This is a genomic window from Ponticaulis koreensis DSM 19734, from assembly GCF_000420665.1.
In the GTDB taxonomy this organism is placed as follows: domain Bacteria; phylum Pseudomonadota; class Alphaproteobacteria; order Caulobacterales; family Hyphomonadaceae; genus Ponticaulis; species Ponticaulis koreensis.
On the sequence record NZ_ATVJ01000001.1, the window covers coordinates 2,262,606 to 2,318,470 of the forward strand.

57 protein-coding genes (2 of these 57 cut by a window edge) are annotated in these 55,865 nt (G+C 55.0%); 24 read left to right on the top strand and 33 right to left on the bottom strand.

The genetic code is table 11. The features are described from left to right. On the bottom strand, nucleotides 1-474 hold the start of the coding sequence (locus G523_RS0111425; RefSeq protein ID WP_022695201.1) for a DUF4349 domain-containing protein. It extends 477 nt beyond the left edge of the window; the window shows 474 of its 951 coding nt (coding positions 1-474); it begins with the start codon at nucleotides 472-474; its stop codon lies beyond the left edge, outside the window. Nucleotides 475-686: 212 nt separating this feature from the next. Between G523_RS0111425 and metG the strand changes: the two genes are divergently transcribed. Next, nucleotides 687-2,402 carry a methionine--tRNA ligase gene (gene metG / locus G523_RS0111430; RefSeq protein ID WP_022695202.1) on the top strand — a complete coding sequence of 572 codons (1,716 nt, stop codon included), beginning with the start codon at nucleotides 687-689 and terminating at the stop codon, nucleotides 2,400-2,402. 59 nt (nucleotides 2,403-2,461) lie between these two features. Here metG and G523_RS20395 read toward each other — a convergent pair whose 3' ends face one another. Both G523_RS20395 and G523_RS0111440 read right to left on the bottom strand, forming a co-directional pair. Then, a complete protein-coding gene (locus tag G523_RS20395) occupies nucleotides 2,462-3,793 on the bottom strand; it encodes a M23/M56 family metallopeptidase (protein ID WP_022695203.1) in 1,332 nt (443 codons plus the stop codon). Continuing rightward, nucleotides 3,793-4,167, bottom strand: a complete 375-nt coding sequence (locus G523_RS0111440; RefSeq protein WP_022695204.1) for a BlaI/MecI/CopY family transcriptional regulator — start codon at nucleotides 4,165-4,167, stop codon at nucleotides 3,793-3,795. The genes G523_RS20395 and G523_RS0111440 overlap by 1 nt, the downstream gene beginning before the upstream one ends. A 166-nt stretch (nucleotides 4,168-4,333) precedes the next feature. Between G523_RS0111440 and G523_RS0111445 the strand changes: the two genes are divergently transcribed. Then, nucleotides 4,334-5,692, top strand: a complete 1,359-nt coding sequence (locus G523_RS0111445) for an amidohydrolase (RefSeq protein ID WP_022695205.1) — start codon at nucleotides 4,334-4,336, stop codon at nucleotides 5,690-5,692. A 57-nt stretch (nucleotides 5,693-5,749) separates the two neighbouring features. Here the strand turns inward: G523_RS0111445 and G523_RS0111450 are convergent, their stop codons facing one another. Beyond that, on the bottom strand, nucleotides 5,750-6,973 hold the full coding sequence (locus G523_RS0111450; protein WP_022695206.1) for a CaiB/BaiF CoA transferase family protein: 1,224 nt from the start codon (nucleotides 6,971-6,973) through the stop codon (nucleotides 5,750-5,752). 108 nt (nucleotides 6,974-7,081) lie between these two features. Between G523_RS0111450 and G523_RS0111455 the strand changes: the two genes are divergently transcribed. Further along, a complete protein-coding gene (locus G523_RS0111455; protein WP_022695207.1) occupies nucleotides 7,082-8,230 on the top strand; it encodes a DUF2336 domain-containing protein in 1,149 nt (382 codons plus the stop codon). A 6-nt stretch (nucleotides 8,231-8,236) separates the two neighbouring features. Here the strand turns inward: G523_RS0111455 and G523_RS0111460 are convergent, their stop codons facing one another. Further along, the gene (locus tag G523_RS0111460; RefSeq protein WP_022695208.1) at nucleotides 8,237-8,908 is read right to left on the bottom strand and encodes an EAL domain-containing protein; all 672 of its coding nucleotides are present in this window, start codon (nucleotides 8,906-8,908) and stop codon (nucleotides 8,237-8,239) included. Nucleotides 8,909-9,017: 109 nt separating this feature from the next. Between G523_RS0111460 and G523_RS0111465 the strand changes: the two genes are divergently transcribed. After that, a complete protein-coding gene (locus tag G523_RS0111465) occupies nucleotides 9,018-9,821 on the top strand; it encodes an NUDIX hydrolase (RefSeq protein ID WP_022695209.1) in 804 nt (267 codons plus the stop codon). Between the two features lie 3 nt (nucleotides 9,822-9,824). On the opposite strand, the gene G523_RS0111470 is transcribed toward G523_RS0111465, so the two are convergent. Both G523_RS0111470 and G523_RS0111475 read right to left on the bottom strand, forming a co-directional pair. Beyond that, complete coding sequence (locus tag G523_RS0111470; protein WP_022695210.1) at nucleotides 9,825-10,316, bottom strand: hypothetical protein; 492 nt, start codon at nucleotides 10,314-10,316, stop codon at nucleotides 9,825-9,827. Nucleotides 10,317-10,401: 85 nt separating this feature from the next. Further along, nucleotides 10,402-11,166, bottom strand: a complete 765-nt coding sequence (locus tag G523_RS0111475) for an NAD kinase (protein ID WP_022695211.1) — start codon at nucleotides 11,164-11,166, stop codon at nucleotides 10,402-10,404. A 156-nt stretch (nucleotides 11,167-11,322) separates the two neighbouring features. Here G523_RS0111475 and G523_RS0111480 point away from each other — a divergent pair, with 156 nt between their 5' ends. The 4 genes from G523_RS0111480 (at nucleotide 11,323) to G523_RS0111495 (ending at nucleotide 14,919) form a co-directional block, all read left to right on the top strand. Then, the gene (locus G523_RS0111480; protein WP_022695212.1) at nucleotides 11,323-12,096 is read left to right on the top strand and encodes a class II aldolase/adducin family protein; all 774 of its coding nucleotides are present in this window, start codon (nucleotides 11,323-11,325) and stop codon (nucleotides 12,094-12,096) included. 101 nt (nucleotides 12,097-12,197) lie between these two features. Further along, nucleotides 12,198-12,773 (top strand): hypothetical protein, encoded by a 576-nt coding sequence (locus G523_RS0111485; protein WP_022695213.1) that lies wholly within the window; start codon nucleotides 12,198-12,200, stop codon nucleotides 12,771-12,773. A 61-nt stretch (nucleotides 12,774-12,834) separates the two neighbouring features. Beyond that, entirely contained in the window at nucleotides 12,835-14,004 is a 1,170-nt protein-coding gene (locus G523_RS0111490; RefSeq protein ID WP_022695214.1) for a CaiB/BaiF CoA transferase family protein, read from the top strand. Nucleotides 14,005-14,079: 75 nt separating this feature from the next. Beyond that, nucleotides 14,080-14,919 (top strand): M48 family metallopeptidase, encoded by an 840-nt coding sequence (locus tag G523_RS0111495; protein WP_022695215.1) that lies wholly within the window; start codon nucleotides 14,080-14,082, stop codon nucleotides 14,917-14,919. Nucleotides 14,920-14,971: 52 nt separating this feature from the next. Here G523_RS0111495 and G523_RS0111500 read toward each other — a convergent pair whose 3' ends face one another. Genes G523_RS0111500 through radA form a run of 4 tightly spaced genes read right to left on the bottom strand, consistent with a single transcriptional unit; the run spans nucleotide 14,972 to nucleotide 19,116 of the window. Next, complete coding sequence (locus G523_RS0111500) at nucleotides 14,972-15,679, bottom strand: SDR family NAD(P)-dependent oxidoreductase (RefSeq protein WP_022695216.1); 708 nt, start codon at nucleotides 15,677-15,679, stop codon at nucleotides 14,972-14,974. 19 nt (nucleotides 15,680-15,698) lie between these two features. Next, complete coding sequence (gene purF / locus G523_RS0111505; protein WP_022695217.1) at nucleotides 15,699-17,156, bottom strand: amidophosphoribosyltransferase; 1,458 nt, start codon at nucleotides 17,154-17,156, stop codon at nucleotides 15,699-15,701. A gap of 33 nt (nucleotides 17,157-17,189) precedes the next feature. Beyond that, nucleotides 17,190-17,747, bottom strand: coding sequence for a CvpA family protein (locus G523_RS0111510; RefSeq protein ID WP_022695218.1), 558 nt, complete (start codon nucleotides 17,745-17,747; stop codon nucleotides 17,190-17,192). Continuing rightward, nucleotides 17,740-19,116 carry a DNA repair protein RadA gene (gene radA, locus G523_RS0111515; protein WP_027441681.1) on the bottom strand — a complete coding sequence of 459 codons (1,377 nt, stop codon included), beginning with the start codon at nucleotides 19,114-19,116 and terminating at the stop codon, nucleotides 17,740-17,742. Before radA ends, G523_RS0111510 begins: the two co-directional genes overlap by 8 nt. A 114-nt stretch (nucleotides 19,117-19,230) precedes the next feature. Here radA and G523_RS0111520 point away from each other — a divergent pair, with 114 nt between their 5' ends. Further along, nucleotides 19,231-20,430: a TIGR03862 family flavoprotein gene (locus G523_RS0111520; RefSeq protein WP_199285723.1), complete on the top strand. Its 1,200-nt coding sequence runs from the start codon at nucleotides 19,231-19,233 to the stop codon at nucleotides 20,428-20,430. On the opposite strand, the gene G523_RS0111525 is transcribed toward G523_RS0111520, so the two are convergent. From G523_RS0111525 to rpsF, 8 genes are all read right to left on the bottom strand, one after another. Then, on the bottom strand, nucleotides 20,423-21,181 hold the full coding sequence (locus G523_RS0111525; RefSeq protein WP_022695221.1) for an ABC transporter ATP-binding protein: 759 nt from the start codon (nucleotides 21,179-21,181) through the stop codon (nucleotides 20,423-20,425). The genes G523_RS0111520 and G523_RS0111525 overlap by 8 nt on opposite strands. After that, nucleotides 21,178-21,927, bottom strand: a complete 750-nt coding sequence (locus G523_RS0111530; RefSeq protein WP_233347289.1) for an MlaE family ABC transporter permease — start codon at nucleotides 21,925-21,927, stop codon at nucleotides 21,178-21,180. Before G523_RS0111530 ends, G523_RS0111525 begins: the two co-directional genes overlap by 4 nt. Before the next feature lie 57 nt (nucleotides 21,928-21,984). After that, entirely contained in the window at nucleotides 21,985-23,130 is a 1,146-nt protein-coding gene (gene alr, locus G523_RS0111535; RefSeq protein WP_081648772.1) for an alanine racemase, read from the bottom strand. Continuing rightward, on the bottom strand, nucleotides 23,078-24,547 hold the full coding sequence (locus G523_RS19090; RefSeq protein ID WP_022695224.1) for a replicative DNA helicase: 1,470 nt from the start codon (nucleotides 24,545-24,547) through the stop codon (nucleotides 23,078-23,080). The genes alr and G523_RS19090 overlap by 53 nt, the downstream gene beginning before the upstream one ends. 156 nt (nucleotides 24,548-24,703) lie before the next feature. After that, the gene (locus G523_RS0111545) at nucleotides 24,704-26,686 is read right to left on the bottom strand and encodes a methyl-accepting chemotaxis protein (protein ID WP_022695225.1); all 1,983 of its coding nucleotides are present in this window, start codon (nucleotides 26,684-26,686) and stop codon (nucleotides 24,704-24,706) included. Between the two features lie 174 nt (nucleotides 26,687-26,860). Beyond that, a complete protein-coding gene (gene rplI, locus G523_RS0111550) occupies nucleotides 26,861-27,451 on the bottom strand; it encodes a 50S ribosomal protein L9 (RefSeq protein WP_022695226.1) in 591 nt (196 codons plus the stop codon). A gap of 12 nt (nucleotides 27,452-27,463) precedes the next feature. Next, complete coding sequence (rpsR, locus tag G523_RS0111555) at nucleotides 27,464-27,727, bottom strand: 30S ribosomal protein S18 (protein ID WP_022695227.1); 264 nt, start codon at nucleotides 27,725-27,727, stop codon at nucleotides 27,464-27,466. A gap of 9 nt (nucleotides 27,728-27,736) precedes the next feature. After that, on the bottom strand, nucleotides 27,737-28,087 hold the full coding sequence (gene rpsF, locus G523_RS0111560; protein WP_022695228.1) for a 30S ribosomal protein S6: 351 nt from the start codon (nucleotides 28,085-28,087) through the stop codon (nucleotides 27,737-27,739). A gap of 191 nt (nucleotides 28,088-28,278) precedes the next feature. Between rpsF and fabD the strand changes: the two genes are divergently transcribed. The 7 genes from fabD (at nucleotide 28,279) to gmk (ending at nucleotide 34,246) form a co-directional block, all read left to right on the top strand. Next, nucleotides 28,279-29,223, top strand: coding sequence for an ACP S-malonyltransferase (gene fabD / locus G523_RS0111565; protein WP_022695229.1), 945 nt, complete (start codon nucleotides 28,279-28,281; stop codon nucleotides 29,221-29,223). 31 nt (nucleotides 29,224-29,254) lie between these two features. Beyond that, nucleotides 29,255-29,992 carry a 3-oxoacyl-[acyl-carrier-protein] reductase gene (gene fabG / locus G523_RS0111570; protein ID WP_022695230.1) on the top strand — a complete coding sequence of 246 codons (738 nt, stop codon included), beginning with the start codon at nucleotides 29,255-29,257 and terminating at the stop codon, nucleotides 29,990-29,992. A gap of 131 nt (nucleotides 29,993-30,123) precedes the next feature. After that, a complete protein-coding gene (locus G523_RS0111575) occupies nucleotides 30,124-30,360 on the top strand; it encodes an acyl carrier protein (protein WP_022695231.1) in 237 nt (78 codons plus the stop codon). An 8-nt stretch (nucleotides 30,361-30,368) separates the two neighbouring features. Next, nucleotides 30,369-31,652: a beta-ketoacyl-ACP synthase II gene (gene fabF, locus G523_RS0111580; protein ID WP_022695232.1), complete on the top strand. Its 1,284-nt coding sequence runs from the start codon at nucleotides 30,369-30,371 to the stop codon at nucleotides 31,650-31,652. 44 nt (nucleotides 31,653-31,696) lie between these two features. Continuing rightward, nucleotides 31,697-32,725 (top strand): endolytic transglycosylase MltG, encoded by a 1,029-nt coding sequence (gene mltG, locus G523_RS0111585; protein WP_022695233.1) that lies wholly within the window; start codon nucleotides 31,697-31,699, stop codon nucleotides 32,723-32,725. Between the two features lie 11 nt (nucleotides 32,726-32,736). Beyond that, nucleotides 32,737-33,621: a YicC/YloC family endoribonuclease gene (locus tag G523_RS0111590; RefSeq protein WP_022695234.1), complete on the top strand. Its 885-nt coding sequence runs from the start codon at nucleotides 32,737-32,739 to the stop codon at nucleotides 33,619-33,621. Then, nucleotides 33,611-34,246, top strand: a complete 636-nt coding sequence (gene gmk, locus G523_RS0111595) for a guanylate kinase (RefSeq protein WP_022695235.1) — start codon at nucleotides 33,611-33,613, stop codon at nucleotides 34,244-34,246. The genes G523_RS0111590 and gmk overlap by 11 nt, the downstream gene beginning before the upstream one ends. Here gmk and rsmA read toward each other — a convergent pair. The 10 genes from rsmA to ruvX all read right to left on the bottom strand — a co-directional run bounded on the left by rsmA (nucleotide 34,243) and on the right by ruvX (nucleotide 45,329). Further along, entirely contained in the window at nucleotides 34,243-35,079 is an 837-nt protein-coding gene (gene rsmA / locus G523_RS0111600) for a 16S rRNA (adenine(1518)-N(6)/adenine(1519)-N(6))-dimethyltransferase RsmA (protein WP_199285724.1), read from the bottom strand. The two genes, gmk and rsmA, sit on opposite strands and share 4 nt — an antisense overlap. Then, nucleotides 35,072-36,127 (bottom strand): 4-hydroxythreonine-4-phosphate dehydrogenase PdxA, encoded by a 1,056-nt coding sequence (gene pdxA / locus G523_RS0111605; protein ID WP_022695237.1) that lies wholly within the window; start codon nucleotides 36,125-36,127, stop codon nucleotides 35,072-35,074. The genes rsmA and pdxA overlap by 8 nt, the downstream gene beginning before the upstream one ends. Continuing rightward, nucleotides 36,102-37,376 carry a peptidylprolyl isomerase gene (locus G523_RS19095; protein ID WP_022695238.1) on the bottom strand — a complete coding sequence of 425 codons (1,275 nt, stop codon included), beginning with the start codon at nucleotides 37,374-37,376 and terminating at the stop codon, nucleotides 36,102-36,104. Before G523_RS19095 ends, pdxA begins: the two co-directional genes overlap by 26 nt. Nucleotides 37,377-37,480: 104 nt before the next feature. Further along, entirely contained in the window at nucleotides 37,481-39,721 is a 2,241-nt protein-coding gene (locus G523_RS19100; RefSeq protein ID WP_022695239.1) for an LPS-assembly protein LptD, read from the bottom strand. Nucleotides 39,722-39,850: 129 nt separating this feature from the next. Continuing rightward, nucleotides 39,851-40,942, bottom strand: coding sequence for a DNA-processing protein DprA (dprA, locus tag G523_RS0111620; RefSeq protein ID WP_022695240.1), 1,092 nt, complete (start codon nucleotides 40,940-40,942; stop codon nucleotides 39,851-39,853). Then, nucleotides 40,939-41,589, bottom strand: coding sequence for a glycerol-3-phosphate 1-O-acyltransferase PlsY (plsY, locus tag G523_RS0111625; RefSeq protein WP_022695241.1), 651 nt, complete (start codon nucleotides 41,587-41,589; stop codon nucleotides 40,939-40,941). Before plsY ends, dprA begins: the two co-directional genes overlap by 4 nt. Nucleotides 41,590-41,591: 2 nt before the next feature. Beyond that, a complete protein-coding gene (locus tag G523_RS0111630) occupies nucleotides 41,592-42,914 on the bottom strand; it encodes an amidohydrolase family protein (RefSeq protein WP_022695242.1) in 1,323 nt (440 codons plus the stop codon). Then, entirely contained in the window at nucleotides 42,911-43,861 is a 951-nt protein-coding gene (locus tag G523_RS0111635; RefSeq protein WP_022695243.1) for an aspartate carbamoyltransferase catalytic subunit, read from the bottom strand. Before G523_RS0111635 ends, G523_RS0111630 begins: the two co-directional genes overlap by 4 nt. Before the next feature lie 95 nt (nucleotides 43,862-43,956). Next, the gene (locus tag G523_RS0111640; RefSeq protein ID WP_022695244.1) at nucleotides 43,957-44,874 is read right to left on the bottom strand and encodes an AEC family transporter; all 918 of its coding nucleotides are present in this window, start codon (nucleotides 44,872-44,874) and stop codon (nucleotides 43,957-43,959) included. Beyond that, nucleotides 44,871-45,329, bottom strand: a complete 459-nt coding sequence (gene ruvX, locus G523_RS0111645; RefSeq protein WP_022695245.1) for a Holliday junction resolvase RuvX — start codon at nucleotides 45,327-45,329, stop codon at nucleotides 44,871-44,873. Before ruvX ends, G523_RS0111640 begins: the two co-directional genes overlap by 4 nt. A gap of 135 nt (nucleotides 45,330-45,464) precedes the next feature. Between ruvX and gatC the strand changes: the two genes are divergently transcribed. The 3 genes from gatC (at nucleotide 45,465) to gatA (ending at nucleotide 47,988) form a co-directional block, all read left to right on the top strand. After that, complete coding sequence (gene gatC, locus G523_RS0111650) at nucleotides 45,465-45,752, top strand: Asp-tRNA(Asn)/Glu-tRNA(Gln) amidotransferase subunit GatC (RefSeq protein ID WP_022695246.1); 288 nt, start codon at nucleotides 45,465-45,467, stop codon at nucleotides 45,750-45,752. 82 nt (nucleotides 45,753-45,834) lie between these two features. After that, complete coding sequence (locus tag G523_RS19105; RefSeq protein ID WP_155802659.1) at nucleotides 45,835-46,293, top strand: DUF6491 family protein; 459 nt, start codon at nucleotides 45,835-45,837, stop codon at nucleotides 46,291-46,293. Nucleotides 46,294-46,503: 210 nt separating this feature from the next. Then, nucleotides 46,504-47,988, top strand: a complete 1,485-nt coding sequence (gatA, locus tag G523_RS0111660; RefSeq protein ID WP_022695248.1) for an Asp-tRNA(Asn)/Glu-tRNA(Gln) amidotransferase subunit GatA — start codon at nucleotides 46,504-46,506, stop codon at nucleotides 47,986-47,988. Between the two features lie 120 nt (nucleotides 47,989-48,108). On the opposite strand, the gene G523_RS0111665 is transcribed toward gatA, so the two are convergent. Next, a complete protein-coding gene (locus tag G523_RS0111665) occupies nucleotides 48,109-48,966 on the bottom strand; it encodes an MBL fold metallo-hydrolase (protein WP_022695249.1) in 858 nt (285 codons plus the stop codon). A 170-nt stretch (nucleotides 48,967-49,136) separates the two neighbouring features. On the opposite strand from G523_RS0111665, the gene G523_RS0111670 reads away from it, so the two are divergent. From G523_RS0111670 to gatB, 3 genes are all read left to right on the top strand, one after another. Further along, entirely contained in the window at nucleotides 49,137-49,670 is a 534-nt protein-coding gene (locus G523_RS0111670) for a rhodanese-like domain-containing protein (protein ID WP_022695250.1), read from the top strand. 2 nt (nucleotides 49,671-49,672) lie between these two features. Beyond that, nucleotides 49,673-50,458 carry a sulfite exporter TauE/SafE family protein gene (locus G523_RS0111675; protein ID WP_022695251.1) on the top strand — a complete coding sequence of 262 codons (786 nt, stop codon included), beginning with the start codon at nucleotides 49,673-49,675 and terminating at the stop codon, nucleotides 50,456-50,458. Between the two features lie 107 nt (nucleotides 50,459-50,565). Then, entirely contained in the window at nucleotides 50,566-52,083 is a 1,518-nt protein-coding gene (gatB, locus tag G523_RS0111680) for an Asp-tRNA(Asn)/Glu-tRNA(Gln) amidotransferase subunit GatB (protein ID WP_022695252.1), read from the top strand. Here gatB and G523_RS0111685 read toward each other — a convergent pair. Continuing rightward, complete coding sequence (locus tag G523_RS0111685) at nucleotides 52,080-52,277, bottom strand: hypothetical protein (protein WP_022695253.1); 198 nt, start codon at nucleotides 52,275-52,277, stop codon at nucleotides 52,080-52,082. The two genes, gatB and G523_RS0111685, sit on opposite strands and share 4 nt — an antisense overlap. Nucleotides 52,278-52,538: 261 nt before the next feature. Between G523_RS0111685 and G523_RS0111690 the strand changes: the two genes are divergently transcribed. Together G523_RS0111690 and G523_RS0111695 are read left to right on the top strand one after the other, a co-directional pair. Next, nucleotides 52,539-53,348, top strand: a complete 810-nt coding sequence (locus G523_RS0111690; RefSeq protein ID WP_233347290.1) for a phosphoadenylyl-sulfate reductase — start codon at nucleotides 52,539-52,541, stop codon at nucleotides 53,346-53,348. Nucleotides 53,349-53,450: 102 nt separating this feature from the next. Then, on the top strand, nucleotides 53,451-54,188 hold the full coding sequence (locus tag G523_RS0111695; protein WP_022695255.1) for a DUF481 domain-containing protein: 738 nt from the start codon (nucleotides 53,451-53,453) through the stop codon (nucleotides 54,186-54,188). Between the two features lie 55 nt (nucleotides 54,189-54,243). Here G523_RS0111695 and G523_RS0111700 read toward each other — a convergent pair whose 3' ends face one another. Both G523_RS0111700 and G523_RS0111705 read right to left on the bottom strand, forming a co-directional pair. Then, nucleotides 54,244-55,380, bottom strand: a complete 1,137-nt coding sequence (locus G523_RS0111700) for a zinc-binding dehydrogenase (protein WP_022695256.1) — start codon at nucleotides 55,378-55,380, stop codon at nucleotides 54,244-54,246. Nucleotides 55,381-55,489: 109 nt separating this feature from the next. Next, a protein-coding gene (locus G523_RS0111705; RefSeq protein ID WP_022695257.1) for an efflux transporter outer membrane subunit crosses the window boundary here: on the bottom strand, nucleotides 55,490-55,865 show its 3' end. Its footprint extends 1,031 nt past the window's final position; only the last 376 of its 1,407 coding nucleotides appear in the window; its start codon lies off the right edge, out of view — the gene reads right to left on this strand; the stop codon is at nucleotides 55,490-55,492.

Sequence of the window (55,865 nt, forward strand, 5' to 3'; positions counted from 1 at the left end):
TGAGGCGTAGACGCTGGAACTAAATTCACCGAGGCTTTCCGGCAGGCCCTCAAGAAACGGAATTGCCCATTCCGGCGACGCCTTTAACGCGAGGTTTCCTGACGCATAGTCCGTTTCAAGGCCATACACGTTTGAGCTGGTGACGAGACAGTTTTCAGGTCCGGCGTCCTCGCATTGCGTCATGTGGGTTTCGAGTAGGTCACGAAGACGGTCCGTTGGGACGCTGATCGTGCGGTTGTGAGTATAGGCTAGGAAGCGACCGGCGCGCTGAGGCACGCTGTCTGTAGAGCTGACGCTACCTGATGACGGGGATGCAGATGAATCGAGCGCGCTATCTTCCGTGACAGCATAGGATGACGGCGGGGCAGGCGAAATTCGTTCAAGTGCACGGACGTCTCTATCAGGTTCGGATCCTCCGCAGCCCGCGAGCGAGAGCATACACGCTGCGAAAAATATTGCGTTCAGTTTCATCATAGGTGTTTCCCCACTTCATAGGCTTCAGCCTTTTTGATCGAGCGGGAGAAAAGCCCAGAATTGTGACAAGTGTAAGGCTACAACATGCCGAGCGCACTGCCGACATTTCTATGCTTTAGCCGTTTCCTATGGCGCACTTGCGCGTTAAAGAGAGCCTTTGACGACTCAGGGCCTCCTGCGTCTCCACGTAAGATAAGAAATCAGACGGGCACATGGCACGCATCCTCATCACTTCCGCGCTTCCTTACATCAATGGCATCAAGCACCTCGGCAACCTTGCTGGTTCAATGCTGCCAGCTGACGTCTATGCGCGTTTCAAGCGCCTTCAGGGCCATGAAGTTCTATATATCTGTGCGACGGATGAGCATGGCACGCCTGCGGAACTGGCTGCGCAGAAAGACGGTGTGCCGGTTCAGGCTTACTGTGATGAACAGCATGAAATTCAGCGTGCGGCGGGCGAAGGTTTTACGCTGAGCTATGACCATTTCGGTCGTTCGTCTTCGGCTCAGAACGCTGCGCTGACACAGCACTTTGCACATGTACTTGAAGAGCGTGGCCTTCTGGAAGAGCGCACAGAGAAACAGGTCTATTCCATCGATGACGGCCGCTTCCTCCCCGACCGTTATGTTGAAGGCACGTGCCCGCATTGCGATTTTGAAAAAGCGCGCGGCGACCAGTGTGACAATTGCGGACGTTTGCTTGATCCGGTTGAACTCAAGAACCCGTATTCTGCCGTATCCGGCTCTACAAACATCGAGATCCGCGACACGACCCATCTCTACCTCCTGCAGTCTAAAATGCAGGATGATATTCGTGAGTGGGTAGAAGCGTCCACCGAGTGGCCGCAACTGGCGAAATCTATCGCTTTGAAGTGGCTGGATGAAGGTCTGCAGGACCGGGCGATTACGCGTGACCTCTCCTGGGGTATTCCGGTCGCTTACGAAGGTAAGGTGCGTGAAGGCTTCGAGGACAAGGTCTTCTATGTCTGGTTCGATGCACCGATCGAATATATCGGCGCGACGCAGGAATATTCTGAAAAACTTGGAAAGCCTGAAGAGTGGGAGCGCTGGTGGCGTACTGACAAAGGCGCTGACGACGTGACCTATGTCCAGTTCATGGGCAAGGACAACGTCGCGTTCCACACGGTTAGCTTCCCTGTCACAATGATCGGCTCACGCGAACCGTGGAAGCTGGTAGACCGCCTTAAGGCGTTCAACTGGGTCACATGGTATGGTGGTAAGTTCTCAACCTCTATGAACCGCGGTGTTTTCATGGATCAGGCGCTGGAGCTTCTGCCGGTAGATTACTGGCGCTGGTATCTGATGGCCAATGCACCGGAAGGCTCTGATGCGGCCTTCACTTGGGAAGGCTTCCAGGCAGCGGTGAACTCTGACCTCGCGAACGTGCTGGGTAACTTCGTGAACCGCATCACCAAATACTGCAAATCCAAGTTCGATGGTCAGCTGCCCGCCGCTGGCACCCCGGGCGAGGATGAAGCGTGGATGGAAGCTGAGCTCAAAACCCGCCTCAAAACGCTTATGCAGCATTATGAGGAGATGGAGTTCCGTAAAGCTGCTGCAGAAACGCGTGCCATCTGGGCGGCGGGAAATGAGTATCTCACGCGCGCTGAGCCTTGGGTGAAATACAAGAATGACGTTGATGCGGCTGCTGTGGGCGTCCGCACAGGCCTCAATCTTGTAGCGCTCTTTGGCATTCTGGCTCAGCCGTTTATTCCGACAGCGGCTGCTAAAATTCTCGATGCTCTGGGCATTCCGGAAGAGAACCGCAAAATGCCAAATCCTGACGATGATAACCTGCTGGATGCGCTCCCGCATGGCATGAAAATCTCACCGCCTGACGTACTTTTCTCCAAGATTGAAGATGCTCAGGTTGCTGAATGGACTAAGCGTTTCGGTGGCGGGCAGTAAGTCGAGATCTATCACCTTTGAAAAAAAAGGCTCTGCCGCACTGGCAGAGCCTTTTTTCATTAGCGCGCCAGATAGTCGCTCGGGTTCAACGCTTCATTGCCATTCCAGACCTCAAAATGGAGGTGAGGGCCTGTCGCCTGACCGCTCGCGCCAACCGTACCGATTGAAGCACCAACGCTGACGCGGTCACCCGCTGATACGCTTGTCGTGTGCAGCTGGGCATAGCGTGTCCGAATGCCATTGCCATGGTCGATGGTTACCATCAGCCCATAAGCGCCCTGAGCTTCTGCCGAGACGACGGTGCCGGCAGCCGGAGCGCGCACGGGCGTGCCTGTTGCCGCGCCAATATCCATGCCGCGGTGGAAGGCGGCTTCACGCGTGATCGGATGAACCCGCGGCCCGAAGCTGGACGTGAGGCGGCCTTCGGTCGGCAGGAATGCGAGTTCGAATGGTGCAGAGGACGTATCATCCGCGAGCGCAAGCTGTACGCCCGCGAGGGGCAGAAGCATCAACGCGGATGCTAAGGCCGCAACGCGCGGGAGTGTCTTGCCAGTTGACGGTCCGGGCTGCATTATTCGGGTAATTCTCATTCGGTAATCTCCTTTAGGTCCTTGTGAGAAGACCGCCGGAGCGCATGGCAGTGCGTTTCCGGCGGAATGCTTCAGCGCAATGAGAAGAGTTTCTGCATAAGCGCTGGGCATGGAGGTGCGTGTGACGTCGGCGTCACATGCGAGTTCTGCGGCGTGGCGGCAGCGTTCTGTCTGATGACGAACGAATGGATTGAACCAGAACAGACAATCGATCATCGAGAGGCAGAGAAACCAGACGGCGTCCTGTCGGCTGTGGTGAGCGGCTTCATGCGCGATGATCATGTCGATCTGTGGCTTGGAAAGGCCGCGGAAGAGCGCTTCGGAGATGATGATTTTGCCGCTCACTGTTGTGATCGCCGAAATCGGAGCGTCAGAAAGAAATACGCTTTCATGCGGCACACTGCGTCGTTCGACCGTCCGCATTTGCGCAATACGCTGCCCAAGCTTCAAGGCGTTCCAGAAAAAACCGCACAGGTAAAGCAAACCCAGAGCGGGCGCGATGAGCGGCCCGATGTTCAGGTGGACGCTTTCTCTTACAGTTGCGCTTGGCAAGACCTCCTGATTGCCCCCGAAGTAATAAGCGAGTTCCGGAAGCGGCAATTGCGACATGGCGAGTGTTGGCGCGAGCTTCAGTGCGGCAAACCCCAGAACAGGCGCAATGATCATTGAAAAGAGAACCGTCTTTTCGAAGTTTTCAGAGCGCCATGTTGCAGGAATGAAGCTCCGCAGAGTTGCAAGTAGACCCGACCATGCAAATGGAATGATGGCGCAGACAAGAACGAGAGCGGGTATCGTCGTCATCACTGCGTATCCTTCTCGTTCAGGTCTTTCAGCAGGTCTTCAAGTTCGTCGATTTCGTCTTCCGAGATGAGGGAGCTACCGACAAAGGCCGCAGCAGGTAGAGGCTGGTCCGAGCCGAGAATATTCTTCGAAAAGTCACCTATCAGGCTCGCCAGAACGGAAAGTTTAGGCGTCGTTGGGATGAAGGTTTTGATGCCATGCACCATCTCGATGGCGATCAGCTCCTTATCCACCATCCGGTCCAGCGTCTTGCGCGTGGATGAGAATGACCAACCAGTGCTTGCCTCTGTTGCGTCGTGAATTTCACGCGCGCTCAGGCGGCGAGATTGCCAGAGCGGGCGGAGCAGTGTGAGCTCAGTATCTGTGGGTTTCATAGTGCGACTCATTTGCGGTGTGCGACACATGTCGCGCAAGTGCGACGTGGAGTCAAATTACGTCAGGGTAATTTTTAAATTGATGGTTTCGGGATGACAAAGGCGCAGGCTTGAACCTGTCGCCGCTGCGTGGTCCTCTGGGTGAATGTATTTCGAGGGCTGAATCATGAAAAACACCTATCTACTCGGCAGCGCGCTGGCCTTGAGCCTTGCCGGGCTGCAGTCTGCATTCGCGCAAGATATTGAAACTGGCGCCGATCTGATCACGGTCTATCAGCATCTCCATGCCAATCCCGAACTGTCGCTTCAGGAAGTGAATACGTCCGCACTTCTCGCACGTGAGCTGGAAAGTCTGGGCTTTGAGGTGACGACGGGGCTCGGTGATGACTGGGTTCGCGCGAAGGCGGAACGCGAACAGGGTGTCGTTCGTGAGAATGTTGGTGGCTATGGCGTCGTCGGCGTGATGCAAAATGGTGACGGGCCTACGCTTCTCATTCGCGCCGACATGGATGCACTCCCGGTGCCTGAACAAACGGGCTTCAGCTTCGCCTCAGAGCAGGTCGCGACCTCGTGGACGGGTGTTGAGGGGCCTGTAATGCATGCCTGCGGCCACGACATCCATATGACCTCATGGCTGGGCACTGCGCGAAATCTCGTCAACCGCCGTGATGAGTGGTCTGGCACTCTGATCATGATCCTGCAGCCAGCCGAGGAACTGGGGCTCGGTGCGCAGGCCATGCTGGAAGAGGGGCTGTTCGATGACTTTCCTGTGCCGGACTATAATCTGGCGCTCCATGTGAATTCATCAATGCCTGCCGGCACGGTCGGCTATGTGCCCGGCTTTGCTATGGCCAACGTAGATAGCGTCGACATCACTATTCACGGCGCAGGCGGCCACGGGGCGTATCCGCATACAACGATCGACCCTGTCGTCATTGCTGCGCATACGGTGACCGCGCTGCAAACGCTTGTTTCCCGAAATGTGAACCCTCAGGACCCCGCCGTTGTGACGGTCGGTGCAATTACAGCGGGCCACAAGCACAATGTCATTCCGGACGAAGCTCATTTGCAGCTGACTGTGCGCTCATATGGCGAAGATGTCCGTGAAACGCTGCTGAGCGGCATTGAGCGTATTGTACGCGGACAGGCGGAAGCCTTTGGCGCGCCGGAGCCTGAATTCTTTGTCGATCCGGATTACACGCCAGCGACCTTCAATGATCCTGATTTGTCCGAGCGCATTGGCAGTGCACTCCGCGCAACGCTCGGCGACGAGTCCGTGCGTATCCTGTCTCCGGTGATGGGCGGCGAAGATTTCAGCCGCTATGCACGAACCGATGAAAACATTCCGGGCATGCTGTTCTGGATCGGCGCGATTTCTGAAGAGCAATATGTGGCGTCACAGAATGGCGGTCCGGGGTTGCCATCGCTTCATTCGGGGCTTTTCGGTCCTGACTTTGAAAACACTATCGAAACCGGCGTGACATCTATGACGGCGGCTGCGATGGAAATACTTGGAAATCAGTGATGTGATTAACCAATGAAGTAAAAAAGGACGGCCTTTGAGCCGCCCTTTTTATTTACCCTATTTTACAATGCCTTTTTCGTAGAGGGCATCAATATCGGCCTCTGATAGCCCCATTGCGGCCAGCGTTTCGCGGGTGTGTTCGCCCATAGCCGGAGCGGGGCCGCTTGGGCCATCTTCAGTGCCAGGGAAGCGCGCCGGGGAGCCGGGTGTCTTGAATGTGCCGCCAGAGCTGGAAGGCATTTCCTGAATACCGCCAGCTGCATAGACCTGCGGATCCTGCGCAACTTCGGCCAGAGACTGGACCGGCGCCCATGCAATCTGTTCAGCATCAAGGCGTTCGGAAATTTCCGCCATATCCATCTGGTTCAGCGCGGCGTCCAGACGCTCAACGACCTCACGTGAGTTCGCGCGGCGGCCTTTACCGGAAACCAGCCGCTCGTCGTCCGCCATTTCAGGCACACCAGCAGCGCGGCAGATCGGTGCCCAGTCACCATTGCCCTGTCGGGCAACGATCGTGAACCATTTCTCGTCCTTGGACTGGAAGAAATTCATGATCGGCACATTGGTGCTGTAACGGTCTTTGGTGGACGCCACCTTGTTGAAGAAGAGCTGGATTGCGAGGTCGCTACCTACTGAATAGAGGCCTGCGCGGAGGAGGGATGCCTCTACCAGTTGGCCTTCGCCTGTACGGAATTTCTTCACAAGTGCAGCATTTATCGCGGACGATGCTGCAATCGATGTGACGTGATCACCGAATGCCGTGCGGAGCGGGAACGGGTCTGAGCCTTTCGGCGGGAAAAGGCGCGCAAGGCCCGCACGTGACCAGAAAGACGCAATGTCAAATCCGGGGCGATCCTTATCAGGCCCTTCAAGGCCGTAACCAGTCAGCGTGCAGTAGACGAGGCCCGGATTGATCGCTTTGAGCGCTTCATAGTCGAGACCGGAGCGTTCAAGTCCGCCTGGACGAACGTTTGTCAGGAAGACATCGGCTTCTGCCGCAAGTTTTTTGACGATCTCAACACCTTCTTCTGTGGAAGTGTCCACGACGATGGATTTCTTGCCACGGTTGTCGAAATCGAAGACTGGATTGTCTGTCGAATCAGTTCCGATAGATGCAAAGAACTGGCGAATCGGGTCGCCTTTAGGGGGCTCGATCTTGATTACCTCGGCGCCCCAGTCTGCCAGAATGCATCCAGCACCCGGTGCTGCCATATAAGTTGCGTATTCAATGACCTTAATGCCTTGCAGCATGTTGCCTCCCACAAGCGTATCTGATTTCATTTGTGTTTCTTAATTTCTGACGAAAATATTAACCGCGGTAAGCAGACGTTAATGTTAACCGCCAAAATTAAGAGCGAACGTTATTCACTTTCGTTAAGGCTTTAACCTATGTCCGTCAAAGCGATGCGCCCGAAATTAAATCAGGATGATATTGTTCGTCTGATGAAGGGCAGTTCTGCAGAAGACCGTGCGCACGCAACGCACAAGCTCTGCCGCCGTATCGGCAATGAGGAATTGCAGTCTGAGGATAAAGTGTTCGCAGATCAGATTCTTAATCTGCTTGCACAGGATGCCGAGAAACTTGTTCGCCGCGCTATGGCGGTGACACTTAAAAATTCTCCGAACTTGCCACGTGAAGTGGCGTTGAAGCTGGCGCACGATATCGATTCTGTGGCGCTGCCTGTCATTGAAAATTCTCCGGTGTTCCGGAACTCGGATCTTGTGGAGCTCGTTCTCAACGCGACGGAAGCAAAACAGATTGCTGTTGCAGGGCGTGAGAAGCTTTCTGCTGAGGTTGCTGACACGATTGCCGAGCATGCCTGCCGTGATGCGGTTGTTAAAATGGCATCGAACGACAATGCCAATCTGACGGAACGCGGATACGGTTTCACTATCGATCGTTTCAAAACCGATGAAGACGTGCAGAGCGCACTGATCTCACGCAGCTGGATTCCGCCACAGGTCGCCGAAAAAATGGTGTCTCTGGTTTCAGGTCAGATGTTTGATCTGCTCGTAAATAGTCACGAGCTTCCGCCACAGCTGGCGATCGAGCTTGCCTCCGGTGCGCACGAGCGTGCGACGCTCGATCTTGTCGAACAGGCTGGCCATTCCAGTAACTTGCCGCGCTTCGTGCAGCAGCTCGCTCTGAATAACCGCCTTACGCCTAGTATGATCATGCGGGCAATGTGTCTGGGACACGTATCTTTCGTTGAGCACGCATTGTCAGAACTCTCAGGTCTGCCGCATCACCGGACATGGCTGTTGCTTCACGATGCCGGCGCTCTCGGACTGCGCAAAATCTTTGAACATGCAGGCCTGCCGAAAGGCATGCACGTGCCGTTTCAGATGGCGATCAATGTTTACCACGAGCTCGACTATGACGGTCTGGATGGAGACCGCGAACGTTTCCGTAAGCGCATGGTCGAACGCGTCCTGACGCAGTTTCAGAACATTCCGAAAGCGGATCTGGATTACCTGCTTGAGAAGCTGGACGCGTACCGTGAGGTCGAGGACCAGCGTTCGGACGAAGCGGCTTAAGCGCTTTTACGCGTCACACACCATTTTCAATGCATGGGTCGCGCCGTAGCTCTGAAGGAGTTCGGCGCGTTTCCAATGTGCCCGCTCGATAATGACGTCTCCTCCGAGGGAGGAAACGATTTCCGCGCGGTGTTGCAGCGTTTCGTCTGTCAGCAGATCGTCTTCCTGAACACGCATACGCTCTACCGCTGACCGAAGGCGCGCACCAAACGGTGCAGTGGACGATTGGCGGGCATCCAGACCGATGCGGAAGCCTACACGTCGATAGGATTCCATTCGGCTCAGAACGTCGATCTCGCTGGAGACAAGGCTTGCATCGTGGAATTCCATGACGAATTCCTGCGGGCACCAGCCTTCAGCTTCCGCTGCGACCTTACAATGGCGCGCGGCATCTTCGTATTGAAGAATGCAGAGCGGCATCGGCACGTGGATGGGACGAATATTGATGTCGTACTGACGCGCAGTATGAGCCAGCTTGCGCAGTGTTGTGACGAGCCATGCCGTTGGATGATTCGTCGCTGTGTGACCCATTGGCAGGTCTTCAAACAGCGGATCAACGCGCGTGATAGGGAAATCGATTTCGCCGGTTGAGAGCTTCAGGCATGGCTCAAAACGGCTGCGAAACGGACGGTTACCAGGCGAAGTCGATGTTAATGCTGCGAAAAAGGCCTGGCTCATGATGTCTCCCTGGTCTGGACAAGGAGAGAGACTAGCAGGACACTCCTACAATCCCGTGCCGATCTGATCCGCAATTTCAGAGAAGCTCAAACGACAGTGGAGAGAATTTGTGAACGATTTCAGCAAGTCCGCGGAGCCTGTTCTGTCCTCCACCATGCTGCTCCTCAAAGGTGAGGATGCCCCTGCGGTACTCATGGTGAAGCGCCATTATCAGATCGATTTTGCGTCCGGTGCTATGGTATTTCCGGGCGGAAAAGTCAGCGCTGATGACCATCGAGAGGACTGGGAAGGATGGTATCACGGGACGTATTTGGATGACGAACTCGCCGCGCGTATCGGTGGCGTACGAGAAGTTTTCGAGGAGTCCGGAATTCTTCTTGCAACCCGAAAAGGTGACCCTGCCGGAAAATTCGTTGGTCAGTCTGTTTGCAATGAACTTGCTGAATTCCGTTCGCCGGTGGATCGGGGTGAGATGAGCTTTCTGGAGCTGGTGCAGAAGTATAAGCTGCAACTCGATCTGACTGATCTGCAGCCCTATGCTCACTGGATTACGCCAGACTTCATGCCGAAGCGCTTCGATACACGTTTTTACGTCGCGCGCGCTCCAGAAGGGCAGGAAGCATTGCATGATGGCCGCGAAACGACGGAAGCTGTCTGGATGACACCGACTGAAGTTCTGGAAAAGGCAGAGGCAGGAGAGGCAAAGCTCTTATTCCCGACGCGCGTGAACCTGGAGCGATTGGAAGATCTGGGTTCTGTTTCAGCTATATGCGAGTTCGCGCAGCCGGAAAACGTGGTCACAGTACTTCCTGTTGTGGAGAGCGACGAAACCGGAAAGTTTCTCCGCATACCAAAAGCGGCCGGTTATCGTGTGACAACCGAGCCGCTTGAAAGGGTCATGAAAACAGTCTGAGGACTATTCGTGTTCCGCGACCAGCTTGCCAGTCTGTGACTCGAGCTCTGTCGCCAGCGCCACACCAAGCGGGTGGTTTTCGGCTTTGATTTCGTCACGCATAGCTGTGCGGCAAGCCTTGATGTGGGCATCGATCAGATTGACTGGTGCGATCGCACGCATCTCTTCAGACGCCAAAAGCTTGCAGAGTGAGTCTGCGTAACGTGTGATGAGTGGGTAGCCGTAGGTTGTCGCCAGACCTTTAAGGTCATGTGACATGCCAAAGACGTCGCTGAGTTGCTTCTCGCGATCGGTCAGAGGCTTGGCGTTCGCCCATGATGTTTCCACACGTGTGATTTCTTCATCCAGCCATGTGTCAAACTCACCGGAAAGCGACTCGAGCGCTTTTTCTGCAAGTTTGATTGCATCATTGCTGTTGAGGGAAAGTGGACCGCCGAGTTTGGCCTTCAACACGTTAGGAGGCGTAATAATCTCTATTGGTTTCGCTTTACCCATTTGCCCCATCCGCTAACTAAGGATTTGGTGAACCCCTAAAGGCACATACTTTCCTTAAGATTTTGTTCGTGGCGATTAGTGAATGTCAATGAGCGAACTGTTCCTGAAGGATTCTTTCTTCAAGTGCATGTCCTTCGTCAAATAACATCACCAAAGGCTTGTTCCTGTCTTCAGTAATAGTAACTGATTCGACGTGTCTTACCTCCTGATTGTCCGCTGAAGCGGCTACAGGGCGCAGTGTCGGGGTGTGAACATCGATCTGAACCGTCGCATTATGGCGCAGAAGCGCGCCGCGCCAGCGACGTGGGCGGAACGGGCTGATCGGCGTCAGCGCTAGCAAGTTTGCGCCGATTGGAAGGATCGGTCCGTGAGCTGACAGGTTATACGCGGTGGAGCCAGCTGGCGTGGCCACAAGAACGCCGTCGCACGACAGCGAAGACATGCGAACACGCCCATCGATGGTAATTTGCAGCTTTGCAGTCTGCGATGACTGGCGCAGCAGAGAGACCTCGTTGATGGCGAGATTGTCAGAAACGTCTCCGTCTATGGTTCGTGTCTTCATACGCAGCGGATAGATGACAGCACGCTCGGCGCGGTCCAGGCGCTCCATGAGCTTGTCTTCGCGGTAGTCGTTCATTAGGAAGCCGATCGTGCCCTGATTCATGCCGTAAACCGGCCGCGGGTCGGCGAACCGGCGTCGCAGCGTGTCGAGCATGCAGCCATCGCCGCCAAGCGCTACAATGACATCAGCGTCAGCTTCATCGCACTGGCCGTAGTTCGCGATCATCGCGCGGAGCGCCTGCTGGGCTTCCGGACGTGCGCTGGCGACAAATGCGACTTTGTTAGACATCAATACTACCTGTTTTACTTCGCGCCGAGCATTGGCAGGTCTGCAGCTTAGGTCAAGCATGCCGCTGCGACGTCAGGGGCAATTCTCTTCGGGAATGATTGGCGTGGCCAGTTATTTCGTTTAGTCTCTCGGAAAAATTACCTCGGGAGAAACAAAATGGCAGACGATCTGGGATTCGGTGACGTTAAATCACGTGTTTCAGCGGAAGAGTGGCAGGCGCGCGTGGACCTCGCAGCGCTTTACCGCCTCACAGCGTACCATGGTTGGGACGACCTCATTTTTACGCACATTTCCATGCGCGTTCCGGGCCCGGAACACCATTTCCTGATCAACCCTTATGGCCTTCTCTTTGAAGAGATCACCGCATCATCGCTCGTAAAAGTCGATCTGGAAGGCGAGATCGTCGAGGACACTCCGTACAATATCAATCCGGCTGGTTTTACGATCCACTCAGCGATCCATGCCGCGCGTGAGGATGCTCGCTGCGTGATGCACCTGCATACGGATCAGGGCGTTGCCGTATCGGCTCAGAAAAGCGGTCTTCTGCCAATTTCGCAGCATGCCATGATCGCTCAGCACGAAGTTGCGTATCATGACTATGAGGGTGTCGCCCTGAACCATGACGAACGCGAGCGCATTGTTGCTGATATGGGCGACAAATCCATGCTCATTCTCCGCAATCACGGAACGCTGACTTGCGGCGCAACCGCTGCGCAGACTTACATGCGTATGTTTTATCTGGAACGCGCATGTAAAATGCAGATTATGGCGCAAGCTGGCGGTGGGGAGCTGATCATTTGTTCCGAAGAAGTGCAGGATGTAGTCAAAGGACAGAGCAATCCGAAAGGCATGGCGGTTCTTTCAGACAAACTTCTCTGGCCAGCGGCGCTTCGCCGTCTCGATCGCAATCTTCCAGGATACGACGCCTAAGCTTCCGGCTTCTGGCGGGATGGCTGTTAGTCGTCCCGCCAGCGGTCGCTGCCGGTTGGGTTCAGGATGCGGGCAGTCTGTTCGCGCGAACCTCACTGGCTTTGGAAGATCATGGACCGTTCAGCGCAAATCGCTCTGATCTTTATGCAGAGTATGGCCTGACGGACGATTGGACGCTCGCGGGCAAATTCGAAACCGTAGATTTTGAGACGTCTAACGCGTTTGACGCAGATGGCTACCGGCTGCAGCTGCGTCGAGCTCTATGGCGGGGCGATTTCTGGTCGACCACGGCTGCTCTCGGGTATGTCGAGGGCGCGGCCATTGGCGGTCGTCTCGGGTGTGAAAGCCGCGGCGGCGAGATCGAGCTGGGTGTCGGGCATTCAGGCCAGCTGGGCGAAGACACATATTTTGCTGGACTTACGCTGGGGCATCGCAGCCATGAAAGTGACTGCCAGACGAACCGTTTGGAATTCGTCATGGGTGTGAGTGATGCAGATGGTTTCAACTATACTACACAGTACTGGTCCGAACGCGGGGATAATGGGAATAGCGACAAAGTCGAATTTATGATTTCGCGGGATATTGGCTCGTTCGAAGCGGGCTTTGCGACACGATATGAAATCGGCGGAGAGTTTGAAGAACAGGCTTATGTGTTCTCGCTCGCATTTCGCCATTGAAACAGAACAACTGGGTCAGGACGGATCGAAAAGTCGCCGGCTCATCTGAGGAGGGAATAATATGACGGAAGCGACTGGTCCTCTGGCTGGCGTAAAAATTGTAGACATGTCGACGGTCGTGCTTGGACCATTTGCGACACTCATACTGGCCGACCTTGGCGCTGAAGTTATCAAAATCGAGAATGGTACGGGCGATGTGATGCGTCGCGCAGGGCCGTCTCCTGCACCCGGCATGGGGCCGATTTTTACGGCGCTGAACCGCAATAAGAAATCAATTCAGCTCGATGCGAAAACGGATGAGGGCAAAGCGGCTCTGACGGAACTCCTGAAGGACGCTGACATCTTCTTCCACAATGTGCGTCTTGCAGGCATGGAGCGGCTCGGCTTTGCCTATGATGACGTTGCGAAGATCAATCCAGATATCGTCTACGTGCACTGCGCTGGCTACGGGCAGGGCGGCGCGTATGAGAAACGTCAGGCGTATGACGACCTTATTCAGGTGGCGTCCGGCTTCTCTGACCTTCTGAGACTGCGTGACGGCGGGGACCCTGCCTATATTCCGTCTCTCATCGCCGACAAGACGGTGGGCCTCTATGCCGTCTACGCGACGATTGCCGCGCTGTACCATAAGGAACGGACGGGCGAGGGGCAGTTCGTTCAGGTGCCGATGTTCGAGACCTTTACCTTCTTCCACATGGTCGAAAATCTTTATGGGGAGACATGGCTGCCAGGTAATGGCCGCATGGCGTACACGCGGTCTATCAATGTAAATCGCAAGCCGTATGCGACAGCCGACGGTTATATCGGCCTTGTGCCGTATTCAGATGACCAGTGGGAGCTGTTCTTCCAGATTGGTGGACGACCGGAGGTTTTCTCTGACCCAAGATTTGCGACTTATGAGGCCCGCACCGAAAATGTCGGAGAGCTGTACGGTATCATTGGAGAAGTCGCGAAAACCAAAACCACTGAAGAATGGCTGGAGCTGCTCGACGAAGCTCAAATTCCGGTTATGGGCTTCAATTCCAACCTTGAAGTATTGACCGATCAGCATCTGAAAGATGTCGGTTTCTTCGAGGAGCGTCTCCACGAGATTGGTCATAGCTATCGTGCGATGAAACACCCCGTTGCGTTTTCCAGAACGCCTGCCAACATCCGTAGCGAGCCTCCCGTTTTGGGGCAGCATACAGAGATCGTGTTGTCGCAATTGGGGCTTGGGGGAACATTCGACTGATATCAGGCGTTTGACCTTCAGACGACTAGGGGTAACATCCGCATCGGGATGCCATTCGGCATGAGGGAGATTAAAATGCGGCTTTCGAAAGAAACCATTTCCAACAAAATTCTCAACGCTGCTCCGCGTGTGAATATGTCTCGACGTGAGCTTATTCGCGGACTGGCAGTTGGTTCAGTTGTGCCGATTGTCACCAGCTGCACAACCAATCCGGAAACCGGTACCAGCCAGTTTCTGTTGGTAGGCGAAGGCCAGATCGCAACCATGGCTGCATCTGCCTGGACCGAGATGAAACAGCAGACACCATTGTCTACAAATTCCTCCCTGAACGCGCGCGTGAATCGTGTCTGGGAAAAGGTTGCGCAAGGTGCCGGCCGAGCCGATCAGGATTGGGAAATCGCTGTTTTTGATACGGACGATGCGAACGCCTTCGTCATGCCGGGTAATAAAGTCGGCGTATATCGCGGTATCACTGAGCTGACGGAAAATGATGATCAGCTTGCGTCCGTGCTTGGTCATGAGGCTGGTCACGTTGCCGGGCGACATGCGGCTGAACGCTATTCCATCGGTCTGGCGAGCCAGATCGCTCTGGTCGCGGGAACAGTAGCTATCCAGCAGTCTGATACGCTCCGTGAATACGGTGATACAATCGGTGTTCTCGGCGGCGCAGCGCTGCAATTCGGCGTTATTCTGCCATATAGCCGTCGCCACGAGCTCGAAGCTGACCGTCTCGGCGTCGACTATATGTACCGCTCCGGTTATCGCGTCAGTCAGGCGCCGCGTCTTTGGGAGCTCATGGCTGCACGCAGCTCAGGCAATCGTCCACCAGAGTTTATGTCCACGCACCCGGACCCGGAGCGCCGTGCGACAGAACTTCGCCAGTACATCAATGCGCGTGGTTACGACCTCGTCTGATCCGCGACAACATTGATACAGATATGAGAACGGCCTCTTTCGAGGCCGTTTTTTATTTGGTTCTGAATTCGAGGCGTTCGCCATGGGCAGTGACATCGTCGCCAAGCAGTTCAACGAGCCTGGTCGCGACCTCTTCCGGCGGGGGCAGGCTAAGGGGATCTTCACCCGGCATCGCATCGGCGCGCATGTCGGTGCGCACAGCGCCCGGATCGAACAGATTGACGCGGATATTGCTGACCTTGGTTTCGTCAGCCCAGGCAGCAACCATGCCCTCAAGACCGGCCTTTGAGGCCTGATAAGCCCCCCAGAATGCGCGAGGACGCGGCACGACGCCAGACGTAATGAAGACGGCGCGGCCAGCAGGGCTTGCGCGCAGAAGCGGATCGAAAGAGCGGATCAGACGCCAGTTTGCTGTCAGGTTCACATCAATCGTGCTGTTGAATCCTGATGGCGTGATCGTTTGAAGCGGTCCCAATGGGCCAAGAACGCCTGCATTGCCCACAAGGCCATCAATCTTCTTCCAGCGTTCCAGAACAGCGACAGACAAACGCTCAATCGCATTGGCGTCCGTCAGGTCGAGCGGAACGAGTGTGACCTGTCCGCCAGCCGCTTTGATCTCATCGTCGAGCGCTTCCAGAGCTTTCTGGCTGCGTGCAACAGCGATGACGTGATGATTGTGTTTTGTAGCGAGTTCGACGCACAGCGCGCGTCCAATGCCGCGAGATGCCCCGGTTACAAGGGTGAGTCTTTTATCAGTCATATCGGCTTTATCTCAGCGCTTAGTCGTCGAGGAAAGACAATTGAGCATCGCGACCGACTTCTTCGTTGCGGCGGTCGATCAGACGTGTCGGATAATCGCCGGTAAAGCAGTGGTCTGCGTATTGAGGTGAGTTGGTATCACGTGCGACATCACCAACGGCCCAATAGAGGCCATCGACGGAGAGGAAGTCGAGGCTGTCGACTTCCAGTTCGCGGCGCATTTCTTCCAGTGAGTGGTTCGCAGCGAGCAGTTCGCGCTCGGACGGCATGTCGATGCCATAATAGTCCGGGAACTTGATCATCGGGCTTGCCGAGCGGAAGTGAATTTCCTTCGCGCCAGCTTCGCGAACCATGCTGACGATTTTCTTGGAGGTGTTGCCGCGGACGATGGAGTCGTCGACCAGAACCACACGCTTGCCGTTCAGAACGAATTTGTTCGGCGCGTGCTTTTTGGAAACGCTCGTTTGTCGATCCACCTGGGTCGGCTCAATGAAGGTACGGCCCACATAATGGTTTCGGATGATACCAAGCTGGAACGGGATGTTCGATTCTTCTGCGTATCCCAGCGCCGCAGGTACACCGCTATCTGGCACCGGCACGATAACGTCAGCATCGGCAGGCGCTTCCTGTGCGAGGCGCATCCCCATGCGGCGACGGACTTCATAGACGCTCTTGCCCTGAATAATGCTGTCAGGGCGGGCGAAATAAACAAACTCAAACAGGCATGGTGCGGTTGAACGGCGCTGGAACGGTGTCAGGCTTTCCACGCCATTGTCTGTAATGATCACGACTTCGCCCGGTTCGATTTCGCGGACGAATTTTGCACCGATCAGATCAAGTGCACATGTTTCAGAAGCCAGTACGCTTGTCCCGCCAAGATCACCCAGAACCAGAGGACGAAGACCTACAGGGTCGCGTGCGCCGATCAGCATTTCTTCTGTCAGCGCCACGAGCGCAAAGCCACCTTCGATCTGGCTGATCGCATCAACGAAGCGTTCTGTGATGCGCGCTTTATCGGAGCGGGAAATGAGGTGGAGAATGACTTCGGTGTCCATTGTGGACTGGAAGATTGCGCCTTTGTCGACGAGTTGACGGCGCAGGGAACGGGAATTCGTCAGGTTGCCGTTGTGGGCGATGGCAATACCGCCGCAATCAAGGTCAGCAAAAATAGGCTGAATGTTGCGAATAGCTGGCGTGCCTTGTGTCGGGTAGCGGTTGTGGCCGATTGCAGATGATCCCGGCAGGCGCGTGCGCATGTCCTGACCGACAAAGTTATCGCCGACAAGGCCGATATGGCGCTCGTTCACGAAGTAACCAGATTTATCATCGTATGTGGCGATGCCGCAGGCTTCTTGTCCGCGGTGCTGCAGAGCGTGGAGACCCAGCGCTGTAATGACAGACGCTTCAGGGTGTCGGAAAATGCCGAATACACCGCATTCCTCGCGGAGCTTATCGTCATCATGGTCAAAAAACATCATGGTTTAAGCTCCGATCTTTCGATCTGTTTAGTACTAAGATCTGTCCGGCAGGTTTTCTGGAATTGCCTGCTGAACGTTGTCAGCTACCGCTGGAATAACGCTCTGTACCCAGATTACTGCCTGAATGAAATAGGGATATGAAAAAGAATCCAGTACCCAGGAAATCTCGGCCTCTTCGATGAACGGGCGTGACACAAAAAGCACGAGAACGATGATCGCGAAGGCCCGCGCGACGCCAAAAACGAGGCCGGTCACACGGTCTACAAGCGTGATATCCGTGGACGTGTGGACGAAGCGGGAAAACTTACGTCCAAGCCAGGCCGCGAAAATATAGATGAAGAGGAAAGTGACCGCGACGACAACGACCTCGATCATGATCGGGTCGATCGTATCCGGCAGGGCGCCTTTCGCGAGCGGTGTTAGATAGAAATAAGCAAACAGCGCAGCGCCGAGCGCCAGAAGGAATGCGAGAATTGACGCGACTTCGCGGATGAAACCCCGAGCCAATGCCATCAGGGCTGAAACGACAGTCAGCAGAATGACGATGACATCAAACATCGTCATATTCAGTGAGTTCAGCAGTTCACTCATCGTCGTTTCTCACTTCCAGCATATCAGCAAGGTCAGCCAGCCGTTTAATCGGCGTATAGGTCAAGCTGCCATGCTTTCGCTGAGGTCCTTCTGGTCCAAATGCGCACTTGAAGCCAAGTCTCTCAGCTTCTTTTAACCGCGCATCCATGCGAGCGACAGGGCGAATCGCACCTGAAAGTGCAATTTCTCCGAAAAAGATCGATTTTTCAGGGAGTGGCTGGTCAGCCATGGACGATAATAAGGCAGCGGCTGCGGCAAGGTCACCTGCCGGTTCCACCATTCGATACCCGCCTGCGACGGACAGATAGATGTCACGACCGCCAATCTGCAGACCGCAGCGTGCTTCCAGCACAGCAATCATCATGGCGAGACGGTTATTGTCCCATCCAACAACCGAGCGACGCGGGGTGCCGTAAGCAGCCGGGCCAGCCAGTGCCTGCACTTCAGCGAGCATCGGGCGTGACCCTTCCATAGCAGCGAAGACAGCCGCGCCACCGGTTCGATCATCTTCGGAACTTAAGAATAGCGCAGATGGTTCGCTTGCTGGCGCAAGGCCATAGGCTGACATCTCGAAAATACCAATCTCATCGGTCGGTCCGAAGCGGTTTTTCACCGCGCGTAGAATGCGGAACTGGTGGCCGCGTTCGCCTTCAAAATAGAACACGGTATCGACCATGTGCTCCACGACCCGAGGTCCGGCAATCTGACCTTCCTTGGTGACGTGGCCGACAATGACCAGAGCGCAGCCACTTTTCTTCGCAAATCGCACAAGTTCCTGAGCGCACGCCCGAACCTGTGAGACGGAGCCGGGCGCGGCCTCAACACTGTCCGACCAAAGCGTCTGGATCGAGTCGATGACAACAAAGTCGGGTTTTGCCTTCTTGAGCGCGGAAAGGATGGTCCGCAGATCCGTTTCCGTGGCGAGCTTAACTGGGCTGGATGCTACTTTGAGCCGTTCTGCACGATCCTGAATCTGCGCTGCAGCTTCCTCACCGGAGACATAGACAGTATCCAGACCGTTGCGGGCGAGGCGTGCGGTGACCTGCAGCAGAAGCGTAGACTTACCAATGCCCGGGTCACCGCCAATCAGCGTAGCGGATGCAGGGACCAGACCGCCGCCGAAGACGCGATCGAGTTCATCGACGCCGAGCTTGATACGCTCCGGTGCCTCGCGGTGATCATCAAGGCTGGAAAACTCCAGCGGCCCGCCAGCTGTCTTTTTGCTAGTGGGTTTCAGGCCGCCCAGCGCCGCGCTGATCGTTTCTTCGACGAGGGTATTCCACTCGCCGCAGCCCTCGCACTTGCCATTCCATTTGGAATGAACAGTGCCGCAGGACTGACAGATGAATTGGGTAGTCGTTTTAGCCATAGCGATAAGCGGTATAGTGTTGAGGCGTGTTCGTAAAACCAATTCGAAACCGATTACAATCATAACTTCATCTGGCGGCTGGCGTGACCGCTCTTGTCCGGATAAATGATCGGCATGAAACGCATCGCAATCATCGGATCAGGACCCGCCGGCCTTATGGCCGCGCAAGCTGCACTGGAGCAGGGCGCACATGTGTCGATCTATGAAGCGATGCCTTCGGCTGCCCGCAAATTTCTGATGGCCGGCAAAAGCGGACTGAATATCTCTCACTCTGAGAAGGTTCATCAGCTTTTAGGTCGGTATGATGCCCCTGATGGTCGGCTTAGAGCCATGGTGTCGGCGTTCAATGCGTCTGACATTCGCGAGTGGATGGAGGCGTTGGACGAACCGTCTTTTGTGGGGTCATCAGGACGAATTTTTCCAGTTGCAATGAAAGCCTCACCACTACTTCGAAAGTGGCTGCGGAAACTGGCAGAGCGGGGTGCAGAACTGTACACGCGCCACCGATGGACGGGATGGACGTCAGAGGGTTTGCTCTCATTCTCGACGCAGAACGGTGCCGTTCAGGTCGAAAGTGATGCAACTATTCTCGCGCTTGGCGGCAAGAGTTGGTCGAGGCTCGGATCTGACGGGCAGTGGGCCGAGATTCTCTCTCAACGTGGTGTATACATTGACCCGTTTGAGCCGTCAAATTGCGGTGTGGAGGTTGGTTGGAGCGACCGTTTGCTGTCTCAGCATGAAGGCGCACCGGTGAAGAGTATCGCGTTGAAGATGGGTGATAAGAAGTCGCGTGGCGACATTGTTGTCACGCGGCACGGCATTGAAAGCGGCGCGCTTTATCCTGTCGCGGCCGATTTGCGCAAAGAGCTGTCGTCGAGTGGATCAGCAACGCTGCTGATTGATCTTGTCCCGGATGTGCGAACTGACGCGCTGGCCAAACGCCTTGCTTCTGCCAACAGCAAAGATTCCATGTCGAACCGGCTTCGCAAGGCTGCGCGTCTCGACAAGGTGAAAGTCGCTCTGGTGAATGAAGTCACGCGCGGATCACCCCCGGGCGATGCTTCGGAAATTGCCGCTTTGCTTAAGGCGCTGCCATTCACCGTGTCAGGTACCGCGCCAATGGATGACGCCATCTCAACCGCAGGCGGTGTGTCCTGGGACGCGCTGGATGAGCATTTAATGCTGAAAGCCGTTCCCAACACCTATTGCGTGGGTGAGATGGTATCGTGGGATGCGCCGACCGGCGGTTATCTTCTCACGGCCTGCATGGCGATGGGAAAAGCAGCAGGCGCGGCTGCTGCTAAGGCTACATAGCGGGTTGGATAGGGCCTTCTGCACGACCATGGACGAACTGGTCGACATACTCATTGCCTGAATCATCTACGGTATCGGCAGGGCCGCGCCAGATGATTTTACCTTCGTAGAGCATGGCGATTTCATCGCCGATTTTGCGCGCAGACGGCATGTCGTGCGTGATCGAAACCGATGCAGCCCCCAGACCTTTCACCTGTTCAACGATTAGATCGTTGATCGCATCCGCCGTAATGGGGTCGAGACCGGTTGTCGGTTCGTCAAAGAAGATAAGATCAGGGCGTGTCGCAATTGCGCGAGCAAGACCTACGCGTTTTTGCATGCCGCCGGATAGTTCAGCCGGATAAAGGTCAGCGACTTCGCTTCCAAGGCGTACCTTTTTCAGCGTTTCGATAGCGTGGTCCTTGGCATCAGCTTTTGATGTGCCTGATTTACCGAGCAGTTTGAACGACACGTTTTGCCAGATCGGCAGGCTGTCAAACAAAGCGCCGCCCTGAAACAGCATCCCGGTACGCGCCAGCATGGCTTCGCGTGCTTTCTTCTTTTTCAGCTTCTCACCGTCGAACAGGATTTCGCCTTCGTCTGGCTTCATCAGACCCAGTGCACATTTCAGCGAAACCGATTTGCCCGTGCCCGAGCCGCCAATAATCACGAGGGATTTGCCTGGCGCGACATCGATATCGAGACCTTGCAGAATTTTCTTCGGTCCAAATGCCTTATGGACATTCGTCATCTGGAGAAGTGGTTGGGTCACAGGCCGATCCTCGTGAAGAGCGTTGTCATGAGGAAGTTCGAGAAGAAGATCAGAACCGCGCTGGAAACTACAGCAAGCGTTGCGGCACGGCCAACACCGCTTGCGCCGCCCTGGCTATTCTGACCGTGATAGCAGCCCATCAGCGCGACAACACCGCCAAACACTGCGGCTTTGATGAGACCGCCGATCACGTCGCCGCCCGTCACATAATCCATCGTGTTCTTGATGTAGAGATTGCCGTTAAAATCCAGCGTGCCGGTCGCAACCAGATAGCCGCCATAAACGCCGATAATGTCAGCGATCAGGACGAGGATAGGAAGTGTCAGAACGGCGGCCCAGAAGCGCGGCGCATACAGATACTGAAACGGGCTGGTAGAGAGCGTGTGAAGCGCATCAATTTGCTCGGTAACCTTCATCGTGCCGACTTCCGCCGCGATACCGGCACTAACGCGCCCCGCAAGCATCAATGCCGCAAGAACAGGCCCAAGCTCTCGGGTTATGCCGAGGACAACAATGTTCGGAACGAACTGCTCCGCATTGAAGCGCGAACCGCCGACGAAAATATTCAGAGCGAGCGCTGCGCCTGTGAAAATGGCTGTCAGGCCAACAACCGGCAGCGAGAAATATCCGATGCGAATACACTGTTTCAGCGTTTCGCCGAAGAATACCCAGGGCGTTAGCGCAGCGAGTTTGACGCGAGTGATAAATGTCGCAAGGCGCCCGGCCTCGCCAAGCAGTCCGAGCACGGCCGCTCCAACCCACTGAAAGGGTCTGAATACTACTGGGATGGTGTCAGCCAATTGTCAGTCCTCGTCCTGCCACTCTCGTGAGATGCGACCGCCAAGGCGACTCGTCAACTCATAACCTATGGTTCCAAGAGCTTCGGCTTGTATTTCCAGCCCCGCTTTAGGGCCAATGAATTCTATGTGAGACCCTATAGTCGGCGGTTCAGGCAAATCTGTGACATCCACGGTCATAAGATCCATAGAGACACGGCCGACAATCGGGCAGGGGCCGCCTTCATGCATTCCGAACCCGTAATTGGAGGCCGAGCGAAGGTATCCGTCTGCGTATCCGAGCGAAACAGTCGCCAGCGTCATTGGGTATTTCGCTTCAAACGTTGCGCCATAGCCGGTGTGTTCTCCGGCTTCGACATTGAAGACATTCAGAATGGGCGCTGAGACGCTCATGGCGGGTTTCAGGCGAAGCTCTGGCGGACGGGCAGGGCCGCCGCCATAAAGCGCGATACCTGGGCGGATCAAATCGAAATGATAGTCGGGTCCGAGATAGCTTGCGGCGGTCGCTGAAAGGCTCGCTTTGCTCTCCGGAAACGCTGCAACGACCTCACGGAATTTTTCCAGCTGCCGAGCATTCATCGGGTGTTCCGGCTGATCCGCGCAGGCGAGATGGCTCATCACCAGAATTGGTGGGGTGCCCGACGTAAGTCCTTGTACCTCTTCCAGATCAGACAATCTCAGACCAAGACGGTTGATGCCGGTGTCGAAGTGAAGCCCGTATGGGCGATCCGGGTACGCCTCCAGCCAGGTCTTCACTTCCTCGACGCGATTACAAATCGGCGTCAGGTCGTGCTGGATAATCAGATCCGGCGAGTCGTTGGTGAGGCCGTGGAATACGAATATCCGTTTATCCGGACCGACTGCTTTGCGGACAGCTTCTCCTTCACGCGGATAGGCAATGAAGAAGGTTTCGCAGCCTTCAGAGGCAAGCTTCGTCGCGACTTCTTCAGCGCCGTGACCGTAGGCGTCAGCCTTGACGACAGCACCGGTTTCGCTTGAAGAGCAGAAATCGCGCATTGCGCGGTAATTGGCTGCAATCGTTCCGAGATGAACGACCGATCTCGGTCCGTTCAATTGTTCAGAGGCCGCGCCGGACACACTAATAGTCGTCGGCGTTGTATCGTCGTTCGAGATCGCTGAATTTGGTGACATTCGGGTCAAAGTGTAGCTCTACCTTACCAATCGGGCCGTGACGCTGTTTGGACACGATAACTTCGGCAATATTACGAAGACGTTCCATTCTTTCTTGCCATTCAGCGAATTTTTCACCTGCATCGTCTGGTTCCTGACGTTCCAGATAGTAAGATTCCCGGAATACAAAGAGTACGGCGTCCGCATCCTGCTCAATCGAACCGGATTCACGAAGGTCTGAAAGCTGCGGGCGCTTATCGTCGCGCTGCTCAACCTGACGCGAAAGCTGGGAGAGTGCGATCACAGGCACGTTCAGCTCTTTCGCCAGAGCCTTGAGGCCCATCGTGATCTCAGAGACTTCTTGCACACGACCCTGAGCGCTCTTCGCCCCGGAGCCTGTGATTAGCTGCAGATAGTCAATGATGATCAGATCGAGACCGTGACTACGCTTCTGACGACGCGCGCGGGCCGAAAGCTGGGAAATCGAGATGCCGCCGGTATCGTCGATATAGAGCGGCAGGGATTCCAGTTCAGCCGCCGCGTCGCGGAGCTTGTCATACTCGTGGCGCTCAAGGTCGCCCTGACGGATACGGTGGGACTGAATGCCAGACCGCTCGGCGAGAATACGTGTCGCGAGCTGCTCACACGACATCTCGAGAGAGTAGAAGCCGACAATGCCGCCGTCTTCCAGAACACGTTGGCCCTGTTCGTTTTGTGCGGCTTTATAGGCTGCGGCGACGTTATAGGCGATGTTTGTCGCGAGCGACGTCTTACCCATGGATGGACGACCCGCGAGGATGAGAAGGTCAGAATTATGCAGGCCGCCGAGCTTGCCATCGAGGTCCAGAAGGCCCGTAGAAATACCAGCGATTTTGCCATCACGCTGGAAAGCGGCGGTCGCGGATTCGATGGATTCGGTAACCGCCTGGCCAAATGTCTTGAAGCCACCGCGCGCAGACCCGCGCATTGCCAGCGCGCCGAGCTTTTTCTCTGCAGCCTCAATCTGCTGAGAGCCCGGCATATCTTCTTCAGGGTGGGCTGCATGTGTGACCATTACAGAGCCGATGTCGATCAGTTCGCGACGGATGGCGAGGTCACGTACGATGTGGGCGTAGTCGACGATTTCGGGACCGAACGCGGCGTGGTCGAGAAGTTCAGCGAGGTAAGCGGCGCCGCCAATGGCTTCCAGCTTGCCGCGCTTGGCAAAGTCGTCATGCAGCGTCACGCCGTCGGCCATTTTGCCGTTCGGGACGAACTTGGCGATAACTTCGTAAATCTCGGCGTGGGCAGGGTTGTAGAAGTCCGTGGAGATCAACAGCTCGGAGACGCGGTGATAGGCGTTGTTGTCGAACAGAATCGCACCCAGAATCGCAGCCTCAGCCGCAGTGTTATACGGGAGTTCGGATTTCGCGTTCGGAGCCGGATCGTCATATGCCATTGGGCAGCGTTAACCCTTTACTGCGGAAAGATCACGACTTGATTTTATCTGATTCGCGCTGCGTCCCCGTTTTCCACAGCCAGATGGACAATTAGCCAACAAAAAAGACCGCATTCGGAGGAATGCGGTCTCTGTATTTTGTCTCCAGAAGAGGGATCAGTCTTCGAACTGAATACCGCCGCGGTTGCCGCTTGCCCAGCGAACGGTGCCCTTCTTGTTGCCCTTGTAGAACATGTCGAAGAGTTGGCCGACTTCGCTCTGGGAGACGCCTTCAATACCAATACCGCCTGCGTTTTCATTCAGGACTTCCGCTTTGATTGTGCGGTCACCGGACTTCAATTCGACTTTTTCGCCGAAAATCGGTTCGCGTTCGCGTTTACGACGCTCGGAGATAGACTCGCGTGAGTGGAGGAATGCCGAAACATCGTTCAATTTTGCAACAACTTCGATACTCGCCCGATCAAGCTCTGTGAGCTTTTTCATGGCTGTTTCCATATCGCCAGTTTCTTTCGCAGCCAGCGCCTCGGTGGAGGATTTGTGTACGCGATGGTGCGGTTCCAGCAGTGAACGGAACGATTCAAGATTGCGCAGCTCGCTATCTTCGACACTGTCATACCACTTGCCGAGACGGCAGTTGTGGTTGTCTGGTACCTCGCTGGATTTCCACTGACCACGTCCGAGTACCGTATCGACAACGCGTTTCTTGAACATGGTGTGGTCAATCTTCGCCATCTCGCAGAGCGAGCGGGATGAGGTCGCGCGGAACCACTGACCAGCTGCTTTGGAGAGGTTACCATTGCTGTCGGTCATCGATGTTGCAATGTCATCGAGGCAGGATGAGTTCTCACGTGCGAGATCGGTCATGCCGACGATATGGCTGGAGATTTCGCGCGCGGAGCTTTCCTGCTGCTCGAGGATTTGAGCGACTTCGCTCATGCGTCCGGCAACGCCTTCCATCTGGCTACCGGCGCCTTCGATCTGGTCGCTGGCATTATTGAGCGTTTCCTCGCCGGTATCGATCGCTTCGCGGGTTGCTGCGAAGTTAGCGCTAATGCGGTCGATCTCGGCTTGAAGGGTCTGGATTCGGCTTGCGACGTCTTCCGTCGCTGACGCAGTCTGGTTCGCGAGAGCCTTCACTTCGCTTGCAACAACCGCAAAACCTTTGCCTGCATCACCAGCGCGGGCTGCTTCGATGGTTGCATTGAGAGCCAGAAGGTTGGTCTGGTCCGCAATAGACTGGATCACAGACATAACGTCGTTGATTTCAGCGGCTGCCCCCTGAAGGGATGAAAGGCTCTGATTGCTTCGTTCGGCAGCTTCAGCAACCGTTGCGATTGCACCACGTGCACGCACAACGCCCTGAACGCCTTCGTTCAGCCGAGTGTTAGTGTCCCCCGCCGCATTCGCCGCATTCTGGCTTGTGTCAGAGAGTTGCTGGATAGACGACACTAGTTCCTCGACAGCTGCAGCAACAGATTCGTTGGAGCTGGTTGCTTTCGCTGTGCTGTTGCTGAGTACTGCAAGGTTCAGCGTGACTTTGTTGATGTCATGCATGGAGTCAGAGATCGTGCGGAGGTTCTGATAATCATTGTCCGCACGCCATTCAATCGCTTCGTGATCGGTCATCTGGCTGGAATATGACTCGTTCGCGAGCGCCATATCCAGGAACATGCGCGAAATGAGTGTGTTGATGGCTTCTGCGGCGCGCTGCGGCGTAAAGCGGTGCGCTTTAAGAATGCGCGGTACAGCTTCCATAAGGACACGGCCATAGCCAGCAATAAACCAGTCAGAGGTTAGCCCGATGCGAACGTGGGCCGAGCCGATTTTCCGAGCGTCTTCTTCAAATTCACGAAGTTCATTCGTAACGAATGCTTTTTCCCAGTGCGTTGATTGTCGCTTCGCCAGATCATCGGCGCCATGAGGAGATTTTTCAATCATAGCCGCGAGATTGGGGGTTTGATTAATTCGAGCGTAAAATGCTTCTAGAATATTTTCGATCTCGGGCTTGAGCTCTTTCCAGACGGCTTTAGCGCGCGCGCCATTCGGATCTTCCGGCAGGAGATACTTGAAAAGGTCCTCTGAGGTTGGCTTTGTTGCCGGTGCAGAGTTTGACGATAATTTTTGTTGTAAAAGAGCCATTATTTTGTCCACTCACCATCTTATTATGGCGAGCAGATATACCCATCAGAAATGTAGGTATTCTTAAAATACACATAGCTAGTTTTAACGAACCCGCGAAATTTCAGATTTTCCCCAACAAAAAAAGCCACCTCGTAAGAGGTGGCTTTCTTTGGATTAGGTTGTTTGAAGAACTTAGTCTTCGTCAGCCGGGCCGCGCTCAGCAGCGGCTTCAGCAGCAGCTTCAGCCATTTCGGATGCAACAGCAGCTTCGTCAGCGCGCTGTTCAGCCATAGCAGCTTCGATCACGTTTTCGCCTGCAGCTTGACGTTCGGCTTCGTCTTCAGAACGCGCAACGTTCATCGTGACGGTGATCGTGACTTCCGGGTGAAGGCGAATTTCGACTTCATGAAGACCGATAGTTTTGATTGGCGTGTTCAGGAGAACCTGACGACGCTCAACTTTTGTACCAGCTTCAGTGGCCGCTTCAGCTACGTCACGTGCAGCGACAGAACCGAAGAGGTAGCCGTTCTCACCAGCCTGACGGATCAGGACGAAAGTTGTTCCGTCGAGAGATTCGCCGTTAGACGCAGCTTCCGCACGAGCTTTTTCGTTACGTGCTTCGATTTCAGCTTTTTCAGCTTCGAAGCGTGCGCGGTTGGCATCGTTAGCGAGGAGCGCTTTGCCCTGAGGGATCAGGTAGTTGCGCGCAAAGCCGTTTTTAACTTCGACTTCGTCACCAATCGTTCCGAGTTTCTCGACACGTTCAAGAAGGATAACTTGCATTGTGGGCTCTCCTTACTGAACGCTGAACGGAAGCAGAGCGAGAACGCGGGCACGTTTGATGGCCTGAGCGAGCTTGCGCTGTTTCTTCTGGCTGACAGCCGTGATGCGAGCTGGAACGATTTTGCCTTTTTCAGACACATAGCGTTGCAGCAGTTTCACGTCTTTGTAGTCGATTGCCGGAGCGTTCTCACCAGAGAACGGGCAAACCTTGCGACGGCGACCGAAAGGACGGCGAGCCGGCAGGTTGGAGATGTTCAGTTTTCCACCTTTTGACATGGTTGCCTCCTAGTCTCTTTTGCGACGGTCGTCGCGGTCTTTGCGAGCGATGATCGCAGAAGGCTCGTCAGAGAGTTCTTCAACGCGGATCGTCATGTGACGCATGATGTCATCATTGATACGAAGACGGCGCTCGAGTTCCTGGACCGCAGATGCTGGCGCATTAAGGTTCATAAGGGAGTAGTGACCCTTGCGAACTTTGTTGATTGGGTATGCCAGATTGCGAAGACCCCAATACTCGGTCTTGCCGACCTTGCCGTTTTCGTCTTCGATGATTTTTGTAATGTCTTCAACGAGCGCTTCCACCTGTTGCGGTGAAATGTCTGGGCGCGCTACGAAGACGTGTTCGTAAAAAGCCATGTTTTACCCTTTGGTTGGAAGGCGGCACCCGCTGACAAGGGAAGCAGCAGATGATGGCCCCGCTCCACGATTGGTACGGGCCGCTATCCAGTGAAGGCGCGCTTAAAGCGTAATAAGACAAAAAATGCAAGTGGCTTGTCATTTGCGTTTCGTATGGGTAGGGCATTCGGCTCTGAAAAGGACCTGTCACTATGGACCACACAGCTTTTATCTTTCCGGGCCAGGGCGCCCAGTTCGTTGGAATGGGCAAAGAACTTGCTGATGCTTTCGCGAGTGCGCGCGCGGTTTTCGAAGAAGTTGACGCTGCGCTCGGTGAAAACTTTTCCAGTCTGATCTGGGAAGGTTCCGACGATGATCTGAAACTGACAGCGAACACGCAGCCGGCTTTGATGGCGGTCAGCCTCGCTGTAACACGTGCGCTTGAGGCGGAGTTCGGAGTTAAAGTGGGTGATGCGACATATGTTGCCGGTCACTCGCTCGGTGAATATTCAGCTCTGGCTGCTGCAGGCGCGATCAGCGTAGGAGATGCTGCAAAGCTTCTGCGCTTCCGTGGCGAGTCCATGCAGAAAGCTGTTCCTGCAGGTGAAGGCGCTATGGCGGCGCTCCTCGGTGCAACAATCGAACAGGCTGAAGCCGCTTGTGCAGCGTCCGGCGGCGTTTGCGAGATCGCTAATGACAACGCACCGGGACAGGTCGTTTTGTCTGGCGCGAAAGCGGCCGTCGAGGCGGCTGCTGAATGGTCCAAAGAGAATGGCATCAAAAAAGCAGTTCTTCTGCCAGTCAGCGCGCCATTCCACTGCAGCCTGATGCAACCGGCTGCTGATGCGATGGCAGAAGCTCTGGCGACAACAGAGCTCAAGTCACCAATCGTACCTGTCTACGCAAATGTGACCGCTGCGCCGGTTACAGATCCTGCAGAAATCCGTAATCTGTTGGTTGAGCAGGTAACCGCACGTGTCCGCTGGCGCGAAAGCGTCGAGAAAATGGCTGCAGAAGGTGTTGTGAACCTCGTAGAATGTGGCGCAGGCAAAGTCCTGACCGTCATGAACCGACGCACTGTAAAAGGGCTAAACGGCACAGCACTGGGTACGCCATCTGATCTTGAGGCTTTTGCTGAAGCTCAGAATCAGGCCTGAACATCTTTTGGAAAAAGGGAGGATCGCTTCCATGTTCGATCTGACGGGTAAAACTGCACTTGTGACCGGCGCTTCTGGCGGTATCGGTCGTGCAATCGCTGCAGCACTGTCTGCGCAGGGCGCTAAAGTTGCGCTGAGCGGTACGCGTGAAGCCGTTCTTGAAGAAGTGGCGTCCACACTGCCGGGTGAAACTTACATTGCGCCGTGCAACCTCTCTGACATGGAGAGCGTCGCTGGTCTCGTGCCTTCTGTCGATAAAGGCTTCGGCCCTGTCGATATTCTGGTCGCTAACGCAGGCATTACGCGTGATAAGCTTCTGCTCCAGCAGAAAGAAGAAGACTGGGACTCAGTCGTAGATGTAAACCTCAAGGCTTACTCTATCCTCGCACGTACTAGCCTTCGTGGCATGATGAAGCGCCGTTTTGGCCGCATTATCGGTATTACGTCCATCGTTGGGGTTACGGGTAACCCGGGGCAGACGAACTACGCCGCATCTAAAGCTGGTATGATTGGCTTCTCCAAATCGCTTGCTCAGGAAGTTGCGAGCCGTGGCATCACAGTAAATTGTGTGGCGCCAGGCTTTATCAGCTCTCCGATGACTGACGAACTTTCCGATGCGCAGAAAGAACACCTTCTGGGTGGAATCCCTGTGGGTCGTCTGGGTTCTGGTGGCGACATCGCTTCTGCTTGTGTCTATCTCTCAAGCGAAGAAGCGGCTTATGTTACAGGGCAAACCCTGCATGTGAATGGCGGGATGGCAATGATTTAGCCTGTTAGGGCTAGTCAGGAAATCCCAGTCCGGATAATGGTCAAGCCGCAAAACATGTGCTAGCGGCGCAACACGCAAGCAGTTTACAAACAAGAGCTGACTGCTCGCTCCATAATTAGAAGGAAGATGAAATGTCTGATGTTTTCGAACGTGTGAAGAAAATCGTTGTCGAAAACCTCGAGGTAGAGGCGGACAAGGTAACAGAAGCTGCTAGCTTCATCGACGACCTCGGCGCTGACAGCCTCGACCTCGTTGAGCTCGTTATGGCTTTTGAAGAAGAGTTCGGTATCGAGATCGAAGACGAAGTTCAGGAAAACATCCGCACCGTTGGTGACGCGGTAACTGAAATCAAGAAAACTCAGGGTTAATCTTAGCGATGAGACGGGTTGTTATTACAGGCATTGGCCTCGTAACGCCTCTAGCGGGCAACCGCGAGGCGAGTTGGGAACGGTTGATTGAAGGGCGCTCTGGCGCGCAAAAGATTGACCTGTTTGATACTGACGACCTGTCCTGCAAGATTGCGGCGCAGGTTCCGTGGACGACCGGTCGTGGCGGAGGCGAGGGTGATCCTGAAGCCTTTGATCCAGACCGTGCCGGTTCTGCCAAGGAACGTCGCCGCGTCGGCGAATTCATCGTCTACGGTATGGCTGCGGCCGCCGAAGCGATTGAGGACTCTGGTTGGGTACCTCAGACGGAAGAAGAAAAGTGCATGACCGGTGTTCTCATCGGTTCAGGCATTGGTGGTCTTCCTGAAATCGCTGAAACTGCGAAGATCCTGGAAGAGAGCGGGCCGCGCAAAGTCAGCCCGTTCTTTATCCCAAGTGCTCTGATCAACCTGTGCTCAGGCCAGGTGTCTATCAAGCACGGCTTTAAAGGCCCGAACCACTCAGTGGTTACAGCCTGTGCGACGGGTGCGCACGCAATCGGTGATTCTGCCCGCCTCATTCAGTATGGCGATGCGGATGTCATGGTCGCTGGTGGTACGGAAGGCTCTCTCTGCCGTATCGCGGTTGCAGGTTTTGCTGCAGCTAAAACTCTCTCCACGAAATTCAACGACGAACCCGAACGCGCGTCACGTCCTTATGACAAAGACCGCGATGGCTTCCTGTTTGGCGAAGGCGCTGGCGTACTCGTTCTTGAAGAATACGAGCACGCGAAAAAGCGCGGCGCGAAAATCTATGCTGAAGTTCTCGGCTACGGCCTTTCAGGCGATGCGCACCACATCACGTCTCCTGCGGAAGACGGCAATGGTGGTTACCGCGCAATGGAAATGGCGCTGCGTCATGCCAAGCTGACACCAGCAGACATCGACTACGTCAACACACACGGTACATCCACGCCAGTTGGTGACGAGATCGAGGTTCGCGCGATCGAACGTCTCTTCGGTGAGTCTGTAAAAGGGCTGTCTCTGTCCTCGACGAAATCGTCTATCGGTCACCTTCTGGGTGCGGCCGGTGCGGTTGAAGCTGCATTCACGGCGCTTGCGGTCAAGAACAGCATGATCCCTCCAACGCTGAACCTTGAGAACCCGTCCTTCGAATCCGAGATCGACCTGACGCCGCTCAAGTCTAAAGCTCGCGAAATCAAGTACGCGCTCTCTAACTCATTCGGTTTCGGCGGCACAAACGCAGCGCTCGTACTTGGACGCATCGACGACTAAGGACGAGCTGCCTTGGCTAAAATCAGGTTTCCAGGAGTGAAACGATGAAATGGGTCACCAGGGCTTTGGTGGCCCTTCTCGTTTTAGCGCCCATCGCTGCAGGCGGTGCGTTTGCCGCTTACCAGTGGTTTCTTGGTCAGATTAACGAGCCGGGTCCTATGGAGGGCGCTGAGAACCAGATCGTGCTTATCCCGCGCGGTGCCGGCACAATCCGCATTGGCGAGCAGCTTGCCGAACAGGGGCTGATCGAGGACACGCGTCTCTTCCGCCTTGCTTCCCGGTATTACGAGCTCGACTCCAGCTTGAAGGCGGGCGAGTACAGCATTCCGGCTGATGCCAGCATCACGGAAATACTCCGCCTGATGGAAGAGGGGGATGTGATCCTGCATCCCGTTCAGGTGATTGAGGGATCGACAATCGCGCAAGCGATGCGCGCAATCGAGGCTTCTGAAGTGCTGACAGGCGACATGCCTGAAACTCCCGAGGAGGGAAGCTTTCTGCCCGATACATATATGGTCACACGCGGCACGACCCGTGCCGAGGTTGTCCAGCTGCTCATGGGCGCTCAGGACACGCTTCTTGATGAGATCTGGGCCAATCGTCAGTCAGATCTGCCGCTCGCGTCTCCGGAAGAGGCGGTTATCCTCGCATCTATCGTGGAGAAAGAGACCGGCAGCGTCGGAGATGAGGATCTCGTCGCCAGCGTGTTCATCAACCGTCTCAACCGCGGCATGCGTCTGCAGAGCGACCCTACGATTATTTACGGTATCTCACAGGGCGAACGTCTGACACGCACCGTGAACGGTCAGGAAGTGCAACGTGGGCTGTACCGATCTGAAATCGACCGTTACACGCCTTACAACACGTATCAGATTGACCGCCTGCCGCCGACACCAATTTGCAATCCGAGTGAGGCGGCACTTCGCGCAGTTCTTCAGCCTGCGGAATCTGATTATCTATTCTTTGTTGCAGACGGTGAGGGGCACCACGTGTTCGCTCGCACCAACGCAGAACATAATCGCAATGTTGCGCGCTGGCGTCAGATTGAACGCAGCCGTCGCAACGCTCAATAAGGAGACACACCATGCTCTCCAGCATGACAGGATTTGGCAGCGGACAAGGAGATGGCGCCCGCCTCTCATGGCAGTTTGAAGCCAAATCGGTAAACGGGCGTGGTCTTGATCTGCGACTCCATCTTCCGCCAGGTTGCGAAGGTCTGGAAGCTGGCATCCGTGCAGCGTTCAAGTCGGCTTTTGCACGCGGCAATATGCAGGCTTCGCTTAATCTCCGTGAGACCGGCGAGGGCCAGCGTGTCTCGATCGATTCAGGGCTACTCAATGCACTATCGCGCAAGGCGCGTTTGGCTGACCGCGCTGCTGGTCGTGGCGCTTCAACGTCTGCCGGTGATTTGTTTGCTTTGCGCGGCGTTATTTCCAATGAACGCACTGCCATTGAAGTGTCTCCGGACAGCGAAACTGGCAAAGGCATTTTGGATGCCGTCGGCGAGGCGATCGAACAGCTGAAGCGCGCACGCCAGACGGAAGGTCAGGCTCTGCTTGAGATTATGGAACGCATTGTGTTCGACATGGAGGCTGTGGTCGTCGAAGCGAAAGCCACAGCAGATGTTCAGCCTGCGCAAATGATGGCGCGCCTCAATGAGCGCGTGGCAGGACTTCTGTCTGATTCTCGCATCAGCGATGAGCGTCTGGAGCAGGAACTTGCTATTCTGGTGAGCAAGGCGGACGTGACCGAAGAAGTTGATCGCCTGTCGGCGCACCTTGTCGAGGCTCGGAATTTGTTCAAATCAGACAAGGCTGTAGGGCGGAAACTTGATTTCCTGTCTCAAGAGCTTTTGCGTGAAGCAAATACGCTTGGCAGTAAGTCTGCGAGCCTTGAAATGACGCGTCATTCGCTCGCTCTGAAATCGCTTATCGATCAGTTCAAGGAGCAGTCCGCAAATGTCGAATAGTGCTCATCCGCGCCGCGGCCTTATGCTCGTCATTTCCAGTCCGTCCGGAGCCGGTAAAACCACGCTGTCCCGAAAGCTTATGGATAAATACGAAGATGTTCGTCTGTCCGTCTCTGCGACGACGCGAGCGTCGCGTCCGGGGGAGCAGGATGGCGTCCATTATGACTTTGTGGATCACACGCAGTTTGAACAGATGATCGAGGATCGTGAGTTTCTGGAATGGGCCAAAGTGTTCGACCATTTCTACGGAACGCCTCGGAAAGCTGTCGAGCGTCGTCTCTCTGAAGGTCGTGATGTGATCTTTGATGTCGACTGGCAGGGCGCGGATGCGATCCATGACCAGATGCCAAATGATGTTGTATCTGTGTTCGTGCTTCCGCCGAGCATTCAGGCGCTTCAAAAGCGTCTGGAAGAGCGTCCGGGGTCAGACCCGGAAAAGGTTGCTCGTCGGATGGCCGGTGCCAAAAGCGAAATCAGCCATTGGCGTCGCTATGACTATGTCATCGTGAACGAAGATCTGGATGTGGCTTTCGAAGAGCTGGAACGTATCCTTCTGACGGAGCGCCAGAAGCGTCTGCGTCAGCTTCGTCTCGAGCCTCTGGTTCAGCGCCTGCTTGCAGACTAGAGCGCCTTCCACGCTGTTGTGAGATCGCGGAACTCCTGCTGGGAGAGCGTTTCTGCACGACGGGTCGGATCAATGCTGACTGATTCCAGAAGCTGTTCTGTCGTGGTGCCCTGAGTCATGATCTGTTTAAGGCTTGCGCGCAGCATTTTACGTCTTTGACCAAACGCGGCTGCTGTGACGGTCTGCAAGGCATCCAGATGTGGATAAGCTTTGTCTTCTGCCAGAGGCTTCGCCGAGACGACAGCTGAAGCAACCTTTGGCGGCGGCTTGAACGCGCCCGGTGGCAGGGTGAATGCCATGCGCGGCTCGATAACAGCGTACGAGAGCACAGCGAGCCGCCCGTAATGATTGCTGCCCGGCTTTGCGCAAATGCGTTGCGCCACCTCTTTCTGGAACATGAGAGACATGGTCCCGAATAGCGACATCTGGTTCAGCCAGCCGACAAAGAGTGGCGTGCCGACATTGTAGGGCAGGTTGGCAACGATTTTGATATTCTGGCCCAGGCCGTGTTCGTCGATGAAGGCGGGCCAATCAATAGCCGTTGCATCACCCTTATGGACAGCGAGGCGTCTTTGCGACGCTTCAGGCCAGCTTAGAAGCGCTTCTGCGAAGCGATCATCCATCTCAACGCAGACCAGCTTTCTTACGCCGTTGTCTAATAGCGCACGCGTCAGGCCGCCCGGGCCGGGACCGATTTCGATGACATCGGCGCCGTCAACAGGTCCGCCTGCGAGAGCAACACGTTTCAGAATGTCGGGATCAAACAGAAAGTGCTGGCCGAGCTTTTTATTAGCCGTCGCGCGCAGAAGTTCAGGTGCTTTGTCATCAGTCATGGGCGGCGTCATATTCGATTCGGTTGCGGCTCATTGTGTCAGCCATATTTATAGCTGCGATCAGGCTATCGGCGCGCACATTGAATGCGCCAGCCGCGTCATATGCCGTACCATGATCCGGTGAGGTTCTTATGAATGGCAGACCAAGCGTGACATTCACGCCGCCCCACATATCCAGCGTCTTTAAAGGCGCAAGCCCCTGATCATGATACATAGCCAGCACAGCATCATAGGCGCCTCTGAGCATTTCATGAAATACCGTATCGCCCGGACGTGGGCCAATAGCGTTGATGCCGGAAGCGTTCAGCTCATGAAGTGCAGGGATGATGACTGTCTCTTCTTCATGGCCCAGCATGCCGTCTTCGCCCGCGTGGGGGTTGAGGCCAGCGACGCCAATGCATGCGCTATCTGCCGCAAAATCGCGTTTGAGCGCCGTTGAGACGATCTGCGCCACTTGTTTGACTAGTGGGCTCGTAATCGCATCAGGCACAGCGCGTAGCGGCATGTGGATCGTTGTGAGCGCAACGCGAAGCCCGCCACCAATAAGCATCATAACCGGATACGGCGCTGGGGTACCAGTCAGCGTGCCTGCCAGTTCTGCAAGGTATTCGGTGTGGCCGGGGTGCTGGAAGCCCGCGGCTTTCAAGAGTGACTTCGCAATCGGATTTGTGACAACGGCGGAGGCTTTGCCATCCCAGACATCGTTCACGCCCAGTCTGATCGATTCAATGATCGCAGAGCCTGTTTCCGTATTGGGTTCACCTGCGCGAACGTCAGGGCTCGCAATATCAATGACCGGAAGCCCGCTAGCAAACATCGCTTCACACTCTGCCGGGTCACGGATTTCGATGATGTCGACATCGAGGCCGGATTCACGCGCGCGATCTCGCATCGTCGCGACATTGCCACGAAGATAGAAGCTGCGTGTATCCGGTGTTTTCTGGAATGCCTGCCAGGCAAGAAGAGAAGCCTGCGGGCCAACGCCCGCCGGATCTCCCTGCGTCAGAACAAGCGGTAACCGCTTATCGTCTGATAATTGTTGCGTCACGCTTCAGGTCACGAAGTTCGCGCTGCGCCATGAGGGAAAGCTGCTGGTTGAACAGGCGATCCTCGATAGCTTCACGGTCCGGGATTTCGATGTCAGCAAATCCGCGGTCGCACACATAGATCAAAGTTGGCCCCGCGGGCGTATCTATCGGATCTGCAGAGTGTCCAACTTCTGTGTCGCGTATCGCTTCGGAGACCTGATCCATTAAGGCGTCAGTGCTGACACGTCCAAGAGGTGCATACAGGAGGCCTTCAGTTTCGCCGGCAACACTTTCTAACATATCGCATGAATGTTCCTCAGCTCGGAATTCTTCCAAAGCAGCGAGGTCGCCGGTCTCGGACAGTACCTGTGCCAACTCAACTTCCAGCTGTCCGTTCGTACCGTCTTGCTTAGCTCGGACTGCGTAGATGTAGATGCCATCAGACGCGATAATTGGAGGTGTGAGCGCTGGCGCTTCCGTGTTGCGAATAACTTCCTGAACTTCGGGTTCCAGCTCTGTCGGGGAGACCCAACCAAGATCGCCTCCAACAGCAGCTGTCGGCGAATTCGAGTATTGCTGAGCTGCAAGTTCAAATCGTGCACCTTGGCGTATTTGCTCAAGGATCACATTCGCACCTTGCAGCATCTGTTGTCGATCCGCCTCCGACGGAGCGTATAGAAAAATCTCTGCAAGTTGATAACGCTCTACAGACGCATCATTTTCCATGCGGTCGAGCGTACTATCGATTTGCAGCTGGGAAATACGAATACGTGAACCATAGAGACCATTGATGATACGGCGCCATGAGATTTCGGCACGCATCTGTTCGCGCAGTGTCTGAGGGTTTACACCATTTTGTACAAGTGATGCATACAGACCTTCTAAAGAAGTCTGATTTTGCCGGGCAATGTCCATCAAAGACGCTTCAATTTCCCGGTCATCGATTTCAAGCTCATATTCAGCCGCTTTTTGAAGCTGTAAACGTTCATCAATAAGTTCTTCTAAAGCACGTGGTAGCGCTTGTCTGAGCGCTTCCTGAGACGGTTGAACGCCTAAAGTGACCAATAGCAAGCGCGCGCGGGATGCGACGTCAGAGATGGAAATCACTTCATCATTCACGACAGCCGCCACACCGCCGAGCATGCGAGTAGAGGACTCAGCTGCTTCAGAAGTTGCTGCGGTCGCTGGGCCGGTAGCGGTCTGTGCAATTGCAGGTGCACTGAATGCCATCAGAGCAAGCCCACTTACCAGCGTCCGAAATCCGATCATAAATCTTTACTCCAAAAACCTGCCCGCCAACGCGAATTCATCGTGTCACATGCGATAACATGATCCAAAAGGAAATGTCACATGAAGATGCAGAAGGGTTTCTCTTAATCAAAATTACCACTGGTGACCTGGCCAAGTGTATTGAAGCCAAAGCCGAACGTGATGGATTCACTATTGCCGACGCCGCGATCGTTGATTTCGCGCTGCTGATAGCCAATCTGGAAGAAGCTACACTCGTCAGACCAGCGCAGAGCAACAGCCTGAATCTGGTTCAGGTTGGCTTCGAGGTTCCGGTTGATCCGGTAGAGCAGCTCAACGTCTTCAGTCAGTTCAACTGTTGCGCCAAGCGAAATGCCCTGACGTTGCAGCGGGAGCGCTTCCATTGAGATGTCATCGGACACGTTGAAATAGGTGACATTGCCTTCGATGCGCCACCAGTCGACCGTTGCGCGGGTTTCGACGCGCTGAATGTCGAAATCATCATTGAGGCGGAAGTTGGCTGCAAAGCTGAATGTATCGTTGTACTCAAGCGCACCGCCGACCAGATAGTCTGACTCAGTACCTGCCAGATTAGACGCATAAGTGAAAAGCGGGTCTGCCTCGTCACGCCAGCGACGGCCAAGTGTGCCGCGGAGCGTGAATCCATTGTCCATGGAGACCGCCGTGCGAACACCTGCCGCGATACGTCCACCCGTCTCAACTAGGTCCTGTTGCGTGAACGGATCCGCTTCGAATAGAACCGCGTGGTCCAGTTCGAACTTCGTGGAGTCTTCGTTCGGTACGAGAATATTTTCCAGAGAGGATTCGCTGTAGGCGATCGTCATGATCGGTTCGATCAGAATGCGCGAACCTTCCGAATAGCGCGCCAAAGGCCAGCGTACCGTTGCTGCGGCAAGACCATAACCACGCGCTTCGGAGTCTTCGAATGCGGGTGTGACATTTGTCTGTGCGACCGAATAATCGAAATAATCACCACGCACGCGCAGGAGCGGCTCCAGCACTAGGCCGCCTGGAGACACATAGGAGTTCTGCCAGTCGGCCGAAGCTGTGAGACGACGTGTGTCATTGCCGCCGCTGCGGTCCAGAATGGCAAGGCCGGTTTCCAGAGAGACGAGACCGTTATCACCAAAGTCCATGAGCTGGTTTGCGTAAACGCTTGGCGTTACTCGCGCGAACAATGCGTCATCATCTCCATCGCGCAGGCCTTGCGTGTGGAAGGAAATGGCATCTGCGTAGAAGTTCTCGTTCTGACCAACAAAATAAAGCTGGTTCAGAAGGCGCTGAGGGTTGGAGTCGACCAGTCCGCGCGGTGTGTTCCAGTCGCTGATGTCGTAGCGGCGCAAATACAGGTCGTCAGAGACTTCTTCGATAGAGAAGCCCCAGCTCCAGATATCTGAAATCTCGAAATCACCTTCCGCAAAGATGTGACCACGGAATTCTTCTTCGCTTGGTATTAGCGTGCCAGTGAAGGTGGACGGATTGGCAACGATGCGACCGTTTGTATTGTAGAACTGGCGGTCACCATTGCTGTCGAACTCATAGTCATAGGCCATGGAGCCGGACAGGTTCAGCGAGCCCGAATAGAAGCGCTGGCGGTATTCGGCGCCCAGCGTCGAATTCACATTCGTATGGAGACGCGGCGTGACAGTCAGATCATTGCTCGGCGAAATCGCCCAGTAATACGGCTGCTCGTAAACGAAACCGAGTTTTGAGGAGAGTTCCGGCGTTGGTGTGAGGAAGCCGGAGCGGCGTTCAGTGCTTGGATCCGGGTGCGCAAAATACGGCAGATACAGAACCGGTACGCCCTTGAGCTCAAATACGGCACCCTCATAGGTGATCATCTGAGTGTCCGCGTTCTGGACAGCGCGGCGGGCACGCAGGCTCCATGTTGGCTGGCTGCCTTCTTCTTCACAGATCGGGCAGGCGGTATAAATTGCATATTCCAGAGAGTTGGAGCCAGAATCATCACGTGCAGCCGTGCGGGCGACGACAACCGCGTTCTGAGGCAGTTGAGCTGCAAAATTGGCTGCAACACCGTCTGAGAGAGAGCCGTCAACTTCCAGCTCTTCTGCAACGCGAACGGTACCGTCCGGATCAGCAATGCGCACATTACCAATCGCGTGAACTTTTTGTTCCTGAAGATTGTAGATTACCCGATCAGCCGTCAGTTGGCGGTCTGCATAGCGCGCCACCACATTGCCTTCGGCGATCATGATTCCTTCATCCTGATTATCGATCAGAACGTCGGCTTCCAGATAAACCCGATCAGATGAAAAATCCTGCGCAACCACAGCCGGTGTGAATGCCAAAATCGCCATGATTGCGAGCAGATCGTTGCGCTTCACGGTTATCCCCTTCGAAACCTACTTGTCTGGGTTATACTTTTCGTCGCAAGGACAAAAGACTTCATACCCGATGACAGGCAAAAAAAGCGATTTTAAGGTCGCCTTGTTGCATATTTGATGCCTGAAATCTCAGTTCTGACGGCGGACCAGTCCGCCAGGCAGAGAGCCTGCGATTCCTTCCAGCTCAAGTTCTACCAGAAGGATGGCACATTTGCGGCTAGGAATGCCTGTTGCCAGTGAAACATCGGCAATAGTTGTCGCTGTGGGTGAAAGCGCCTGAATGATTCGTGCGCGGTCTTCGTCCGAAAACTCGAGCGTTTCATCGTCCAGATCATCGTCTGGCATTTCAAACAGGCTAGACTGAGACGGCGCAGCCGGTGCGATGGCTTCCATCACTTGCTCTGCGTTTTCGACAAGTATTGCGCCAGACCGGATAAGTCCGTTTGAGCCTCGGGTACGGTTGTCGAGCGGGCTGCCCGGAACGGCCATGACTTCGCGGCCTTGCTCGAGCGCTGTGCGGGCTGAAATGAGAGAGCCAGAACGCTGCGCAGCCTCGATGACAACGACGCCAAGGCTGAGCCCGGTAATAAGCCGGTTGCGGCGCGGGAAATCGTTGGTGCGCGGTTCGTGTCCGAATGGCGACTCAGAAACGACCAGCCCTGTATCTTTGATCTGATTTCGGAGGTTCTCATTCTGTGCCGGATAAATGTTGTCTATCCCGCCTGCGATTACCGCGACCGTTCCTGTCGACAGCGAGCCATTGTGAGAAGCTGTGTCGACACCTCGCGCGAGGCCGGAGACGACTGTGTATCCGCCATTGCCAAGATCATGCGCCATATCATGGGCTATCCGCATGGCCGCGGCAGAGGCATTACGTGAGCCGACCAGCGCCACACATGGCTTTTTGAGAAGGTCTGTATTGCCCCAGACCGTGATCACCGGTGGGGCAGGCGATAAATGCCCCAGAAGTTCGGGGTAATCCTCATCGCCGTAAAGGATTATGCGAGCACCGATATGGTCGGTTTCGTCGAATTCGCGCCGGACTTTGTCTGCAGGATAAAGCTTCAGCTGGCCTCGACCTGAAGCACGCACGCGCTCTGGAAACGCTTCCAGTGCAGCAAGGCCTGAACCATAGGTCTCAAGAAATCTGGAATAGGTGAGGGGCCCGACCCCTTTTGTCCGGGCAAGCTGAACGCGGGCGATGCGTTCAGCGTCGGTCACGGAGCAGGCGCTTCTGCGTCAGTGGTTTTAGATTTGGCTTGCCCGAATTTTGGTTCTGTCCCGTCTAGTATGCGCTTGATGTTCGTTGCATGTCGCCAGAAGACAAGGGCAGTGAGCACGACCAGAATCATGACGTGAATCAGAGACAGGTTTAGCCCCCAGGCGACGACTGGCACAAACAGAGCGGTGGTCAGCGCAGCGACCGAAGAGCGACGAGCAAGGAAGGCGACAGTCAGCCAACAGACCGCAGCGAACAGGCCGATCTGCCAGACGGCAGCAAAAAGCAGGCCGGCATATGTCGCGACACCTTTGCCGCCTTTGAACTGAAGCCAGACCGGGAAGCAATGTCCGATGAACGCCATCGCGCCTGCAAACAGACCAATGGCCGGAATGCGGTCAGCGAAGAGAAAGGCGAACAACAGAGCCGCAAGGCCTGCTTTGCCGGAATCGAGCAGGAAGGTCGCTGCAGCAAGATCTTTGCGACCGGTGCGGAGAACGTTCGTGGCGCCGATATTGCCAGAACCGATTGCGCGAATGTCGCCAAGACCGGCCATTTGCGTAATAACCAGACCAAACGGGATAGAGCCGAGCAGATAGCCTATAACAGCTGCGCCCGCCCAGATTGCGGTATCAGGAATGCTTTCCATGATTAGTTTCCGTTCTCAGGGCCAAACACCCATTTGCCTTTGACCATTGTCCGGACTGTTTTACCAGTCAGGAGGCGGCCATCAAACGGGCTATTGCCAGAGCGTGAAGAGAGGTTCTCGCGAAGACATTTCCACGGTGTCTCCGGATCGAAGACAACAAGGTCTGCTTCTACGCCTTCGGCAATCCGTCCGAGTGGCAGATCGAGCGCATCTGCCGGATTGCATGTCACAGCGGCGAGCGCAGTTAGAAGATCGAGCTCGTAGTGAGGCTCTGCGACGAGCGTCGTAAGTGCTGAAAGAAGTGTTTCGAGACCGGCAGCGCCAAAGCTAGCTTCATCGAACGGAAGTCGCTTGTCTTCGGCAGGTTGTGGGTCGTGAGATGACACGATTACGTTGAGAGAGCCATTTTTCAGGCCTTCAATCAAAGCCAGACGATCTTCTTCTGCGCGGAATGGCGGGTTCACCTTGCAATAGGTGAGATACGCTTTGCGCGGGTCGTGAGAGCCATCCCCGATGTCGAGTTCATTGAAAAATAGAGAATGGGCTGCTGCCGTTACGATGACATTATTGCCGGCTTCGCGATGGCGGTTTGCGATATCAAGACTTCGGCCCGTCGTGACCTGATCGACTATGATGTCGCTTTTGGTCATTTCAGCCAGTAGTAAGTCGCGTTCCAGACCAATCCATTCAGCGTTTGCGGGAAGGCCTCGCAGTCCGAGTCGCGCTGCAAACGCGCTTGCATTCATAGAGCCGGTCGACAGCGATGGCTCGTCCGGACGAAGCATGATTTTAGCTCCCACCCCGCGACCATACTGGAGTGCGCGACGGATGAGGTTTGCTGACGTCAGAGCTTTGTCCGCGTTACAGAACAGAACCGCGCCCGCATCCTTCATGAGGGAGAGCTCGGTCATGCCTTCGCCTGCAAGGCCAACAGTCAGGGCGCCAGCTGGGTAGATCCGGTTCAGGACTTTGTGGGATTGACCTGCGCGTTTGAGGTAATCGACCAGTGCAGGTGTATCGATCGCCGGGTCTGTGTCCGGCATGATCACCATTGAGGTGATGCCGCCGGATACGGCTGACCGGCTGGCAGTTTCGAGTGTTTCACGATGCTCAGAGCCCGGCTCGCCGGTTTTGACCCGCATATCGATCAGGCCGGGAGCAACGGCTTTGCCGCCGCAATCGGTTACAAGATCGGTTCCGGCTGTTGCAGCGGAAACCTGCGGGCCGAATTCGGAGATGTAGCCGTCTTCAATGATAATGCCGCCGACAGTATCGAGGCCCGTCGCCGGGTCGAGAATACGCGCGTTGATCAGAGCCTGTTTCATGCTGACGCCTCCGCGCGTGCGCGATCAAGATTTCTGGCGAGCGCATCCAGAACAGCCATGCGGACAAAGACGCCCATAGAGACCTGCTCCGTGATGGTGCTGTTTGCGGATTCCGTGATGGCGCTGTCGATTTCTACACCGCGGTTCATAGGGCCGGGGTGCATGATCAGTGCGTCTGGCGCAGCGTGTGAGAGCTTTTCTTTATCGAGCCCGTAGAGGTGGAAAAACTCGCGTTTACTCGGCAGATACAGGCCATGCATCCGTTCAAGCTGGAGGCGAAGCATCATGACAACATCGCAGCCGCTAATGCCTTCAATCATGTTGGTATGCGTTGAATGTGCACCCCAGGTTTCCGTGCCCGAAGGCATGAGCGTGGGTGGAGCGACCAGTCGGACTTCTGCGCCCATCAGATGCAGTAACATAGCGTTAGAACGGGCCACGCGCGAGTGTAGAATGTCTCCGCAAATCGCCACCTTTAGTCCTTCAATCCGGCCTTTGCGACGGCGGATCGTAAGCGCGTCCAACAGCGCCTGCGTCGGGTGTTCGTGTGTGCCGTCACCGGCATTCACGACCGCGCAATCGACTTTACGTGACAGAAGCCTCACCGCGCCTGAAGAGCCGTGACGGATCACCAGAAGGTCCGGCTGCATGGCGTTTAGCGTCATCGCGGTATCAACCAGCGTTTCGCCTTTCTTCACAGATGATGATTGAACAGACATGTTCACAACATCTGCGCCGAGACGCTTTGCTGAAATGTCGAATGAGCTTTGTGTTCTGGTCGAGTTTTCGAAGAACAGGTTGATCAGGGTTTTCCCTTTGAGGGACTGTTCCGGAGTGCGGTTTTCAACGAACTCGTTTGCGCGATCAAGCAGGTACTCGATGTCCAGACGATTGAGCCCTTCAATGCCCAGAAGGTGTTGAAGGGAGAAGTCATAAGCGAAGGTCATCGGTGAAGACTCTGAGAATAAAAAATCCGGACCAGCTAGTCTCTCTCGGGGTGGTACGTCAACATTATGCGCAATGTGCCGTCACAGAGTTCTCTCTATAGAAGGCCGAAAGCGATCAGAATGGCTGGCATTGTCAGGGCGGCGAGAACGGTTTCAGTAGCGATCAGGTTGGCCATGAGGTCAGCATCTCCGCCCAGCTGACGCGCGAGGATGAAGCCGTTTGTCGCCGTCGGCGTGGCGGTCGCGATAGCCATTACGGCGAGCGGCACGCCCTCCAGGCCGAAGCCATGGCGCGCAATCAGGATTGTCAGGACGGGCATCCCGATCAGGCGCACTAGTGACCAGAATACCGTGAAGAGACCAGCACGCCGGAGCGCGATAAAATTCACACCTGCACCCGCGGCCAGCAAGCCGAGCGCCATGGCCGGTTCGGATACCAGTTCCAGAATGGTGTTCAGAATGCCTGTTGGCTGAAGTCCTGTGACGTTCAGGGCTGCGCCGATAATGCAGGCGATGACCAGCGGGTTGCGAATGAGTTCTGTGAACGGGTTACGTTTCACGCCGGTCTCGGTTTCGCCGAAATGAGACAGCGCCAGTACAGAGAGTATGTTTGCCATCGGGATAAGGATGGCGGCACATAACGCCGTAAGCGCCAGCCCCTCTTCAGCGTAGAGAACGCCAGAAATGGTCAACGCGATAAAGGTGTTCCAGCGCGAGTTGGACTGAATGATGCTGCCAACAGCCGGGCGAGATACATTCGGCCATAAAAGCGCAAGCAGACCGGTTCCGGCCATCAGTATCTGAGCGATGAACAGCGTGAGCGCGATCTTCCACGGTGCCTCGTCAAATGGCGCTCGCGAGAGCACCAGTATGATCAGGGCAGGGAAAAGCGCTACATAACAAAGCCGCTCTATAGACCGCCAGCCATCCCGATCAGGTAGTTTGCGCCAGGCAAGGAATTGCCCCAGCGCCACCATGAACATGACGGGTAGAAGAGCGTTCAGAAACGTCATGAAGCGTTGGCGATCCGGTCAATAGCAGTCTGGAGGATGATTGCGGCAGCGGATTTATCGATAAGTTCGGCACGGCGTGCGCGTGACAGGTCTGCTTCCAGCATGGCGCGTTCGGCCATCTGACTCGACATGCGTTCGTCCTGAAAGGCGATCGGCACATCGCGGATCTGAAGAATGTGCCGTGCGAGTGCGCGCGCAGACTGAACGCGCGGGCCTGCGCTGCCATCCATGTTGAGCGGAAGCCCCATCACAATACCGATTGCGCCGCGCTCATCGAAGAGTTCGAAAAGGCGGGTCAGCGTCGGAGCGAGCTTTTTGCCGCGCTGAATGGTTTCTACCGGATGGGCTGTGAGCTGGAGGCTGTCGCTAGCCGCGACGCCAAGCGTCTTTGATCCCGGATCCAGCCCGATAATAATGCCCTGATTAGGCATCTCTGTAACGTCTGATAATAGCATGTCTGTCTGATAGCTTGCTGTCAGCGAAGCTCAAAAGACTTTCTGCGGGCGGTATTCGCAGAAATTTTCGTCCGTCATTCTTGATCAAGCCGTAAGCTCGTCATAAACCCGCACTCACACAGAGGAGTGTTCCGCATGAGCGTCACCAATCAGGACGTAAAAAAAGTTGCCCGCCTGGCCCGCATTGCGCTGCCAGAGGATCAGGTTGAACCTATGACGGACGAACTCAACAACATCCTGAACTGGATAGAACAGCTGGGCGAAGTTGATGTTGAAGGTGTGGAGCCGATGACCTCTGTTGTGGAGACATCTCTGCCAATGCGCGAAGACGTTGTGACGGACGGCGGCATTCAGGACAAAGTCCTCGCAAACGCGCCGAAATCCGAAGATGGCTTCTTCGTCGTTCCGAAGGTTGTTGAATAAGTCTCCGACTGATCAAATTTTCCGCGATATCATTGAACTTTTACTGTTTTGGCGCGATATAGACCTGAGCAAGAGGTGAACGATGTTACGCGATAAAAGTCTGCCAATGGTCTATGCGGGAATGGTTTTCCTGCTGTCTGCCTGTGCCACAGTGGCAAATGGCGGCGATGATGATCGCGTTCGCGGCGCTGAAAAATTCGCAGAAGACCCGCGACTTGGTGAGCGCGTAGATCGTATGTGCTTTACGTCGAATATCGACGGCTTTTCTCAAGCAGATGAAGACACGGTCGTTCTGCGCGCCAGTGCATCGCGACATTATCTTGTAGAAACAAGCGCGTGCTTCAATCTTGAGCGTGCTCTCTCCATCGGCCTTGATTCACGCACGAGCTGCGCAAGCCGTGGCGATCGACTTATCGTTTCGGACAGCGCGTTCCCATCGCGTTCGAACACGGGCACGTCCGTCGACTCGTGTCTCATTACTGCGATTTACGAGTGGGATGACGACGCGGACGAAGAGGCAGAGGAAACTGCCGAAGAATAGACTTCTTCCTTGAGTTAGAGGCGCTTCGAATGAAGCGCCTTTTTTAATTCCTGCAACATCGCGCGACTTCTGCGGAAAAGTCGGCAGATACAGGTAATTCAGCACTTGATAAGTTAGGGCGTACGCGTCTACCAAGCGGTTGGAGTTTTCTTTTCCGGTTCGCTGCGGCAAGGCTCGACTTGCGGACCGATTATTATTGAAAGACTGACAATGACTGATCTCACTGGGCTTACTCTGTCTGACGCTCTGGACGGGTTGAACTCGAAAGCGTTTTCTTCAGAAGAGATCACCACGGCCTACGTGGACGCGATTGAGAAAGCTAACGGTGCGCTGAATGCCTATATTCTTCAGACGCCTGAAAAAGCGATCAATATGGCGAAAGCCTCCGATGCGCGTCGCGCCAAGGGTGAAGCAGGTGCGCTGGAGGGTGCGCCTCTGGGCATCAAAGACCTGTTCAGCACTGAAGGTGTGCGCACGACAGCCTGTTCTCATATTCTGGGTGAGTTCACACCACCATATGAAAGCACAGTAACGGCGAACCTCTGGCGCGAAGGCGCTGTTATGCTTGGCAAGCTCAATATGGACGAGTTTGCTATGGGGTCGTCTAACGAGACGTCTTTCTACGGCAACGTTATCAACCCGTGGCGCCGTAATGACGGTGGCAATGCTGATCTGACACCGGGTGGTTCATCCGGTGGTTCTGCGTCCGCTGTTGCTGCTGATCTCTGCCTTGCGGCTACGGCATCCGATACTGGCGGCTCTATTCGTCAGCCTGCGTCTTTTACCGGCACAGTGGGCATTAAGCCGACTTATGGCCGTGCAAGCCGTTTTGGCATGGTCGCGTTTGCCTCGTCACTTGATCAGGCTGGCCCGATTGCGAAGACAGTTAAAGACGCTGCTATCATGCTGAACGTGATGTGCAGCCATGATGAGAAGGATTCTACCTCTCTGAAGGTCGAGCAACCTGACTGGACGAAAGCGATTGGCGAGCCGGTTAAAGGCATGAAGATTGGTGTTCCTAAAGAATATCGCGTCGATGGGATGCCGGAAGACATCGAGAAGCTCTGGCAGCAGGGTATCGACTGGCTGAAAGCTGCCGGCTGCGAAATTGTCGACGTCAGCCTGCCGCACACAAAATATGCTCTGCCAGCGTATTACATCGTTGCACCGGCTGAAGCGTCTTCGAACCTCGCGCGTTATGACGGCATGCGTTACGGCCTGCGTCAGGCTGGCGATAATTTGACAGACATCTATCAGAACACACGCGCCGAAGGCTTTGGTGCAGAAGTGAAGCGTCGTCTGATGATCGGTACTTACGTGCTGTCAGCCGGTTACTATGACGCGTATTACCTGAAAGCTCAGAAGGTTCGTACGAAGATCCTTCAGGACTTCCAGAATGTCTTCGAAGAAGTTGATGCGCTTCTTACGCCAACATGTCCGTCCGCTGCGTTTGCGCTGGGCGAGCGTATGGATGACCCGATTTCCATGTACCTGAACGATGTCTTCACGGTTACGGCGAACCTCGCAGGTCTCCCCGGTATTTCTGTGCCGGTGGCAACAGATCACCATGGTCTACCAATGGGGCTGCAGGTAATCGGCAAGGCGCTCGACGAAACTGCATGTCTGCGAGTTGCGGCCCAGCTTGAAGAAGCTGCCCAGTTTAAAGCCAAGCCAGCCAACTGGTGGTCTGCTTAGTCTGACGACCGACAATCAGAATAAAAGAAAGCCCGCTTCTCGAATGAAAAGCGGGCTTCTCTTTATGCAGGTGAGCGGGGGTGGGGGGGACATGTCAAAAGACTCGACGGTCTTCAGGGCTCATCCTGCAAGAGAGACTGGAATCTTGATGTACTGCTTGCCGTTGTCTTCCGCAGGCGGAAGCTGACCAGCGCGAATATTCACCTGAAGTGACGGCATGATCAGGCGCGGCGGTGCGAGCTTTGCGTCACGCGTTTTACGCATCTCGATAAATTGCTCTCGGCTAATTCCATCATGCACGTGAATGTTTTTGGCTTTCTGTTCGGCAACAGTTGTTTCCCAGACATAGTCCGTACGGCCTTCAGGCAGATAGTCATGGCCGACAAAGACGCGGGTCTCTTCTGGTAGTGACAGAATTTTCTGGATGCTGTCATAGAGCGTGCCAGCATCGCCGCCCGGAAAGTCCGTGCGCGCGGTGCCGTAGTCGGGCATGAACATCGTGTCGCCGACAAAAGCTGCATCGCCAATAACATAGGTCACGCAGGCAGGCGTGTGGCCTGGTGTTGCAATCACTTTTGCGTCCAGATCGCCGACCTTGAAGGTCTCGCCGTCAGCGAACAGGTCATCAAAAACCACACCATTCGTGTTCACGTCTTTCGCATTGAAGAGCGTTTTGAAGACGGTTTGAACCTCAGTGATGCGTCCGCCAATGCCATAGCGCGCCCCCGTTTTGCGGCGCACATAGTCGGCGGCAGACAAATGGTCTGCGTGCGCATGCGTGTCGAGTACGCGTGTAATCCTAAAGCCTTTTTCGGCAGCAACATCCAGAACGAGATCGATTGGTGTGGATGCGAGCTTCGCATGACCAGCATCATATTCTGTTACAGGATCAATAATGACCGCTTCGCCGCTGTCTTCATCAGCGACCAGATATGTGATCGTGAACGTGGCTTCGTCAAAAAATCCCTGAACAAACATATTTTCACCCTTGCGTTTCCATCCAAAATATTAGTATATTCTAAAAAACGCAATACCTAATATTTTGATTTGGTGAAATGAGGTTCAAAATTCAGGGCGTATGCTAAAGAGGCGTCGTTTTTTAGCCTCACTGGCGAAATGCCACCAGATCAGAATTGGGAGAGATAAGTATGGAATCAGTTCGGGAATTGTCACCACAAGATATCGTCAGACTGCGTGACGCAGGCGAGGTTGTGCTGGTCGACGTACGTGAAACACCCGAGCATACGCGCGAGCATATTAAAGGCGCGCAGCTGTGTCCTCTGTCGCGCTGGGGTGAGGACGCCATCTCCAACCCGTCGGATGTGCCTGTCGTGTTTTTCTGCCGCTCAGGCATGCGCACACGCATGAACGCTAACCTGCTGGCGGATGCAGCTAATGGCAATGCGATCCTGATGGATGGCGGCCTGATTGCGTGGAAGAAAGCAGGCCTTTCAGTAGAACGTGCGCGCCAGCTCGCGCCGCCAAGCATTATGCGTCAGGTCTTTATGGTCGCGGGCATACTTATTCTGATTGGTGTTATCCTCTCTCAACTTACAGACTCCCGTTTCGTCTATCTCAGTGGCTTCGTTGGTGCCGGACTTCTGTTCGCAGGCGTATCCGGCTGGTGCGGCATGGCAAAGCTTCTCGCTTTGATGCCGTGGAATAAGGAACAGGCTGGCTGATAATGATTGAGCTGACACCGCATATTTTGCTGACTGCGGCGCTGAGTGGCGTCGTAATCGGTACATTTCTGACGGTGTTCGGCGGTGGCGGGTCTGTGCTGGCCGCGCCATTGCTCCTCTATTTTGTGGGCGTAACCGATCCGCACCTTGCAATTGGTACGTCCGCGGCGGGTGTTGCCGCGACAGCCATGATCAATCTGTTCGGTCACTGGTGGAACGGGCGGATCAAATGGCCCTGTGCGCTGGTATTTGGCGCGGCAGGTTTGGTCGGATCGATTATAGGCTCAACAATCGCGAAGTTGATTGATGGCCATTCTCTTCTCGTTGCGTTTTCAATCGCCATGGCGGCGATTGGCCTGTCCATGTTCCGTAAGCCTGCCAGTGAAGGTGACCCGAATGTTCATATCACCTGGCAGTTCACGGCAAAGCTTCTACCGGTAGGTCTTTTGGTCGGCTTTGCGGCCGGGTTCTTCGGAATTGGCGGCGGATTCCTGATTGTGCCGGGCCTTATGTTGGCGACAGGCATGCCGATCACCGCAGCTGCTGCGTCTTCGCTGGTTTCGGTGGCGATCTTCGGTACTGCAACTGCCGGCAATTATGCGCTCGCTGGATGGGTAGATTTCCGCCTGACAGGGCTTCTCGTCGTCGGTGGTTTTATTGGCGGCCTTATCGGCAACCGTCTGATTGGCCTGCTGGCGAACCGTCTGTCACTCGGACGGAAGCTGTTTGCGGCGCTGATTATTGTCGTGGCGGTCTATATCGCGCTTCGTGCACTGCATATTATCTGAAAAGACTTTCTTCCAGATTGTTCCTCTTTGTCGAATGTGCTTGTAGAAGCAGCTACTAAGCTGTGCTTAAAAACATACGTTATTGATTCAGATATCTGAGACCAAGAATGACCGATCGTACGAGCTACATTATTGAAGGTGATACCGGTGACTGGGAAGTCGTGATCGGCATGGAAGTTCACGCGCAGGTCGCGACGAATTCCAAGCTGTTTTCCGGCGCGCCAACGAAATTCGGTGCAGACCCGAACTGCAATGTCAGCCTCGTCGATGCAGCCATGCCCGGCATGCTGCCTGTCATTAACCGTGGCTGCGTCGAGCAGGCGGTTCGTACGGGTCTTGGTCTCAATGCGAAGATCAATCTCTGGTCCCGCTTTGACCGTAAGAACTATTTCTATCCGGACCTTCCGCAGGGCTATCAGATTTCGCAGTTCCAATACCCAATCGTGGGTGAGGGCGAGATCGAAGTTGAAGCCGAAGACGGCTATTCTTTCATCGTTGGTATTGAGCGTCTGCACCTCGAGCAGGACGCGGGTAAGTCCATCCACGATCTGGACCCGAACGCGACTTATGTTGACCTGAACCGCTCAGGCGTCGCGCTCATGGAGATCGTTTCCAAGCCGGATATCCGTTCACCGGGCGAGGCTGCTGCTTACCTCAAAAAGCTGCGTGCAATCGTTGTCGCGCTCGGCTCCAGTGATGGTGACATGGAGAAGGGTAACCTGCGCGCAGACGTGAACGTGTCTGTCTGTAAGGTCGGAAACTACGCCAAGTTCAAGGAAACTGGTGATTTTGGTTTCCTTGGTACACGTCGTGAAATCAAGAACATGAACTCTTTCCGCTTCATTCAGCAGGCGATCGAGTTCGAAGCGCGTGATCAGGTCGAGAAGATCGAGCGCGGCGACAAAGTCGATCAGGAAACCATCCTGTTCGACACGACGACTGGCGAAACACGCTCCATGCGCTCTAAAGAAGATGCGCACGACTATCGCTATTTCCCTGATCCGGATCTGCTTCCGCTGGAAATCGATCAGGCATGGGTTGATGAAATTCGTGCGTCGCTGCCAGAGCTGCCGGACCAGAAGAAACAACGCTTCATGGATGACTACGGTCTGAAAGCGTATGACGCTGCTGTTCTGGCTGCTGACTACGACAAAGCAGACTATTTTGAAGCGGTTGCCAAAGGCCGTGACGGTAAAATGGCTGTGAACTGGGTCGCGAACGAACTGTTTGGTCGTCTCAACAAGGAAGACCTGACAATCGCTGAAAGCCCGGTCAGTGCAAAGCACCTTGGTGAGCTGCTTGATCTCATCAAATCAGGCGAGATCTCCGGCAAGATTGCCAAGACCGTCTTCGAAAAAGTCTGGGACGGTCAAGGCGCGCCTGCTGCCATCGTTGAGAAGGAAGGCCTGAAGCAGGTTTCTGACACCGGCGCGATCGAGAAAATCGTCGACGATATCATCGCAGCTAATCCGGCTCAGGTTGAGCAGGTTCAGGCTCAGAAAGCTGAAGGTCATGCCAAGCCGAAGGCACTGGGCTGGTTTGTTGGTCAGGTCATGAAGGCGAGCCAGGGTAAGGCTAACCCTCAGGCGGTAAACGAGATTCTGAAGGCGAAACTCGACCTTTAATCTTTTTCCTGACTGGTTGTGATCATTCTGATCTGTGATCGGCGCTCTTCGGCTTCGTCGAAGGGCCCGAGCAACGCAGTAACATAGTTCTGCGAGTAAAGTGGGCGGCGCGGAACCTCAGGGATCCACTCGTCCAGATGTTCTTCCTCAGACTCCCTGTTCGAAATTATGAGCCGCGGAAAAGCGTTTTCCATGTCTGAACTCCACACCTGATGTTTCAGCCTTCATGTTAACTTCTTGCCGCTAACGGGGTGTGGACCCGTCGGCTCGAGTTTGAGTTTTCCTGTCAGAGTTTCGTTAGGGTTAACGCTTCCTTTCCAAGGGCTGCGCTGACCTATCAATGCGTTTGGAATAGTAAAACTAAAGCAAGGCTTATGAATTGAGGCGTTCATTTCAGAGGGGTTCGTCGACATATTGCACCTGTAAGCAACACTGACGGGTGTACGGCAGGCGCCGTGCGCTCTGAAGACGAAAGTAGTGACGACGCCATGGTGCAGGAAAAAATCAGCGCAGCCCTTAACGGTGAAAGCACAAAGGAACGTGTAGCGAGCCTTAACGCTCGCTGGCGGACGATTCAGGCCGAGCGCGTTCTGCGTCTGGCGCTTCTGGAAGAGTTTCCGGGGCGTATTGCAGTCAGCTCTTCATTTGGCACAGAGTCTGCGGTTCTTCTCCACCTTGTATCCCGCGTTTACAAAGCAGCGCCGGTTCTGTTCCTCGATACAGGCATGCATTTTCCTGAGACGATCGCCTATCGCGATGAACTGATCGAGCGTCTGGGGCTGCGCGATGTGCGCATTGTTCGCCCGCGCGCCGAGGAAGTTGCCTCAGAAGACCCGTCCAAGACGCTTCATATCGAGGATTTCGATGCATGCTGCGCGCTTCGTAAGGTCCGACCGCTTGAAGTCGCTATGGATGATTTCGACGCATGGATTACGGGCCGCAAGCGCTATCAGAATACTGATCGCGAAGACCTGCCAATCTTCGAACTCGACACAACGGGTAAGGTGAAGGTCAATCCGCTGGCGAACTGGTCGCCAACTGACCTCCAGACCTATTTCCGCGAACATGACCTGCCACGTCATCCGCTGGAAGCGCAGGGCTATAAATCTATCGGCTGCGCGACATGCACCACCCCTGTAGCAGAGGGTGAGGACCCGCGTGCAGGGCGTTGGAGAGAAAGCGAAAAAACCGAATGCGGCATCCACATCACCGCTGACGGCAAAGTTGTTCGTACTCGCCTGATTGACACAACAGAGCGCGCGTAACCGCCTCGCACAATCGCTGAATTCTTTTCTGGGCATACCTTTCATTCATGCGCTAAAGACCTACCTGCTGAGTCGGAAGCACTATGATTTGAAAGGTATGTGATGCGTTTAACGGTTTTTGCGGCAACTCTCGCTCTTATGGCAACGCCAGCTATGGCGCAGGAAGAAGGCTGGAGCGGAGAAGGATCTTTTAGCGCATCGACCTCTTCCGGTAATACAGACACTACGCAGCTCGGTCTCGGTGTAGACCTCAACCACGAGCAGGGGCGCTGGTCTCAGGGCATTGTCGCGTCCGCAGATTATGGCGAGACAGACGGTCTTGAAACTCAGAACCGTTTTCAGATCTCTGGCAATGTCGACGTGCAGATGACAGATCGCATGTTCGGCTTCGGTCAGGGTCAGTACGAGTCAGACGAATTTTCAGCTTATGATAGCCGCCTGTTTATCGGTGGTGGCCTCGGCTATGATATCTTCGATAGCGAAGACCTGACTTGGTCTGTACGTGGTGGCCCGGGTTTTAAAGTGGATGAAATCCGCGAAGTCTCATCGGGTGGCGTTGTTACAACGGCTGGCGAAACACGCGAATCTGTTTCCTTCCTCGCGAACTCGACGCTGAGCTATAGCTTCAATGAGAATGTGAGCTTTTCTAACACGACAAGCGCGATCGCGTCTGAGGATACAACGCAGATGCAGAACGTGGCGGCTGTTACAGCGGGCCTGACGGATGCATTATCGGCGCGCGTCTCATTTGATGTTCGTCACGACACCGACCCGCGCCCGGGTTTTGAATCGACAGACACCACGACCAAAGTGTCTCTGGTCTATAATTTCGGCGGATAGATCGTTCTGACAATCAGGCAAAAAAAGAGGGCTCCACGGAGCCCTCTTTCGTTTTTTAGAGTGTCGGATTGACCAGATATTTCTCACCGGTCGCCTTGGCGTTGTAAGCCCGGGCGATGTCCGGATTGAGAAGGTCCTTCATAGAGATCTCGTCGCTGTAGTTGCTGGCGAAGGTCGTCTTCAGGCCTGCAATGACGCGCTGACGCATGCGCTCGCGAGCTTCGGCGCCAACCTTTTGCAGGAATGGTGTCAGAAGATAACCGCCAACACCCCACGCCATGCCGACGCTGGCTGGCAGAACAGTCTGGCTCACGTCGAGGCGGCCATAGATGTAAACCTGCTTATGGGTCGCTGAACCGTAACGGCTGTATTCTTTAGACGTCCGGTTGATTGCAGCTTCCATAGCGATGAGGATCTGGCCTGCCAGTGAACCGCCACCAATAGCGTCAAAGCCCAGCGTCGCGCCTGTAGCAGCCAGCGCGTCGATCAGGTCTTCCATGAATGTTTCAGAAGATGAGTTCACGATATACTTCGCGCCGATGTTCCGCAGGATTTCTGCCTGTTCTTCCTTGCGGACAATGTTCACAACGTCGACGCCGTCTTCGATACAGATTTTGTTGAGCATCTGGCCCAGGTTGGATGCCGCAGCAGTGTGAACGAGCGCTTTATGGCCTTCCATACGCATGGTCTCAGGGAAGGAGAGGGCGGTCAGCGGGTTCACGAAGCAAGATGCGCCGTCACGCGCAGATGTGCCGTCTGGCAGCAGTAGGCACTGTGAGACGTGAAGCTTGCGGTATTGCGAGTACATTTCGCCGCCAAGGCATGCGACTGTCTTACCAAGAAGCGCTTGTGCAGCAGGTGAATCGCCAGCCGCAATCACAACGCCCGCGCCTTCATTGCCGACAGGCAGGGATTCGTCCATGCGAGCGCCCATTGCGCGCATGCCAGCAGGGGAAATGTCTGCGATCAGAGTTGGGTTGTCCGCTGTGCCGCCTGCGCGGGCTGTAGATAGGTCCGCCGGGCCGACAAGCAGGCCAAGGTCTGACGGGTTTACCGGAGCGGCTTCTACGCGAACGACAACTTCATCCGAGCCTGGTGCTGTCACTTCGACTTCTGCAAGTGAAAGTTCGAGTACGCCTTCAGGTTTGATGTGTGTGCGGACCTGAAGACCGGTGCCAGGTAGGTTTGTCATGAATTTCTCCCAAGACTTCATTTGAATAAATTATGAAGTCTTGGGTACAGCCATAAATCGGGTGCGTCACCCTTAATCAAATAACTGTGAGAAATAAAACGCGTTTAGCTTATTCGCTTTCTGCAGAAGGCGCTGCGCCAAGCGCGCGGTAAAGCGCGATGGCGTTCAATGCCCGATCCCGACGTGCCAGAATGAGCTGCTGACGCGCCGAATAATCCTCACGCTGCGCATCGAGCACCGACAAATAGTCGTCTACGCCAACGCGGAACCGTTCTTGCGAAAGGTTTAGCGTGACATCTGCATCTTCTGAGAGACGTTCAAGTGCGTTCAGTCGCGTATCTATCGTCTCAGTGATGGCCAGAGCATCAGCGGTCTCTCTGAATGCTGTCTGGATCGCCAGTTGGTAGCGAGCGATTGCCTGCTCCTTTTGCGCTTCTGTTACGGCAATGCGATTCTGACGGGCGCCATAGTCAAAAATTGGCAGG

Excerpts from the sequence above, each read along its gene's own strand:
- alr (WP_081648772.1), bottom strand. The coding sequence starts at position 23,130 with ATGTCACCAAATTCAGCGATCTCGAACGACGATACAACGCCGACGACT.
- G523_RS0111455 (WP_022695207.1), top strand. The coding sequence starts at position 7,082 with ATGTCCGTCAAAGCGATGCGCCCGAAATTAAATCAGGATGATATTGTT.
- G523_RS0111575 (WP_022695231.1), top strand. The coding sequence starts at position 30,124 with ATGTCTGATGTTTTCGAACGTGTGAAGAAAATCGTTGTCGAAAACCTC.
- rsmA (WP_199285724.1), bottom strand. The coding sequence starts at position 35,079 with ATGACTGATGACAAAGCACCTGAACTTCTGCGCGCGACGGCTAATAAA.
- G523_RS0111675 (WP_022695251.1), top strand. The coding sequence starts at position 49,673 with ATGATTGAGCTGACACCGCATATTTTGCTGACTGCGGCGCTGAGTGGC.
- rpsR (WP_022695227.1), bottom strand. The coding sequence starts at position 27,727 with ATGTCAAAAGGTGGAAAACTGAACATCTCCAACCTGCCGGCTCGCCGT.
- G523_RS0111510 (WP_022695218.1), bottom strand. The coding sequence starts at position 17,747 with ATGAGTGAACTGCTGAACTCACTGAATATGACGATGTTTGATGTCATC.
- gmk (WP_022695235.1), top strand. The coding sequence starts at position 33,611 with ATGTCGAATAGTGCTCATCCGCGCCGCGGCCTTATGCTCGTCATTTCC.
- G523_RS0111495 (WP_022695215.1), top strand. The coding sequence starts at position 14,080 with ATGCGGCTTTCGAAAGAAACCATTTCCAACAAAATTCTCAACGCTGCT.
- G523_RS0111460 (WP_022695208.1), bottom strand. The coding sequence starts at position 8,908 with ATGAGCCAGGCCTTTTTCGCAGCATTAACATCGACTTCGCCTGGTAAC.
- G523_RS0111520 (WP_199285723.1), top strand. The coding sequence starts at position 19,231 with ATGAAACGCATCGCAATCATCGGATCAGGACCCGCCGGCCTTATGGCC.
- purF (WP_022695217.1), bottom strand. The coding sequence starts at position 17,156 with ATGATGTTTTTTGACCATGATGACGATAAGCTCCGCGAGGAATGCGGT.
- G523_RS19105 (WP_155802659.1), top strand. The coding sequence starts at position 45,835 with ATGTTACGCGATAAAAGTCTGCCAATGGTCTATGCGGGAATGGTTTTC.
- G523_RS0111670 (WP_022695250.1), top strand. The coding sequence starts at position 49,137 with ATGGAATCAGTTCGGGAATTGTCACCACAAGATATCGTCAGACTGCGT.
- radA (WP_027441681.1), bottom strand. The coding sequence starts at position 19,116 with ATGGCTAAAACGACTACCCAATTCATCTGTCAGTCCTGCGGCACTGTT.
- G523_RS0111500 (WP_022695216.1), bottom strand. The coding sequence starts at position 15,679 with ATGACTGATAAAAGACTCACCCTTGTAACCGGGGCATCTCGCGGCATT.
- G523_RS0111470 (WP_022695210.1), bottom strand. The coding sequence starts at position 10,316 with ATGGGTAAAGCGAAACCAATAGAGATTATTACGCCTCCTAACGTGTTG.
- G523_RS0111480 (WP_022695212.1), top strand. The coding sequence starts at position 11,323 with ATGGCAGACGATCTGGGATTCGGTGACGTTAAATCACGTGTTTCAGCG.
- G523_RS19090 (WP_022695224.1), bottom strand. The coding sequence starts at position 24,547 with ATGGCATATGACGATCCGGCTCCGAACGCGAAATCCGAACTCCCGTAT.
- gatB (WP_022695252.1), top strand. The coding sequence starts at position 50,566 with ATGACCGATCGTACGAGCTACATTATTGAAGGTGATACCGGTGACTGG.
- rplI (WP_022695226.1), bottom strand. The coding sequence starts at position 27,451 with ATGCAAGTTATCCTTCTTGAACGTGTCGAGAAACTCGGAACGATTGGT.
- G523_RS0111490 (WP_022695214.1), top strand. The coding sequence starts at position 12,835 with ATGACGGAAGCGACTGGTCCTCTGGCTGGCGTAAAAATTGTAGACATG.
- G523_RS0111700 (WP_022695256.1), bottom strand. The coding sequence starts at position 55,380 with ATGACAAACCTACCTGGCACCGGTCTTCAGGTCCGCACACACATCAAA.
- G523_RS0111450 (WP_022695206.1), bottom strand. The coding sequence starts at position 6,973 with ATGAAATCAGATACGCTTGTGGGAGGCAACATGCTGCAAGGCATTAAG.
- G523_RS0111640 (WP_022695244.1), bottom strand. The coding sequence starts at position 44,874 with ATGACGTTTCTGAACGCTCTTCTACCCGTCATGTTCATGGTGGCGCTG.
- G523_RS0111545 (WP_022695225.1), bottom strand. The coding sequence starts at position 26,686 with ATGGCTCTTTTACAACAAAAATTATCGTCAAACTCTGCACCGGCAACA.
- gatA (WP_022695248.1), top strand. The coding sequence starts at position 46,504 with ATGACTGATCTCACTGGGCTTACTCTGTCTGACGCTCTGGACGGGTTG.
- G523_RS0111475 (WP_022695211.1), bottom strand. The coding sequence starts at position 11,166 with ATGTCTAACAAAGTCGCATTTGTCGCCAGCGCACGTCCGGAAGCCCAG.
- G523_RS0111440 (WP_022695204.1), bottom strand. The coding sequence starts at position 4,167 with ATGAAACCCACAGATACTGAGCTCACACTGCTCCGCCCGCTCTGGCAA.
- G523_RS20395 (WP_022695203.1), bottom strand. The coding sequence starts at position 3,793 with ATGACGACGATACCCGCTCTCGTTCTTGTCTGCGCCATCATTCCATTT.
- ruvX (WP_022695245.1), bottom strand. The coding sequence starts at position 45,329 with ATGCTATTATCAGACGTTACAGAGATGCCTAATCAGGGCATTATTATC.
- gatC (WP_022695246.1), top strand. The coding sequence starts at position 45,465 with ATGAGCGTCACCAATCAGGACGTAAAAAAAGTTGCCCGCCTGGCCCGC.
- metG (WP_022695202.1), top strand. The coding sequence starts at position 687 with ATGGCACGCATCCTCATCACTTCCGCGCTTCCTTACATCAATGGCATC.
- G523_RS0111695 (WP_022695255.1), top strand. The coding sequence starts at position 53,451 with ATGCGTTTAACGGTTTTTGCGGCAACTCTCGCTCTTATGGCAACGCCA.
- G523_RS0111665 (WP_022695249.1), bottom strand. The coding sequence starts at position 48,966 with ATGTTTGTTCAGGGATTTTTTGACGAAGCCACGTTCACGATCACATAT.
- G523_RS0111590 (WP_022695234.1), top strand. The coding sequence starts at position 32,737 with ATGCTCTCCAGCATGACAGGATTTGGCAGCGGACAAGGAGATGGCGCC.
- rpsF (WP_022695228.1), bottom strand. The coding sequence starts at position 28,087 with ATGGCTTTTTACGAACACGTCTTCGTAGCGCGCCCAGACATTTCACCG.
- G523_RS19095 (WP_022695238.1), bottom strand. The coding sequence starts at position 37,376 with ATGATCGGATTTCGGACGCTGGTAAGTGGGCTTGCTCTGATGGCATTC.
- G523_RS0111685 (WP_022695253.1), bottom strand. The coding sequence starts at position 52,277 with ATGGAAAACGCTTTTCCGCGGCTCATAATTTCGAACAGGGAGTCTGAG.
- fabF (WP_022695232.1), top strand. The coding sequence starts at position 30,369 with ATGAGACGGGTTGTTATTACAGGCATTGGCCTCGTAACGCCTCTAGCG.
- G523_RS0111635 (WP_022695243.1), bottom strand. The coding sequence starts at position 43,861 with ATGACCTTCGCTTATGACTTCTCCCTTCAACACCTTCTGGGCATTGAA.
- fabD (WP_022695229.1), top strand. The coding sequence starts at position 28,279 with ATGGACCACACAGCTTTTATCTTTCCGGGCCAGGGCGCCCAGTTCGTT.
- plsY (WP_022695241.1), bottom strand. The coding sequence starts at position 41,589 with ATGGAAAGCATTCCTGATACCGCAATCTGGGCGGGCGCAGCTGTTATA.
- G523_RS0111630 (WP_022695242.1), bottom strand. The coding sequence starts at position 42,914 with ATGAAACAGGCTCTGATCAACGCGCGTATTCTCGACCCGGCGACGGGC.
- G523_RS0111445 (WP_022695205.1), top strand. The coding sequence starts at position 4,334 with ATGAAAAACACCTATCTACTCGGCAGCGCGCTGGCCTTGAGCCTTGCC.
- mltG (WP_022695233.1), top strand. The coding sequence starts at position 31,697 with ATGAAATGGGTCACCAGGGCTTTGGTGGCCCTTCTCGTTTTAGCGCCC.
- fabG (WP_022695230.1), top strand. The coding sequence starts at position 29,255 with ATGTTCGATCTGACGGGTAAAACTGCACTTGTGACCGGCGCTTCTGGC.